The sequence below is a fragment of the Maribacter sp. 4G9 genome (assembly GCF_002742265.1).
GTDB lineage: Bacteria > Bacteroidota > Bacteroidia > Flavobacteriales > Flavobacteriaceae > Maribacter.
Genome location: NZ_MDGL01000007.1, coordinates 114634 through 172304 on the forward strand (window position 1 = coordinate 114634; position 57671 = coordinate 172304).

The following is a 57671-nucleotide window of genomic DNA, read 5'->3' on the forward strand; positions in this document are numbered from 1 at the left end:
AATTTTTCCGGGTCATAAAACCTAGGGGTAGGGATGGTATGGCCGGTTTCCGTTAAAATACCGATCATATTGTGATAATAAGGAACGGTTCTGCCTCCACCGTTCCAGAACATCGTGTAGAAATTATCTGCAATGGCACCTGGCATGTTTTCCAAGGAGAAACGTTTTGACATGGCCGAACCCACTTCACTTACCCCTGCGGTTACGGCAGGATGGATCTTTGGGTTTACCGGGTCCGCATAGGGCGGAATGGAAATCTTCGTCCATGAAGGGGAAGATTGGTGGTGGTTGTACACAATCTGTGGATACCATTCATTATATAGGATTTTGGTCACATTATAGGTTTCCGGCATGGTGTTCATGAACCAATCCCTATTATTGTCGTGACCCATATAATAATGATATAGAATGGGAGGACGTGAGGTTTCATAAGGTGTACCCATGTTCTTTCTATACCAATCCACAACAATATCCAATCCATCTGGATTCATTACGGGCATTAAAATGGTGATGACATTCTCCCTGATTTTTTTCATTTCCGTAGTTTCGGAGGTAGCCAAGGTATAAGCCAGCTCCGAGGTCATTTGACCATGGGCCAATTCCGTGGAATGCATGCCCCCGTCAACCCAAACAACCGCTTTGCCTGCTTCCGATAACTGCATGGCCTCCTGTTCCGATACTTTGACACGTGCCAATTTCTCACTTATATCCTTCCATTTGTCCAATTGGGAAAGGTTTTCTTCACTGGATATGAATAGGATGTACATTTTTCTGCCCAGCACCGTGGTGCCTATTTCCTTCATTTGAACCCTATTGGAGGCAGCGGCCAATTTTCCCAGATAATCCTCTATTTGGGCATAATCCGCCAGTTTATAATCATCCCCAACCCGAAACCCATAAACATCTTTAGGGGAGGGAACATTTTGGGCCATGCTTTGGGAAATGCATGACATAAAGAGTACAATGGTCATTAAGATACCTTTGTAAACACAAGTTTTTGAAGTCATTTTTTGAATTAGTTTGATTTTGAGTCAGGAATTTAAGCAATCCTTATGAAGAATTAAAGAAGAATACCCAATCAGTATCTTTTTAAAGTGTCCTTTTTACAAGTTGACATATTAGGCCCTGCCTTTTTATGAAAAAGAAAACCCGGGTTAAATGGGGTCACCTGAGTTTTTTTAAAGAACATTGTAAACGATGTTAAACTTTGTTCGCACCGGGCTGAGGAATTCCATAGGAGCCATCAGCTTTTGACCTCGCCGGTGGTGGTGTGTCCCACGTCATTTCATTTGGAACTATATTATTGGCGGATTTTATGGCATCCTCCCAACAGGTTTACCTTGGCAATAAATAATAGACTCCCGTTAAGGCAGTAAACCATTTGTGAAATTCTTAGTCCCTACTATTTTTTCGAACCAATTCTAGCGGCGCCGATATTGAAAAGGCAGGCGTATAGCTTACAAGACACTATCGCTGTATGATTTGTTCGGTAACAAATGTTACTGCACAGCTTGAATCCCCGATCTAATTTTGTCCCAAATCTTAAAATAGATGAAATACAAAATAGTATATATCATTCTTTTCACCTTCTCATACGGGATAGGCCAAAATACCTCGCCCATTACCAAAGAAGAAGTTTTGACAAAAGTGAGGGAGGGTAACAATGCCCTAAAAATTGCGGCTCAAGATGCCCTTGCGGCCAAAGGTGACTACCTGCAGACCAATGCGGTTCTTTTGCCCAATATAAGTGTATCACATACCGGAATTGCCACCACAAACCCGTTGATGGCCTTCGGTTCAAAATTGAATCAGCAAATACTAACGGCTGCGGATTTTAACCCCAACCTCTTGAACGACCCTAGGCAAATTGAAGATTATGCCACCAGGATAGACGTGCAACAACCCTTGATAAACTTGGACGGATTGTTTCAAAGAAAGGCGGCCAAGGCCAAGTGGACGGCTACCGAACTGCAATCCGAGCGAACCCAGGACTATATGGTTCTAGAGGTAGAAAAAGCCTACATGCAACTGCAACTTGCCTATAAAACAGTAGAAGTCCTAGAAATAGCGAAGGAAACCGCTTTGGAAAACCAACGGATTGCAGAAAACAGCTTTGCCCAAGGATATTTACAGAAATCGGACGTATTGGCCGTACAGGTACGGGTAACAGAATTGGACAACCAACTACAATATGCCCAAAGCAACATCCTAAATGCAAGCAACTATTTGTCCGTTCTCATGAACGAAACAGATACTAGGGTTCTGATGCCCACGGACTCCCTATCCGTATCCTACTCGGATATCGATGTTGTAGCGCTTTCTGAAAACCGTAAGGATATTTTGGCCATGGATTCCGCTACCGAAGCATATCGACAAATGCATAAGGCAGACCAGATGTCCTTCCTTCCTCGTTTGAATGCCTTTGGTACGTACGAAATGCATGACGACGAAGTGTTCCAAGGGGAGGCCGACGGCTATTTGTTCGGGGCGGAACTTAAATGGAACCTTTTTGAAGGAAGCAAGCGTTTTGGTAAATCCCAAAAAAGTAAGGCGGAATATGACAAGGCCAAATTGCAATTGGAACAGTACAAATCTGAAAGTGCCTTGGAGCTCAAAAGGGCAAAACGGAACCTGGAAAATGCTAGGAACAAATTGAAACTTACCAAGCTGGCCTTGGAGCAGTCCAAAGAATCGCTTCGGATACGTATGAACCGTTTTGAACAGGGCCTGGAAAAAACAACGGACCTATTAATGGCCGAAACCCAATATTCCCAAAAAACTCTGGAATACTATATGACCATTTTTGAACACAACTATGCCCTGGCATATGTTCAGTTCCTGACCAAAGAATAGGGCCCCTCTCCCCCAAAGGAGGAATGAATAAAATAACATAAACGATTAATTATAGTTTCAAATGAAAAACAGAAGATACATACAGGCCATAGTTTTAATGATGACCTTGCTATTGGCCAGTTGCGGTAACGACAAAAAAACAATGGCCGTCAACGATGGTCCCGCTATTGCGGTAACTACCAGTACCGTATCCCAAAACAGCGATAGCTCCTTTCTTAGTGTTAGTGGCAAGGTTGAAGCGGCCAAGAGTACCAACATCAGTACCCGAATGATGGGCTATGTGGACAAAATTTACGTAGAGGTAGGCGATAAGATATCAAACGGGCAACAATTGTTGAGCGTAAACAATGCGGACGTATCGGCCAAATTGGCACAAGTGAATGCCGGTATTGCCGAGGCAACCGCCGCTTTTACCAATGCCGAAAAGGACTATAACCGTTTTACGGCCCTTTTTAAGGAGAACAGTGCCTCCCAAAAGGAACTGGATGATATTACAGCCCATTATACAATGGCGAAGGCCCGGTTGGAGTCGGCCAAACAAATGAAGAACGAGGTCAACGCGCAAATGGGCTATGCCAACATTCGCGCTCCCTTTAGCGGCGTGGTGACCAATAAATTTATCAATGCCGGGGATATGGCAAACCCTGGGATGCCCTTATTGGAAGTAGAAGCCCCTGGCTCCTATCAGGTATTGGCCATGGTACCGGAATCCGAGATTTCCGAAATAAAAAATGATACCCACGTAACCGTCCTGATTAAGTCCTTGGAGAAAAATGTTCAAGGGACCGTGACCGAGGTAAGTACCTCCTCTAAAAACACGGGAGGCCAGTATATGGTGAAGGTGGTTTTGGAAAAAACGGACATCCCGATGCTATCCGGAATGTATGCCACGGTACAGTTCCCCGTATCCAAAAAGGCATCAAAGGCGGCAGTTATGGTTCCTATCGATGCACTGGTGCAGAACGGTAGTCTCACTGGCATCTATACCGTAAGCGAAAGCAATACCGCCTTGTTGCGATGGTTGCGATTGGGAAGGACTTTGGGTGACAAGGTAGAGGTACTCTCCGGCCTTGCACACGATGAGGAGTATATTGTTTCTTCCGAAGGAAAACTGTACAACGGAGCAAAACTGGCCATACAATAAAAGGAAACGCGTTAGGGATTGCAGTGGTTACCCCGCACCTGCCTTGGCAGGGAGGAGTATTAACGAAAAGCCCGCCCGAACGCCCCACTTATAAAAAATAAAAATGAAGGAAGGTTTAGCTGGCAAGATTGCCAAACTATTTATAGGCAGTAAGTTAACGGTGCTCCTGATGATCGTGTTCATGGTCATTGGGGTATATAGCTCCTTTTTGATCCCCAGGGAGGAGGAACCACAGATCGATGTGCCCATGGCCGATATTTTTGTGGGCTACCCAGGGGCCAGTCCCACGGAGGTGGAGTCCAGGGTGATAAAGCCCTTGGAGCAACTGATCAGCAACATTAAAGGCGTGGAATATGTGTATTCCACGTCCATGAAGGAGCAGGGCATGGTCATCGTGCAGTTCTATGTGGGCGAGGATATTGAGCGCTCCTTTGTAAAGCTCTACAACGAGATCAATAAGCACATGGACCAAATGCCACAGGGAGTTACCTTTCCCTTGGTAAAGACCCGCGCCATTGATGACGTACCCATGTTGGGGTTGACCCTTTGGAGCGAGAACTATAGCGGCTATCAACTGGGGCAAATGGCCCAAGAGCTGGAAGCGGAAATCAAAAAAGTGAACGATGTGGCGGTTACCCATAAGATCGGGGGGCAAAACCGACAGTTACGGGTCGTTCTGGACAAGGACAAATTGGCCGCCAGTGGCTTGGATTTTCTAGGTGTTTCTGAAATGATCAAGGCGAATAACTCCCAATTGAACTCCGGTAGTTTTGATAAAAACGATACCGAGTTTCTGGTACAAACCGGGAAGTTTTTGGAGACCGTCACCGATGTGGAAAATTTGGTCGTGGGCGTACAGCAAAATAGGCCAATCTACCTAAAACAGGTGGGGGAGATTATCGACGGTCCGGAAATACCCCAGAATTATGTGAGTCTGGGATTTGGCCAGGCCAGTGAAAATGCATCGGAATATACCTCTGAATATCCTGCCGTTACGGTTTCCGTAGCAAAGAGAAAGGGCGCGGATGCCATGAAAATAGCGGAGGTAATCATCGATAAAGTGGACCATTTAAGAACTACCTTGATCCCGGACGATGTACATGTGGAAGTCACCCGTAACTACGGCGAAACGGCCTCGCATAAGGTATCGGAATTATTGCTGCACCTCATAGGGTCCATCATTGCGGTGACCTTTGTGGTCATGCTGGCCATGGGATGGCGTGGAGGTTTGGTGGTTTTTCTATCCGTGCCAATTACCTTCGCCTTGACCTTGTTGAGCTATTACATGCTGGATTATACCTTGAACCGAATTACTCTGTTCGCCTTGGTTTTTGTTACCGGTATCGTGGTGGACGATTCCATTATCATTGCCGAGAACATGCACCGCCACTTCAAGATGAAAAGGCTTCCTTTTAAACAGGCCGCGCTCTATGCAATAAACGAAGTGGGCAACCCTACCATTTTGGCAACCTTCACCGTGATCGCATCCGTATTGCCCATGGCGTTTGTATCTGGTTTGATGGGGCCCTACATGGCTCCAATGCCCATTGGTGCATCCATTGCTATGATCTTGTCGCTCTTTGTGGCCTTGACCATTACCCCGTATTTAGGATATATCTTCCTACGGGAAAAGGACAAAAAAGAAACCGTGGAGAAAGAGGAAAAACCGTTGGAGGACACTTTGATCTATAAGTTCTATGACAAGTTTGAGCGTCCGTTGATAGAGAACAAGGGGAAACGTTGGATGTTCCTTGGTCTGACCTTCCTACTGCTCATGGGTTCCATGGTATTGTTCTTTACGAAATCCGTAGCGGTAAAAATGTTGCCTTTTGACAACAAAAATGAATTTCAGGTGGTCATCGATATGCCAGAAGGCACCACCTTGGAACGTACCGGAGTCGTTGCCCAGGAAATTTCCCAATACCTGGCCACAAGGCCGGAAGTGGTAAACTACCAAAATTACGTAGGTACCTCGGCACCCATTACGTTCAACGGCCTGGTAAGGCATTATGACTTGCGTGGCGGTAGTAATATGGCGGATATTCAGGTAAACCTCATTGACAAGGGCGAGCGAAGTGCACAAAGCCATGATATAGCAAAATTGCTTCGGCCTGAAATCCAGCGTATCGCCTCAAAATACAAGGCCAATGTAAAGGTTGTGGAGGTACCTCCAGGGCCGCCGGTACTTTCAACCATTGTAGCCGAAGTTTATGGCCCTGATTACGATACGCAAATGGAAATTGCGGACAATGTTCAGGATATCCTCAAAAATACCCAGGATGTGGTGGATATCGACTGGATGGTAGAAGCGGACCAAACTGAATATCAGTTCACCATTGATAGGGAAAAGGCCATGTTATACGGTGTGGCTCCCCAGCAGATCGCTTACACCATGAATATGGCCTTGGGCAATAGGCCCATTGCCAATCTGTACGATGAAAATGCCATACAGCAAGTGGGATTGGTTTTGGCTTTGGACGAAAAGGAAAAATCGACCGTGACGGATATTGCCCAATTGAAGGTGAAATCCAATCAAGGAATTATGGTTCCCATTTCAGATTTAGTTGACATACAACCCGTCACCAGTGCCAAGAGTATTTACAGAAAGAACCAAAAACGTGTGGTATACGTCATGGCGGATATGGCAGGGGAATTGGAGAGTCCGGCCTATGCCATTTTGGGTATGGAAGAGAAGTTGAATGAAATACCGTTGCCAAAGGGCTATAGTATCAATGAAATGTACCTGGGCCAACCGGAGTATGAAGACGATTACACGGTGAAGTGGGACGGCGAATGGCAGATTACCTTGGAAGTTTTCCGTGATTTGGGCATTGCCTTTATGGGCGCCATTATCCTTATCTATATATTGATCGTGGGATGGTTCCAAAACTTCAAGGCACCCGTGGTCATGATGGTGGCCATTCCATTGTCCTTGATCGGAATTATTTTAGGACACTGGCTGATGGGCGCTTTCTTTACGGCCACCTCCTTTATTGGAATGATTGCCTTGGCGGGTATCATGGTTCGAAACTCGGTCTTGCTGATTGATTTTATAAACCTACGTTTGGCCGAAGGAGTACCCTTAAAGCAGGCGGCGATAGAAGCCGGTGTCGTGCGAACTACACCAATACTTTTAACGGCAGGAACTGTGGTCATCGGGGCCTTTGTCATCCTTTTTGACCCTATCTTCCAAGGACTGGCCATTTCGTTGATGGGAGGTACCATTGTATCCACCATATTGACCTTATTGGTAGTTCCTTTGGTTTATTATATAATCGAAAAGAAGAATTATCCAGAAAACCCCCTAACCCCGGAAGGGGAAACAAAGGAAGATGAGGTTAACACTATTTGATTTAAAGGGATTGGATAGTGCCTCAACTTCGAATACTAGCAATACCATGTAGCCGTTTTTAATTGGTTATAGGAAGCTGAAATGAAAACAATTGGACTTGAACTTGAAATTTGAACTTGAACTTGAACTTGAATTTTAACCGTATGAAACTATTGATCGTTACTGTTGTAGAGGAGTTTGACAAGGACATCCTTGCCCTATTCAAAAAGGCCAAAATCGATAGCTATAGCGGCTCCGACATCGACGGCTACAAGAATATTGCCCCCATGGTGCGAACCGCCAGTTGGTTCCCCAGCGAAAAAGGCGGTGTGGAGTCTAGCCTTTTCTTCTCCTTTACGGAGGATGAAAATATTGACATGCTCTTTGGACTTATTAAGGAATTCAACAAAACCTTGGAAACCAGTAACCCGATCAAAGCAGTAGTGGTTCCCATTGAAAAATCAATTTAAACCTAAATCCAAAAATTATGATTAACAGATATATTCGCGCCATTGCCGGTACTTTTATCATTATTAGTGTACTATTGGCCATGTACGTAAACATCAACTGGTTGTGGTTTACCGTTTTTGTGGGTGCCAACTTATTGCAATCCTCCTTTACCAAGTGGTGTCTAATGGAGGGTATCCTACGGAAATTAGGGGTCAAGGATGCCGATAAGGGTTGTGAGGCTTGATTCAAATAGTTGTCAACTAACTTTTTGTACTCATTAAAAGCTCCCCTCCCTGAGTAGGGAGGGGAGTAGCGCGATTGCGGAACGGGTTGGGTCGTACAGAATTATTTCCATCCGAAACAAATAAGAGCATTTTTTAGTAGCTTGTAGGAAGAAAATCGAACACCATGAAACCGACCTTTTCCCTACTATTATGCACCCTTTTAATACTTGGCTGTAAAGAGGAACAAACAACAAAAGCTCCCAAACCACAAAAACCCAATATCATCTATATCCTTGCCGATGACCTAGGGTATGGTGAACTAGGGGTTTATGGGCAGGAAAAGATAGAGACCCCAAACATTGATGCCCTGGCCCAAAGTGGGATGTTATTTACCCAACACTATACCAGTGCCCCTGTCTGTGCCCCGGCCCGTTACATGCTGTTGACCGGCAAACATTCGGGGCATGCTTACATCCGCGGAAATGATGAGTGGGGCGACCGTGGCGATGTTTGGAATTACAAAGCTATGGCCAAGGATTCTACCTTGGAAGGGCAACGGCCCATTCCCTCCAATACCGTTTTACTTCCCCAAAAACTGAAGGAACAGGGATATACCACAGGAATGGTAGGGAAATGGGGACTGGGCGCACCACATACGGAATCTATCCCAACCAAAATGGGGTTCGACTTTTTCTATGGTTACAATTGCCAGCGGCAGGCACATACCTACTATCCCCTCCATCTTTACCACAATGAAAACCGGGTACATTTACAGAACGATACCATTGCACCTTCCACCACCTTTCCTGAAGGAACAGACCCGAACGACCCGGCAAGTTATGCCGATTATACCCTTAATGACTACGCTCCTGATTTGATGTTCGGCCAAATGATCAACTTTATTTCCGAGCAACAAAAAGACCCGTTCTTTTTCTATTGGGCCACACCCATACCCCACAATGCGATACAGGCACCTCAACGTTGGGTAGATTATTATAAAGAAAAGTTTGGCCCGGAAGAACCCTATTTGGGAGACAAGGGTTACTTTCCCCATCAAAATCCGCACGCAGGGTATGCTGCCATGATTTCCTATTTGGATGAGAATGTGGGCAAACTTGTGGAACACCTTAAGAAGAAAGGTTTGTATGAAAACACTTTGATTGTTTTTAGTTCCGATAATGGGGTAACCTTTACCGGAGGTACGGATGGTGAATTTTTCAATAGCTCCGGACCTTTTGGGGAGGAACGTGGTAAAGGCAAGGGGTTTGTGTATGAAGGCGGAATTCGGGTTCCCATGATTGCAAGTTGGCCCGGCCATATTGCGCCCGGCTCCAAAACGGACCATATATCGGCACAGTATGATGTAATGGCCACCTTGTCAGATTTAATCGGCTATGAAAAACCTTCGGACATGGATGGTATCAGCTTTTTACCCACCTTGTTACAGGAAGAAGGACAAGAGCAGCATGAATTTCTTTTTTGGGAATTCCCGGAATATGGGGGTCAGGTTGCCATTCGGATGGGCGATTGGAAATTGGTGCGTCAGCATTTAAAGGATGCCGAAAGTCCCACTTTGGAACTTTATAATTTGGGGGCAGACGCTGCCGAAACCGAAAATGTCGCCGCCCAGCACCCCGAAATTTTGGAACGGGCCGCTACTATTTTTGCCGCTGAGCATATGGATGCAGAAACCGAGCGGTTTCGGATTCCCTCGATTGAGAAGGGCTTGTTGGGCAACTGATCATATAAGTACGGTCCAGAACCTTTCATACTTGGAAATAGATAAAGTATGCTGCCCAATTCTTGTTAAGGATTTTATAAATAGCGTATTTCACCTAAAAAACAACCCTTTTTACCGATGGCGATAACTCCATTGGGCTATGTGGACGTAACTATTAAGAACCGTGTTCATAAAGACCATTAGCTAGGTCAACGTTCTTTTTATAATTCATAATTCTTTTAAGATGAAAGCAAAACAGATATTGTCCATCCTTACCATTCTAACCATCTGTTTGTCTACCAAGGCCCAAGAAAAAGTGCACTGTATCTATGATGATTGTGGTTTTGAACCCGGGCAAACCGTGTACCTTTTTGGCGACCAGGTACAACTACGGGAAGCGCCAACCACCAATTCCAAAGTGCTCAAAACCCTTTCCATAGGTTCGCCTTTGGTTATCCAAGAAAAACATGAAAATTCTTGGCCCTACAAAGGCGTTGACCACCCATTTTACAAGGTAACCTATAAGGGCGTAACGGGCTATGTGCTTGGCGGACTCATTTCCTTGGAAAAAAAAGTAATCAATGATGTTGTACATCTTTTTGGGCGGAGCAAAGCGGGCGATGAGGATTATCTTTTGATACGTTCGTTGAAGGACGATGGCAGTTTTACCGAAAAATCAACACGGTTGGCCAATGGACAGTTCTATTTGAGTGCTTTGGGAAGCAAGGGCCTACCGAATGTTGAGGGAGTTCTTTTTGTAGATTATCTAGCGGAAGCCTGCGGTGTGGAAGGCGGTGGTATTTACCTTTTTCAACAAGAAGGCGCCCTGCACCAAGTTGCCCGACTCTCCCAAGTGTCCGATGCAGGAGTCTATTATTTCTGGGAAGAATTTATCTTCCCCGATGACGCTCATGGCATACCCGGAAAGATTCGTTATAAGAAGGAAATGGGTGAAAACCTTGATGAATCCGCCCATTGGAAAAAGACTAGCAAAGAGACCAAAATACTGGTTTGGAACGACTATGGTTTGGAACTGGCACAGCGTTAAAATGAAAACACTTATAGTAAACCTGCTACAGAAAGTAGCAGGTTTTTTGTTTTGACAAATTATAGATGATGCGTTAATTTTTGGAATTATTAAATATAAGGTAATTGTCTCTTGTTTTTAGTTTTTCCGTTTGATTTTGGGTAGGATTATTGGCTCCTCCCTTTTGATAAAGGGAGGTGGCGCGACCTAAGTCGTGCCGGAGGGTTAGAAAGCACGAACCACAATGACAGGTCCAAAGGTACAGGGATAGTTCCCAAAATTTTAGGTCAGGTCAATCTCCGCGTCCCGCAAGCGGGCCACCCCTCTTCGTCTGAAGAGGGGTGCTGTTAAAATAATCCACTATTCGATTATTAAAAGTTTTAACGCATCATTAGTATTGACACATTTAGTCTATAAGCTTTCTACATTTAAGGGTTTTCTTTCTGAGATGCAAAAAGTATCCAACTCCGACCCTCCCCGTTTCACTAAAGTGAAACACCCCTCACTACTCAGGGAGGTGAGCTTTTTTTAATACTAATGTTACCGGACAACAGATAAAATAGTTATTAGGGAAAAACCGGCCTATTTTAGGATAGGTAGTAAATCGGGGAGGACTTGGAGATGGCCCTTTGGAAATCGCCCAAAAAGTATTCCGATGCAATCGGAAACGGCCTGGGCGATGCGGACCAAGGACTTACTCGATTTCAAGTATCCTAAAATCAGCCTAGCCTTTTTGGATACTTTTTCGGCGATGGAAAAAGTATCAAAAAACTATCCTCCCGTTTCACCTCCGTGAAACAACACTTCCCAGAAAGAAAAGGTGGCTTTTTTGGATTTCTCGTCACTCTTATTGCCATTAGGATTCTGTCGAAATGACTAAACAAACACAGCAAGTCATTTCGAACTGAATGTAATGAATGTGAGAAATCTATAGAAACAAGCCATTCATTATCCTCTTAAAAGCTACGCCCTAATTCTTTGAAAATTAATCAGTAGTTTTAACTAGTATCATTCTTCGCCCGACATATGATTTCAAAACACGCTTTATTTCTACGAAGTTCCTTTGGATTTCTGATTGTATTCTTTTCATTAATGTGCTTTTCCTGCAAAGAACATCCTAAGGAGGATAAAGACCCTAAAAAAGAACTCCTCACGGCATTGGAAGCTTCATTGGATACCCTTTCCAACGTTTGGTACCCAAAGTCCATTGATAGTATATACGGTGGTTTCTGGTCGGACTTTGATTATAAATGGGATAAGGTTGGAAAGCAAAACAAAATGTTGGTGAGTCAGGCACGGCATGTTTGGACCGCCTCCACCTTGGCAAGGTTTTATAATGATGCCAAATATCAGCAAATCGCCAAACACGGATATCATTTCTTACGAGATCACATGTGGGATTCTGAGTACGGTGGTTTCCATACCCTGTTGGGTTTAGAAGGGGATTCCCTGAAGCTATTATCGACAGGGAAAAGCGCCTATGGGAATTCTTTCGCTATTTACGGACTGGCCACCTATTATAAGGTCTCGAAGGATACCACGGCTTTGAATTTGGCCAAAAAAACCTTTCATTGGTTGGAGGAACATGCCCATGATCTGGAATATGGAGGCTATTTTGATGTGTTGCAAATGGACGGTTCCTGGATGTTGGATGTTACCAAAAATGACCGCGACTATGACAATTATATCCGGAAGGACTGGAAAGATCAAAACTCGTCCATACATCTATTGGAGAGTTTTACCGCCTTATATGAGGTATGGCCCGATGCCTTAGTTAAGGAACGATTGGAGGAACTTTTGGTCCTGATTAGGGATACCATCACCACGGAAAAAGGCTACCTGACCCTACACTTGCAACGGGACTGGACACCCGTATCCTATAAAGATTCTACGGAAAACATTCGCAATGAAAACTTCTTCTTGGACCATGTCTCCTTCGGGCATGATGTGGAAACCGCATTTTTACTCTTGGAAGCATCACATGTGCTGGGCAAGAAAAACGATACCCTTACAATGAGGAAGACAAAAACCATGGTGGACCATGCCTTGGATTGGGGCTGGGACACCTCAAAAGGTGGGTTTTATGAAGGAGGTTACTATTGGGATGAAACCAATACTAGAACTATTGAAGATAACAGGAAGGTATGGTGGACGCAAGCAGAATGTCTGAACACGCTGTTGCTCATGACCAAACTGTATCCCGAAGAACCCCAATATTCCGAGTTTTTTGAGAATCAGTGGCACTATATTAACACGTATCTGATTGACCATACCCATAACGGTTGGTTTGACGCTGGTTTGGATACGAGCCCGGAAGCGGAAAAAAGGGCCAAGGCCCAGATTTGGAAGGTAAACTATCACAATGTCAGATCGTTGATGAACGTCATAAAAATGATGAAGGGAGAATTTGAATTGACCAATTCCCACCCATAAGTGCTTTTGGAATCCTTAAAGTTTCCAGCTACCGGTCAAAAGGCTTTTCTTTTTTTGCTAAATTAACGGAAACTAAAGGATTATGGCTAGCTATTCACTTAAGATTAACGGAACCTCACATGAGGTCGATGTGGCCCAAGGCACTTCGTTGCTCTGGGTATTACGGGAACACGTGGGACTTACGGGTACCAAATATAGTTGTGGTATCGCGCAATGTGGTAGTTGCACCATCCATTTGGATGGTAATCCGGTTAGGGCCTGTGTCCTTCAAGTGGACAATGTGGCCAACGGACAAGAAATCAAGACCATAGAAGGTCTTTCGGAAAAAGGCGACCATCCTTTACAACAAGCATGGATAGAAGCGCAAGCACCTCAATGTGGCTACTGCCAATCGGGGCAAATCATGCAAGCGGCCGCACTATTGGAAAAAAATCCGAATCCGTCACGAGAAGAAATCAAAAGTCATATGAACGGGGTACTTTGCCGCTGTGGCACCTATTTACGCATCCTAGAGGCCATAGAAATGGCCAAGGAAAAAACCAATACAACTTCCTAAGGCCATGAAAAATATCAGCAAAAAAACAATAGCACCCGTAGGCCGCAGACAGTTCCTAAAATCCTCTGGAGGAGCAGCCCTTTTTATTGGAGTTTCGGGCCTATTGCCCAATTTAATTTCCTGTACGGACGCCAAAGGAATGCAAGGCCAATTAGCAAAACACGACGTTACCGCTTGGGTCCGCATCACCGAAGATGGCCAGATTACCATATACAATCCCGCCGCAGAAATGGGCCAGGGATCCATGACGGCACTTCCGGTCATTTTTGCCGAAGAAATGGATGCTGATTGGTCCAACGTGAACGTAGAATTTTCTCCCCAGGAATCGGACATTTACGGTTCCCCGGGATGGCAACCCGGCACCAAGCTTATGTTTACCGTAGGCAGCCGCACCACCAATAGCTATTATACTGTAATGCGCAAAGCGGGGGCTCAGGCCCGTTATGTGTTGCTGCATTCTGCGGCGACCCATTGGAAGGTACCCATTGAGGAATTGACTACGGATTCCAGTACAATCATTCACGAAAAAAACGGAAAAAAAATATCCTATGGTGACTTGGTGCCCTATTTGACCATGCCCGAAACCTTGCCTGATTTTAATGATGGGGGATTAAAAGATCCAAAAGATTTTAAATTAATCGGAAGTCAAATTCCCCGTACGGAAATCCCACAAAAAGTGGACGGCAGTGCCCAATTTGCCATCGACCTTCGTTTACCCGATATGGTTTATGGTGTTTTGGAACGGGGTGCCTTACATGTGGCCAAACCCACACTAAACAATGAATCGGACATCCTCGCTATGGATGGTGTTTTAAAAGTTGTGCCTTTTGACTATGGCATTGGTGTAGTGGCCAATACCTTAGAGGCTGCCTTGGCAGCTAAAAAAGGGCTTGACATATCATGGAGCGATGCGCAGGCCTCCGGATTCAACTCCCAAAAAATTTACGATGTGTATGCCCAAATGGCCAGTGCCCCAGAAAAGGGAAATACGGTTAATGAAGTGGGAGATGTGGGCCAAGCGTTTCGGACGGCGGCCAAAACCTATGAGGCCGATTTCAGAAATGACTATGTGTACCATGCCCAAATGGAACCTCTGAATGCGGTGGTTCAAGTAGCGGCTGATGGCCAAAGTGCCGAAGTCTGGGTAGGTAGCCAGCAGGGTCCGGATACCAAATTGGGAATCCCCGATCTCTTGGGCATTCCCCACGAAGCCGTCAACGTACACCTGCAATATTTAGGAGGAGGTTTCGGACGACGCAGTATGAACGATTTTGTCCTGGAATGTGGTCGCTTGGCAAAAGAAATGGCACCCAGGCCCGTAAAGTTGCTATGGACCCGGGAAGATGATGTCCGCTATGGTGCCTATAGACCCTTGACGTTGCAGCGGCTCAAAGTAAGTACCGATGCCCAGGGCAACCTCAGCAGTTTCTCGCACTGTGTGGTGGGCGATGGTGGCAATCTGGTGGCCAGCGGAGCAAGAAACGATCATTATGCTATCCCCAACCAGTGGGTGGAGTGGCGGGAAGCCTCGCACGGGGTACGCTTAAAACATTGGCGTTCCGTAGGGCACGGGCCCAATAAATTTGCCATCGAGGCGATGTTGGACGAAGTGGCCCATGACCAAAACATAGATCCCGTGGCTTTTCGAAGAACACTGATGGCCGATTCCCCACGTGCCTTGGCTACCTTGGAAAAAGTGGCCGAAATTTCAGCTTGGGAAGCTCCTTCGCCCGAAGGTAGGGCCAAGGGTGTCGCCTTTGTGGAACATGGTTCCTTGGGAACCGGCGTATGTGAAATTTCGGTGGACCGCAACACGGGTAAAATCAACGTGCACCATTTTTGGATTGCCTTGGATGCCGGAGTGGTGGTACAACCGGACAATGTAAAGGCCCAAATGGAAGGGGGTATTATTATGGGCATCAGCTCCGTGCTCAAAGAACAGATTACCTTGGTGGATGGCCAAGTACAACAAAGCAACTACAATAGTTATCCACTCTTGCGCATGCAAGAAGTACCCGATAGCATTGAAACGGTGATTATACCCTCAGCGGAACATCCGGAAGGCGTTGGCGAGACCGCTACCCCCATGGTGGCCGGGGCCATTGCCAATGCCTTTTTAAAATTGACGGGCAAACGCTTGCGACACCTACCCTTTACCCCAGACCGGGTTTTGGAGGTGTTGAACGGATAGAAAATTTTTAATCGTCAAATAATAGAAAGTGGGTGCCGGTAATTAGCACTTCGACACTAAAAAAAATACATGTCTAACGAGACCTATAGAACCTGTCAAAATTGTGGGACCGAAAATTTAAATCGGGACTATTGTAAAAACTGTGGGGAAATAATCAATATTAATTTAAAAAGAAAGCTCGAACGCCAGCAAAAGGCCAAGGAAAAGAGCGCAACCCAAAAGGTCAAGAAAAAAAATAAAATAACGCTCTTCTTTGAAAACGCAAAGCAACATGAGAATATAGTCATCCGGTATACCGCCCGTTTTTTTTACTCTATTTGGATTGTGGTACTGGCCATAGGTTCATTTTTAGCCTTGATTTTCGGATATATTGCGGCTTAAGATTTGAAAGCATTCTGATGAAGCAGGCCTTTCTAACCTTTCAAAAACACTATTTTCAGGTATTTTCACTCCTTGCGATGTTGGTCTATTTGGCGCAACGTTTGGAGATAACTCTTCCAGCGCTCGCAAATAATTATCTGAACGATTTCTTGTGTATGCCCATTGTGCTAAAAATTTGTTTGGAAGGGGCGCGATTTATAAAATCAGATGATGAATTGCGATTGTCTCCTATCTTATGTGTTGTGGTTACGGCCCTGTTCGCTGGATACTTCGAAGGATATCTGCCCAATGTAAATGTGCGTTATACGCAAGACCCTTGGGACGTACTTTGCTACGCCCAAGGAATGTGCTTGTTTTTATATTTAGAGCGAAAAAGAAGCTCTTAAAAGCATTTCTTCCACGCTGAACGGTATCTTACCTCTCTAAGACCTGTTAGCTATATACTAATACTTTGATAAGCATTTGACCTTTTTTATTCATCCCAAACCCCTATTGCCTCCTTAGCCAATAGCTGCGTCATGCGGAATTCCTTGTGCCGCTGGTCGCTATCCATTTGGTAATAACATTTAGAATAGACAAATCCATAATCTTTGGCATCCTGGGCAGAGGCCCCAAAATAAATGGCTTTAAACTGAGCCCAATGACATGCTCCCAAACACATCATACAAGGTTCGCAGCTGGTATATAGCACACAATCCTTTAAGCCATCCTTACCCAGTTTTTTTAGCGGCAATTTGAATGGCGTGTAGCTCCGCATGCTGGGTAATGTCCTGTTCTTTTTTTACCTGGTTGTGTACAGCGCACACCACTTGACCTTTGAATACAATTACCGCACCAAAAGCACCTCCGGTAGAAGCGTTTTTCCCTTCTTTGGCCTTAGCGATTGCCATTTGCATATAATTTTCGTACATACTTGTGTTTTATCGCTAAAGATACTTGGTTGACTACGACTTAAAGTGCTTGTTCACAATATCATTGAGCGTAATCCGCAAAATGGCATTGAGCAATACTTCATTATCTATCGTTTTTAAATTCAAAACATTTTAGAAGAACGGACAGAACAAAATCCTCTCAAAAACATGTTTTGTATTGATTAACCGTAAATAATGGCGCTAACCCAAGAAATCAACTCTAGTCCGCATTTAAAAAAACAAAGGATGTTATTCGTATAAGTGTGCCTCTTCTTCCTGCCTATCACGTTGTCGGGATTCCGCGATAAAATAAATGGCAATCAAGATGAGCCCGATCCATTCTGCCCAAAGTAGGGTAAATGGGTTGTGGTCCTTCCAAACCACATATTCCAGCAATAAATGGAATCCCAAGAATACAAGGGTCAAGACCCCCAACACATCGCCCAAAGTGTTTATTCTGGTTTCACGGGTGAGGATCATGGCCAGGGCACAGCCCACAAAGAATATACTGGCAAAAATGTAGTGAGTCCATTTAAAAGTGATGTGGTCAAAGAACAACACTCCAAACAGTGCCACTCCAAAGATGATGTTATAGCCCTTTCCAAAGCGGCTTTTGGCCTTTTTTACCAAGGGCTGCTTTTCCTTTTGAGCGGACATATGCTGGGCGCCGTTATAGATGAAGAGGGCCGCAGCCAAGGTCAATAGGCTCCCAAACCAATGCCCTGCCCACATAAAATAGTAATTGCTAATACTGTCCCTAAAAGTATCCCGGCAACCCAAATCCGCCCAATATAAGATAGCAGGAGTAAAAATTAGGACAGCGGCAATAAAACGTTCCAACTTAGCAAAGTGGTCCACTTCCTTTACCACTTTTTTACGAGCTTTTTGCACCGTAATTTTCATGTCCTGTAGGTTCATAGAAACACATTTCAGAAATTGCTCTTGTCTAAGAAAACATTATTTGCTTATAAACAATATCCCCGCTAAAAGGTATTTTTTGGTTTGTTGCCGTACCCTTTCTTTGTTCCCGTAAAACAGGCCCATTTCTGGATAGCAGCAATAACATATTTCGGGGGAACATTGAAATTGCGAACAGGGTGGGCCTTTACAAGATACGCGATTGTCCTTTAATATGCCAAAGTACTTTCCTGAAGGCTTCGCACCTTATAGGCCCAATATTTAAAAGCACAGCCTAACAGCAGTTGGCCATACCGGTCATTTTAACCAAATACCCCAATATAGAATATCGTAGTGTCCCAACTGCCTTGCAAATTTGGACTTGCCTATTAGGATAAAATCAAAATTAAGTATCTTGTTTACCTAACGTAAAACGATATCATGAAAGGTAAAAAAATCTGTTCCATGCCATTTTTGGCCATATTCTTTCTCGTACTGTGCGCTGGAAGAACGCTTAACGCCCAACAAGAATTTCTATACGGTGATCTCTTACCGGATGCGCCGGAATGTGCCGCACGGGGCAAACACACCGTTGGGGTACAAACCATTGAGCTCTTGCATAAAAATCAAATTGACATCCTTAATTCTAAAGGAGGAAAGGACGTGCTTTACGATCGACCCCTGACCGTTGAAGTTTGGTATCCTGCAGCAGTAGCATCAGCAAACAACGTATTGACGACCTACGAAGAAGTAATGGGTACGCGTGGGGATAGCCTGCGCCCATTGATTCCATTTACTTTTAAAGGCAGGGCCGTTCGAGACGCAGCACCAAAAACAACGGAAGGTACGTTTCCCTTGGTCATAGTTTCCCATGGCTATGTAGGTTCGCGCTATTTGATGACCTATCTCACCGAAAATTTAGCATCCAAAGGGTATGTAGTTGTTGCCATTGACCATACCGATTCTACTTTTAGGGATGCCAATGCATTTTACAGTACTTTGTTGAATAGGGCCAAGGACATCAAATTCGTTTTAAATGAAATGGCGGCTTTGACCAATACACCCCTTGGGAAAATTACGGATGCAAACCGTACGGGCATAATTGGTTATTCCATGGGTGGCTATGGTGTTTTAAATGTGGGTGGAGCGGGTTATAGTGATGGTGCTGCTGGTTTCTTCGGACAAATGACAGGGGGCAGCACGGCTATCCAATCCCTTGTAGCTAGCAATCCCGATTATCAAGAATCCATTGATCCACGCATAAAGGCGGTCGTAGCTTTCGCCCCATGGGGAATGGCGAGAGGGGTTTGGGATGCGGAAGGTTTAAAAGGTTTAAAAAAGCCTACCTTTTTCATTGCAGGGAGTCAGGATGATATATCCGGCTACGAAAATGGTATAAAGGCTCTCTATGAAGGAGCTATCAACGCAGACCGATACCTACTTACCTATATGAATGCAAGGCATAATGTGGCCCCAAATCCGCCACCGGCCGAATCCTTGGCACCCGGACTCCACATGGATGAATATTATCGCTATGCCGATTCCTCGTGGGACCAGCGTAAAATAAATAATGTCAATCAACACTTTGTCACCGCATTTCTGGGTACCCATCTAAAGAGAGAGGACCATTCCCTACTCTTGGACATTCCTGAAAACTCCAATGAGAAGGATTGGCCCGGTTTTAAACCACGCTCATCCACCGGCATGGAGTTGTTGCATTCCCAGGGAATGGAATAAAAAGAATCGATAGTTCAATGTGATGCAAATTATAAGGTCTTGTTTTGGCTTTTTTGTTTAATACCATTCAAGACAGTATTCTTTACAGGTTCATTTATTGTCCTAAAGTATTTCTTGAGGGCATTTATAGCTAAAGTTGTTGATGTACCTTGACAAATGATACTCACTTTGACGAACAAAAAGAAGCTAGCTAAAGATAGGTAGACCGCCTCACTTGGTGCCACAACAAAAACCTCCCCTTGGTTGGTATTTTTGTTTGGTGGATTCTTCTATTGACCAATGGCTTTTGTGATGGAACATCAAAACGGGAAAGCATTTTGGTGAACAGTTTCTTATTAAAGGACAAACTTATTGGAGACTGTTGGTGTCCGTGGAATCGGTCGTTACAAAAAAGTCCTTGGTAATGGGGTCTATTCCTTGGTTTATCTGAAGGGCAGGGCGTTCCCTTTGGAGGGATTTCAACGCGGATTCAGAAATGTCCGTTTGCCAAACATATAGTTTGGAGAGCTTGGGCAGCTGTGTAAAAACCGACACGCTTTGGTCCGTAATTTTGGTTTCGTAAACCTTTAGCAAGGTCAGGTTTTTTAAATTCACAAGCGGCTGTAGGCTCTTGTCCGTCAAGGGAGTTTTGTCCAACTCCAACCACTCCAGATTCGTACAAGATGTAATCATGGACATCTCGGCATTGCCCAAAGGAAGACCGCTCAGATCCAATTCAACGATGTTGTTTGCCACGCGTTTTAAATCTGTAATTTGCTTGGGGTCGTATTCCGGCGGTAGGTAGGCATCAACGCTCAAGGCATTGGAATTACTTGCCATACGCGAAATGGTGAGATAATCCGTGGATAGTTTTTGGAGGGTACTATCGGCAACTTTGGGAAGGTCCTGCCATTTTTTTTCGGGATCCGGTGTCATCATTTCCTCTATGAGCCCTACCAACGGTTCCGATGGTTCAAGTTGGTCCAATCTGAGGGTATCGGAAGCACCCAGGGCAATCCATCGTTCCAAAATTCCAATTTCACGCTCGCCCAAAGGGCTCTCGCCCTCCGGTGGCATATGATCTTCATCGTCCACAGGCAAATGCAGCCGTTTTATGAGCTCACTGTCCTGGGGGTCACCAGGGATCACGGTTTTACCACTTTTTCCACCTTTCAACAACTCCCCAAGACCCGTCATCAACAGTTCCCCCTCTTGTTTGTTTGGGTTGTGGCAGGACACACAGGAATTGTCCAGAATTCGCACTACCACATCCCCATAAATCAAGGGGTTCTCCGGGATTTTATTTTTTTGTTGGTCCGATGGAAAAGCCAAAAAATCGGGACCATGGGTAATCATGCCTCCATAATGGCCGGTAAAACCTATAAGTACAATGAGTACCAGCTGTATCCCTTTTTGGTAAGCTACGCGGGAAGGAAATACATGTACAAGGGCATACCATACTGCCGCCAACAGGGCCAAGCCCCCGCCCAACCATTGATGCCAAACAAGCAGGTCTCCTTTTACCGAAGCATCCTTCCCTAAAAAAAATCCGGAAATGGCGGTAATCAAGGCGGATAATACCGCAACGGTCAATAAACTATTAGGAACCTTTTTTCCCGTTAAACCCAAAAAAATGGCTATGATCAAAAGGACAATGGGGAAATGTAAAACTAGGGGATGCCAACGTCCCAACCAAGATACCCATGAGGGTAATTCCATATAGGATTCGAACAGAAGGCAAAAAACCAAAAAGACGGATAGCCCCAAAATGAGGTAATCCACCCAATGCTTTTGAGCAGGTTTTATCATCGGCTTACGCTAAAAGGTCTTTGATGACATTCCCCGCTACATCGGTAAGCCGAAAACGACGCCCTTGGTACTTGTAGGTCAATTGCTCATGATCCAGTCCCAAGGCGTACATCAAAGTAGCGTGAAAATCATTGATGTGCACCGGATTTTCAATGACATTGTACCCAAATTCATCGGTCTTACCGTAATTCAGCCCCGGCTTAACACCCCCACCGGCCATCCAGATACTAAAGGCCCTGGGATGATGGTCCCTGCCATAATTGGCGGGATCGAACTTTCCTTGACAGTAATTGCCTCTCCCAAATTCACCGCCCCAAATGACCAAGGTGTCCTCCAACATGCCCCGCTGTTTCAGGTCCAGCACCAATGCCGCCGATGCCTGATCAACGTCCTTCGCCTGACCCGCCATTTCATTGGGCAAATTACCATGCTGGTCCCAACCTTGATGGTACAATTGTATGAACCTCACCCCGTTCTCCGCCAACCTTCTTGCTTGAAGTGCATTGGCCGCATAGGTACCGGGTACCTGGCAATCCTCCCCGTACAGGTCTATAATGGATTTGGGTTCCTTGGATATATCCATGACATCCGGAACCGACATCTGCATACGGTAGGCCATTTCATATTGGGCGATCCTTGATTCTATCTCATCGTCGCCCGTCTCCACATGATGTAGTTTGTTCAGTGCGGATACCTCGTTCAACAGATCCCGTTTTTCCGATCGGGAGATGCCCTCTGGATCATTGAGATATAGCACGGGATCCTTTCCGGAACGCAACAGCACGCCCTGGTGTTTGGAATCCAAAAAACCACTGGACCAAAGTTTTGAGTAGAGTCCTTGGCTGTTGCCCTTGCCCCTGGAGGTCAGGACCACAAAAGAAGGGAGGTTCTTGTTTTCGCTCCCCAAGCCATAGCTCATCCAGGAACCCATGCTGGGACGACCGGATATTTGGCTTCCGGTCTGGAAAAAGGTAATGGCGGGGTCATGGTTAATCGCTTCGGTATGCATGCTTCGGATGACCGTTATCTCATCGGCAATTTTCGCCGTGTACGGAAAAAAATCACTGATCCAAGTGCCGCTTTGCCCGTGTTGCCTAAAATCGACCGCAGGGGGCATCAACGGAAACTTCTCTTGATTGGCGGTCATGCCCGTCAAACGCTGTCCATTTCGGATCGATTCCGGCAGGTCCTCGCCCATCCGCTTGCGCAACATCGGTTTATAGTCAAAGGTTTCCAATTGGGAAGGTGCCCCGGCCTGAAACAGGTAGATGACCCTTTTCGCCTTTGGGGCAAAATGGGGAATGCCCAAAGGCTGCTGGCCCAAATTCATTTGCCCATTTTTGAACAGATCGGGAATCAACAAAGACCCCAAGGCCAAGGAACCAATACCTATACTAAGTTGCGAAAAAAAGTGGCGCCTATTGACCTTCAAAGGGTTTTCTTTCTTTTGTTCTTCCATATTGCTATTCTTTGGTTATGGTTTCGTCCAAATTATAAATCACCTGGGCGGTGAGCATGAGTGCGGCCGTTTTTGCGGCGTCCGTATCGAGCCTAGGGTATTCCCCTAACTCAATCAATTTTTCAGCCTCAACCCGATTCCGCTCATATCCTTTTAAGGCATCTTGGTAGTAATTGCTTAATGCCGCCAATTCCTTTTCATTGGGAGACCTTACAAGGATACGTTTGAAGATATCGGTGATGTAATCTTGGCTATTGGGGTCTTCATAAACCAAGTTTTGGGCCAGTACGCGGGCAGCTTCCAAGATCTGCACATCGTTTTGGAGCACCAAAGCCTGTAAGGGCGTATTGGTCTTTTGGCGCCTAACTTCGGAAAAATCACGAGTGGGCGCATCAAAAATAGTCATATTGGGCGGTGGCAGGGTACGTTTCCAAAAGGTGTAGAGGGAACGTCTGTAGAGATCCGGCCCTTGGTCCTGCACATAATTTGTGAGGACACCCCTATTGCCCCCTGCGTTCGTTTCTTCCCAAAGACCGGGAGGTTGATAGGGCTTTACACTAGGGCCGCCTATTTCCTGGTTGAGAAGCCCGCTGGTGGCAAGTACGTAATCACGGATCATTTCCCCGCTCATCCGAAAGCGCGGGGCACGCGCCCACCATATATTTTCCGGGTCGGCCTTCTTCAAATCGGGCCTTAACTCCGATTTTTGTTGGTAGGTGGCCGAAAGCATAATTTTATTGAGCAAATACTTAATATCCCAATCGTGTTCCATAAAATCGACCGCCAGCCAGTCCATCAGTTCTGGGTGCGTAGGCAGGCTTCCTTGTACCCCAAAGTCCTCGGAGGTTTCCACAAGGCCCTTCCCAAAGAGCATGGCCCAGATGCGGTTCACAAACACCCTAGCTGTTAGCGGGTTTTGCCTGTCCGTCAACCACTGTGCAAGTCCCAAACGGTTCTTGGGAAGATTGTCTGCAAAGGCAAATATGGATTTTGGTGTATTGGGCAGAACGGAGTCGGTAGGTTGGTCGTATTCCCCTCGGTTCAAAATATAGGTGGTCTTAGGTGCGGAATCGTTCATGACCATCACATTGACCTTGGGAATGTTCTTCATGTTTATGAATGAAAGCACCCCATCTGTTTCATCGTCAGAAACCTGAATAAAAGGCGGGTCTGCAAAAAATGCTTGGTTCTTCGCCTGTACGGCATCCATCTGGAGTCCCTTTTCGTCCACCTGATTGAAAAAGGCGAACATTTCGAAATAATCCTTTTGGGAAATAGCGTCATATTTATGGTCGTGGCAGCGGGCACATTCCAGGGTAAGTCCCAAAATCCCCTTACCTAAAGTATTGGTGCGGTCCAGTACATAATTGGTCCTGTATTCTTCTTGAATGACTCCACCTTCCTGGGTAATGGGGTGGTTTCGGTTAAAGCCTGTTGCCAATATCTGTTCCTTAGTTGGGTTGGGCAAAAGATCGCCCGCCAACTGCCAGGTTAAAAAAGTATCATAGGGAAGGTTTTTGTTAAAGGCATGGATGACCCAATCGCGCCAAGGCCACATAGTACGGTAACTATCGTCCTGATAGCCGTGGGAATCCGCATAACGCGCCACGTCCAGCCAGGATTGGGTCATACGTTCCCCATAAGCGGGGGAGGCCAAAAAAGTATCGATGATATGTGCTATGGTATCCTGTGATGCAGGGGCCAAAAGTTGGGAAACCGTTTCGGGTTTTGGCGGCAGTCCGGTCAAATCCAAACTGATCCTCCGTATCAAGGTTTCGTTCGTCGCTTTTTTGGACGGAAGCATGTTTTGCTCCTCCAGTTTTTTGAGCACAAAGGCATCTATTTCATTATTGCCCCACGTATTTAAAGTTTTTGGAAGGGCTATTTTCTGTGGCTGAATATAGGCCCAATGTTTTTCGAATTGGGCTCCTTGCTCAATCCATTTTTTAATGAGTTTTTTCTCATAGGCCGATAGGGCCAATTTGGAATCGGCCGGGGGCATTTGTACCGTTGGGTCGTCCGATATGATTGCCAGATAGGCCTTGCTCGCCCGAAGGTTTTTTGGTACAATGGCGAAGTGACCGGGCGATTCCGGAAGTTCCGATAATGCGGATTCCTGCACATCCAAACGGAATCCCGCCTTACGCTTATTGGCATCGGGGCCGTGACAGGTGTAACATTTATCGGATAGAATCGGCTTTATATGAAAGTTGTAATCTACCGTTTCCGGTAAGGCCAATGTGGCATATTCGTCATTTTTAAACTCAAAAGCTCCCTTTTTATAGGCGTACAATCCGCCTATAAGGGCTATCAAAACCAGTGCCGTTATACTTTTATAGTTCATTTGGAATACTTTCAAGTCCGGTCGACCCTTAAATGTAATCAATTTACCCATAATTTTTATCAAATCAGATTATCCACAGAAAGTACCGATTGGGTGCTTCCACAAAAAACAAAAGGAATAATTGATACTTTTGCGGCATGGAAAATGAAACATCCAGAATACTCTACAATTACCTGTTAAAGACCGGTATCAGCGAAACAGTTGCCGCCTATCTGAACCTGATTATCTTCATGGCAGTCCTGCTCCTTGTTTCTTGGTTCATGGATTGGGTCATTTGGAAGATATTACGGGCGCTTTCCATTAGGATAGCAAGGCAATCCAAGACCAACTTCGATAATTTTTTGGTAGCAAACAGGGTTCCCAGGTATTTGGCCCATATCGCTCCGTTGTTCCTCTTATTTAAAATGGCACCTATTGCTTTTATTGATTTTGACTTCGCCCGGGGCATTGCCATGAAAACCTTGCAGGTACTTTTGGTACTCTTGGCTTTGGCCGTTATCAAACGGGTCTTTAGAAGTATCAATGATTATTTGAAGACCAAACCTCGCTTTAGGGATAAACCACTGGATAGCTACATTCAGGTATTTATGATCTTTGGCTGGTTTGTGGGTATTTTGGCCATTCTGGCCATTGTGACCAACGTACAGGTTTGGAAATTCTTTACCGCCTTAGGTGCCGGATCTGCCATAATATTATTGATTTTCAAGGATTCCATTTTAGGACTTGTAGCAAGCATACAGGTAAGCGCAAATGATATGGTACGCATAGGCGATTGGATCACCTTTGATAAATATGGGGCGGACGGGGATGTGATAGAGATCAACCTCGCCACGGTCAAGGTGCAGAATTTTGATAAGACGATTACGACCATACCTACGTACGCCTTGATATCGGACTCCTTCAAAAATTGGCGGGGCATGCAAGAATCGGGTGGAAGGCGTATCAAAAGGGCCCTGATAATCAGTCAAAAAAGTATTCGTTTTCTCTCCGATAAGGATGTGGAAGCGCTCAAAAAAATTCAATTGATACAACCGTATTTGTCCGACAGAAACGAAAAAATAAAGGCCTTCAACATTGAAAATGGCCGAAACAAGGAACTGGCCATCAATGGAAGGAACTTGACCAATATTGGTGTCTTTCGCAAATATGTTACGGATTACTTGGAAAACCACTCTGCTGTAAACAAGGGCATGACGCTCATGGTTAGGCAATTGGCCCCTACCCCCCAGGGTATTCCTTTGGAAATCTATGCCTTTAGTGCGGACAAACGGTGGGAAAATTATGAATACGTCATGGCCGATATCTTTGATCACCTGCTGGCGGCCCTTCCCTTTTTTGATCTAAGGGTATTTGAATTTCCAATGGATTTTGGACAAGAAGTATAATTTATAAGAATGTAGGGGTGATTCTGAACTTCTCGCCCATGGTTTCTTCCACGACAAAAAGTCCCAGCTAACGCTAAGACTTTTTGACCACTCCGTGGTCCCACCTGGGTTAGTTCGCCTTGCTCATGGACCAGAGGGAGACCACTTCTGCAAATAGAAAACCTGGGGCCGTAAAACGACCCTATCTGTTTTTTCAATTTCTCAATATTGTCAAATGCCATTTGGCTATCTCCAAATTGAAAAAACCCACACCTTTCGGTGTGGGTTTTCTGCTTGATGTGGTCCCACCTGGGCTCGAACCAGGGACCCCCTGATTATGAGTCAGGTGCTCTAACCAGCTGAGCTATAGGACCGGTTAATATTTTTGTTTTAGCCACTGCTTTCCGTATCCACTTTTTAGATACTTCTCTCTCTTTCTAGCAGAAGCAATATCCGGGTAAGACTCTTTATAAACTAATTCCCATGGTCTATACCCTTTTGTGCTCTTTGTTCTTCCTGAATTGTGCTCATTTAAACGTCTATCTATATCGGAGGTCATTCCAATATATAATCTTCTATCTTTTAAGCTACGAAGAACATAAACAACCATAATGTCAATTAAGCAAATTTGGCTGAGCCCCGCCTACCTACCGCTAGGTGGGCAGGTATAGGACCCGCAATTTGCGGATGCAATATTAGTGTTTATTTTTATATGCCGCAAGATTTTAGGTTTTCATTTCGACTACGTTCCATGGCCAATAATCACTGTTTAATTTCTTGGCAGAGCTCTATCAATACACCGTTCGTGGACTTTGGATGTACAAAAACGACCCATTTATTATCGGCGCCCTTTTTAGGCGCATCGCCCAAAACCTGAAACCCTTCCTTTTTTAACCGCTCCATTTCAGCAATAATGTCTTCGACTTCAAAAGCAATATGGTGGATGCCCTCACCTTTTTTTGATAGGAACTTGGCAATGGGGCCTTCTTCGTTCAACGATTCCAACAATTCTATTTTATTGGGTCCGGTTTTAAAGAAGGAAGTCCTTACCCCTTCTGAAGCCACCTCTTCCAATTTATAGGGGCCCTCCCCCAACAATTTTTCAAACAAAGCATTGGAGTCCTTCAGGTTTTTTACGGCAATCCCCAAATGTTCAATTTTTTTCATGTCAAAATGGTTTACAGAAACGAAGGATATCAACAAGATACATTATTCTGCGTATTTTTGCGGTATGGAAACACAAAGACAACGAAAGATAGCTGGGGTCATCCAAAAGGATATTGTAGCCATTCTACAAAAAGCGGCCATAGAAGGCGGGCTAAGGGGCACCTTGATTTCAGTCTCCAAGGTTTCCGTTACAACGGACCTTTCCATTGCCAAGGTATATGTGAGTATATTCCCTACTGAACAGGCCAAGGAATTGTTGGAGGGCATAAAATCCAATCAACCCTTGATCAAACATGAATTAGCCCAGCGTACCCGAAACCAATTACGGAGAGTTCCTGAACTCCTGTTCTATTTGGACGACTCGTTGGATTATATAGAAAAAATCGAGAAATCCTTGAAAAGGGAAGAAAACCCCATTGAGAACAGGGATTTGTTGCCTAGAAGAAAAAAGTCCTGATTTTTGAACTTTCCGCTATATATCGCTAAGAGATATGTGCGCTCCAAGAGCTCACAAAATGCGGTGAACATTATCAATTTCATTACCTTTTTGGTCATTGTAATCGGTTCGGCGGCACTATTTATCGTGCTTTCAGGTTTTGCGGGCCTCAAGACCTTTAGTCTTTCCTTTACCAACTCCTTTGACCCGGAACTAAAAGCACTTCCGTTGGCAGGAAAATTCTTTTCCATTACTCCCGAGCAGGAAAATCGATTGAATAACATTAGTGGACTTGCTTCCTATTCCAAGGAAATTGAGGAAAAAGTTTATCTGGAACATAAAGGCAAGAATCATATTGCCTATATAAAAGGAATCGATACCAATTATACTAAAGTAATCGATACCGATTCCATTTTGTATTTAGGTGATTGGACCATCAACGATCAACAGGTGGTTTCAGGCATAGGCATTGCCAATATCCTGAGTGTTACCATCAACCAATTTAGAAGCCCCATGCAGATTTACGCCTTTAAACCGGGCAAGGGATCTCTTTCGCAGCAAGGGGTTAGTTCGCTCTATAACCGACTGCCCGTTATCATTGGAGGGGTATATGCGGTGGAGGCCGATTTGGACAACAAATATGTATTCGCCGATCTTGCCTTGACCCAGGCCCTATTGGAAAAAACCGAAAATGAAATTTCCGGTATCAATTTTAAACTGAAAGATTCTGCGGATGAGCAAGCTGTTCGTTCCGAAATCGAGGAGGTTTTAGTGGATTCGGTCATTTTGAAAAATCGTCAGGAACTCAACAGTACGCTTTATAAAATGTTGAATACCGAAAATATGGCGACCTACCTCATCTTTACGTTGGTCCTCATCATTGCCCTGTTCAACGTAGTGGGGGCCATTATCATGATGATTTTGGACAAACAACAGAATTCCAAAACCTTGTACAGTTTGGGAACCACCATAAAGGAATTGCGCAATATTTATTTTGTACAGGGAATCCTGGTCACCGGATTTGGGGGGCTTATCGGGGTGTTGTTGGGTTCGTTATTGGTCTGGTCGCAGATTTTCTTTGGATGGTTAAAAATTACACCATCTTTGGCCTATCCTGTAGAGTTCCAACTGATCAATGTCCTAATTGTTTTGGCCACCATTTTGGTATTGGGCGTCATCGCATCTAAGATTGCCAGTAGCCGAATCAATAAAAAGCTGATCGCCTCTTAGCTCCAAAGAAGAACGCTTTAATCTTGCATTATTGGCGATATTTACAAGTGTTAAAACTGACTTCTAGCCCTTTTGTTCCTGGAACTTCTGAAATTCCTTCCTTTCCCATTAAAGGAAATGGCAAAGGTCCAAAGAACACAAAGCGCTATGATGCCAACTATAAGCACATTTGTCTGATTTATGTATTCTAGTAAATCCATATAAACAAGATACAAAAAATTGATTTACAAATAATTATATTTAAAAATGAATTGAAATCCCACACAAAAAAATTGTTTTGATTGTGATATACAATAAATACGGGGCTGCAGTAACCGTTCCCCCCTTGGGGGCTAGGGGGCTTGTAGTTCAAATTGATAATTCCCAAATTTTTCCAGCACCTCATCAAAGGCATCAAAAACATCTACAGCATCGTCACTGGTGACCATTTTCATCCGATATTCCTTAAAATTGGGAATTCCTTTGAAATAATTGGTGTAATGACGTCTGGTTTCGAAAACCCCTAATTTCTCCCCTTTCCAATCAATGGACATTTGTAAATGTCTCCTTGCGGCTTCCACACGCTCTTGTATGGTTGGAGGCGCAAGGTGTTCTCCCGTTTTAAAGTAGTGTTTTACCTCCCTAAAAAACCAAGGATAACCAATACTGGCCCTTCCTATCATGGCACCATCCAAACCATATTCATCGCGCATTCTAACTGCCGCTTCCGGACTGTCCACATCCCCATTGCCAAAAACAGGAATGTGCATTCTAGGGTTGTTCTTTACCTCGGCAATGGGTTCCCATTTGGCGTAGCCCTTGTACATTTGGGCACGGGTTCGCCCATGTATGGAAATGGCCTTGCAGCCAACATCCTGTAAACGTTCCGCCACCTCAACGATTTTTATGGAATCCTCGTCCCAACCCAATCGGGTCTTTACTGTAATGGGGAGTTTGGTGTGTTTAACCATAGCATCGGTTAGGGAAACCATAAGGTCTATATCCTTTAAAATGCCCGCACCAGCACCCTTGGACACTACCTTTTTGACCGGACAACCAAAATTGATGTCGATAATATCCGGATTCGATTTTTCCACAATCTCCACGGACTGCAACATACTATCCAAGTTGGCGCCAAAAATTTGGATTCCCACAGGTCGTTCCTTTTCGTAAATGTCCAACTTCATAACGCTTTTGGCGGCATCACGAATCAACCCTTCGGAAGAAATGAACTCGGTAAAAACCACATCGGCACCCTGTTCCTTACAAAGGGCACGAAAGGGCGGATCGCTCACATCTTCCATGGGGGCAAGTAACAAAGGGAAATCGGGTAGTTCTATGTCGCCAATTTTGGGCATAACCAATTAATTTGAGGTGCAAAAATAGTAAAAAACGGTCTTTACAAAGTATACTAATACGACCCCACCCGTTCCTCTGTCGCGAAACACCCTTCCCTGGTCAGGGAGGGGAGCTTTTATGGAGTTAAATAAGACAAGGTAACTTAAATGGATGTAGGAGTGAACCGGCCTATTATGGGATGCATAGTAAAACCGAAAGGCCTTGGAGCTGGGTCAAAGGAAATCGCCCAAAAAGTATTCCGATGCAATCGGAAACGGCCTGGGCGATGCGGACCAAGGACTTGCTGGATTTCAAGTACCCCAAAATCAGCCTAGCCTTTTTGGATACTTTTTCGACGATGGAAAAAGTATCGGAACCGAAATCCGGCCCTCCCCGTTCCACTATTGCGAAACACCACTAACTAATCTGGCAAAGGAGCTTTTAAGGATACACTCTTTTCTTTCAGCCTAAAACGAAATCGTGGCTTTTATTTTCTCGCCATTACGGTCTACGGTAACCTCAGTGGCATCACCCTCCTCAAAAATGGAAAGTGCCCGCATATAGCTCATCATATCCACAACGGTACTGTCCCCCAGTTTCACGACTACATCACCTTTTTGGAGTCCGGCCGTAGCAGCTGGTTTCCCGTCGGAAACCCCATCGATTCGCATGCCTTTACCATCAAATAGATAATCGGGCATAACTCCTAAGGCTACTTTAAACCGGGGTGTATCCTCGCTTTCGTTCTTTGTTTTTCTAAAGGCAAGCTTATCATCGTCATCCAAATCGTAAAGTACAGAGAGAATATAATCACTGATCATTTCCATACCTTTATAATTCAATTTATCAGAATCATCAGAGGGCTTGTGATAGTCCTCATGCTGTCCCGTGAAAAAGTGCAGTACTGGAATATCCTGCAAATAGAAGGAGGTATGATCGCTAGGCCCCATACCGGATTCACTCAACACCAATTTAAATCCGGGATTGTTGCTGTTCAAAACCTGACTCCAAATAGGTGTAGTTCCTGTACCGCTGATTGAAAGGGTCTTATCCTCACGCATTCTCCCCACCATATCCATATTGAGCATATAATTTGCTTTTGATAGGTCTATAGTAGGGTTTTTGGAAAAATAATTGCTCCCCAAAAGTCCCATTTCCTCACCTGAAAATGCCATAAAAAGATAGTTGTGCTGGGTGATGGTATCCTTGAGTTTAGCTGCCAAGCTCAATAAAACGGCAACCCCACTGGCATTGTCGTCCGCTCCGTTATGAATGGCCTCGCCATCGGCATACAAAGAGCCTTCACCTCCCATGCCCAAATGGTCGTAATGGGCACCGATAATCACGGTTTTATCTGCCTTGTTGTCTATAAAACCAATAACGTTGGTACCGGTAATGGTACTATCGCCCCCAACAAATTGAACTTCGGAATGTGGATCGGTTTTTGGTTTGAAGCTAAAGGTCTGAAAATAGGTGCCCGCATTTCCCTTGGGTAACAATCCTATGTTTTTCATCCGTTCCTGTAAATAGTGGGCCGCCTCCATCTCATAGGCCGTCCCTGTTTCGCGGCCCTGTAAGCTATCACTGGCTAAAAAGGCAACATCCTCTTGCATAGTCACTTTCTTCTGGGACTTCTGTTTACAAGAGCCCAACACTATAAAAAAACCGAACAAAAATATTAGATTGCGTAGCATAGCGTTTATTTTTGACAAAAATACACATCTCCATGAGAATTCTATTTGTTTTGGGCCTTATCTGCCTTGTTTCCAGTTGCAAAAACGAAAAAAACAACACCACCACGCCACAAGAAGAAACCACTTCTCTAATGGCGGGTACCGATACCTTGATCTATCCTGAGGAAAAGTATTTTAAAAGTATACGGCAAATTACGTTTGGCGGGGATAATGCCGAAGCGTATTGGAGCTGGGACGATAAACAAATGATCTTTCAGTCCAACAATGCCAATTGGGGATTAAACTGTGACCAGATGTTTCTGTTGAACGTGGAAGCGGGCATTCAGGATTCCATTCCTCCTATGGTGAGTACAGGCTATGGCCGAACTACATGTGCCTATTTTCTGCCAGACAACAAACATTTTGTTTACGGTTCTACGCATTTGGCGGATAAAGAATGTCCCGAGGTACCCTTAAGGCGAAACGGTGCCTATGTATGGCCGGTCTATGATTCCTTTGACATTTTTGTTGCGGATCTAGAGGGAAACATCACAGCGCAATTGACTGACGAACCCGGATACGATGCCGAAGCCACCGTGTCGCCCAAGGGAGATAAAATTGTTTTCACTTCTACCCGAAGTGGCGATTTGGAATTATACACCATGAACCTGGACGGGTCCGATGTTAAGCAGATTACCAATGAACTGGGCTATGACGGCGGCGCCTTTTTCTCCCCAGACGGCACAAAACTCATTTTTAGGGCATCCAGACCCAAAACCCCTGAAGCCATTAAAAAGTATAAAGATTTATTGGCTGAAGGTTTGGTAGAACCCACCGATATGGAGCTTTTTATCTGTAATGCCGATGGAAGCGATTTGAAACAATTGACCTTTTTGGGCAATGCCAACTGGAGTCCGTTTTTTCACCCCTCGGGGAAAAAAGTGTTGTTCTCGAGTAACTTTGAAGCTGAAAAAGGATTTCCTTTCAATTTGTATTTTATTGATATCGACGGAAAGAATTTGGAACGTGTTACGCATGGGGAAACCTTTGATGCTTTTCCTGTTTTTTCTAATGACGGCAAATACCTGGCCTTTTCCAGTAATCGCAACAACAGAGGTACACGGGATACCAATCTGTTCATTGCAGAATGGCAAGAAGCCTCCCCTAACCCTGTGCCTTCCTCTCGCGATGGCTCGTCGGAGGCAGGAGGAGGGGAATGATAATGATATTTTTATCTTCCATTCCAATTGAGCCCGAACTCTTTGGCCATAAGGTCAATGTGCATTTGGTATTGGAATACCTGGCTTTTCTTGTAGGGTTTCGTTATTATCTTTTCTTACGGAAAAATTCCACGGACAACATATCCTCAAACAACCGGCTTTCCATTATCATAGGGGCTATTTTTGGCGCACTTTTCTTTTCCCGATTGATTGCCTTTTTGGAGAACCCAGTCCTACACTGGGATCAAGGTTGGATTGCCATCTTTAACAATAAGACTATCATGGGCGGCTTGTTCGGCGGGTTATTGGGCGTAGAATTTGCAAAAAAGATTATTGGGGAGCAACAATCTTCCGGGGATTTGTTCACACTACCCATTATATTGGGCATCATTATAGGTAGAACGGGATGTTTCCTGGCGGGTATGAAGGAGTTCACGTATGGAAAGACCACAAACTTTTTCTTGGGGATGGATTTAGGCGATGGTTTAGATCGTCACCCCATAGCACTTTATGAAATCTTCTTTTTGATTCTGCTGTTCATTGGCATCCAAAAACTAAAGCATAGTGCTGTTTCCTTGGAGAACGGATCTTTGTTTAAGGTATTCATGGTAAGTTATTTTGGATTCCGCTTTTTGGTCGAGTTTCTTAAACCTAATAGTTTTTATATTCTAGGCCTCAGTAGCATTCAGATTTTATGTTTACTTTGTTTCCTTTATTATCACCAATTTATCCTTCAAGGAATATTTTATGCCCGAAAAAAACTACACCTATTATGATTTTACAATTAGCTTATGTCCCGAATGTCTTCGAAGGATTGATGCCAAGATAGTTTTTGAGGAAGGGAAGGTGTATATGCTTAAAAATTGTCCGGAACACGGACGCTCCAAAATTTTGATTGCGGACGATATTGAATACTACAAAAACATCCGTAACTATAATAAAGCCTCCGAATATCCAAAAACCTTCAACACCAAAACCCATTATGGTTGCCCCTATGATTGCGGCCTTTGTCCCGATCATGAGCAGCATTCATGTCTTACGGTGGTCGAATTAACGGACCGTTGCAACCTTACCTGCCCTACCTGTTATGCAGGTTCTTCACCAACTTATGGAAGGCATAGAACCTTGGAAGAGGTAAAAACAATGTTGGATGTTATCGTAAAAAACGAAGGGGAACCAGATGTGGTCCAGCTTAGTGGTGGCGAACCTACCTTACATCCTCAGTTTTTTGAAATTTTGGATTATACAAAATCCTTGCCCATTCGCCACTTGATGGTAAATACCAACGGTATTAAAATCGCGAAGGATTTTGAATTTGTAGAACGCTTGGCAACCTATATGCCTGATTTTGAAATTTACCTCCAGTTCGATTCCTTGGACAATCACGTTTTACAAACTTTGAGAGGGGCGGACCTGACCGAAATCCGTCTACAAGCCTTACAACATTTAAACCAATTAAACCTTTCCACAACTTTGGTAGTGACCCTCCAAAAAGGTCTAAACGACCACGAGATGGGAAAGACCATAGATTTTGCCCTTCAACAAAAATGTGTGCGCGGGGTCACCTTTCAACCAACACAGATAGCGGGGCGGTTGGAAAATTTTGAGGTGGACGAAAATAGGATCACGCTTACAGAGGTGCGGAGAAAGATTTTGGAGCAATCCCCTATTTTTGAACCGGACGACCTTATTCCCGTCCCTTGTAACCCAGATGCCCTGGTCATGGCCTATGCCTTAAAATTGGGAAATGAAGTTAGTCCGTTAACACGTTACATCAACCCGGATGATTTGCTGAACGAAGGAAAAAACACCATCATCTATGAACAGGATGAACAACTGCATGGCAAAATGATCGAGCTTTTTAGTACGGGAAATTCTGTGGAAAAAGCATCGGAAAACCTAAAGAGTATCATGTGCTGCCTCCCGGAAATCGATGCGCCGGAACTTGGTTATGACAATCTGTTCAGGATCATCATCATGCAGTTCATAGATGCCCATAATTTTGATGTGCGGGCCATAAAAAAATCCTGTGTGCACATCGTAAACAAGGACAATAAGATTATCCCTTTTGAGACGATGAATCTTTTTTACAGGGATGATAAAATAGAACGATTGAAAGAACTACAAAAACAAACACCATGAGCATATTTTCGCTAGAAGTTGGCAATTTGGACGGATTGTTTGTCCTTATAATTCTCATAATGTTCGGTCCTGCGATACTGTTGGGCATCATTGGCGTTGTGTTGATATCACAAAATAAAAAGAAGTCCGGTAAAGTCTTTGTGATTCTGGCTGGGGTGTATTTGCTCGTTAGCCTTGGAATATGTGGGTCTATGATGATTGGATTATAATCTAGATCCTATTCCCTTCGTCCGTACTTTTTCGCTTTTGGTTATCCCGTATCTTATTATTTCCAAACCTGTATCTGAACCCAATAAAAAATAGCCTAGTCTCCCTTCTGGAAAAAGTGCTGTTGTCCTGGTTCAGATAATTACGGGTATAGAAGAAGTTTCCATCATTAAAAACATCATCAAAGGAAAAGGACAATGTCGCCTTTCGCTGCCAAAAGGTTTTGCTAAGGGAAAGAATAAGCTGACTGGTGGATTCCCGTGTGGAATTGCCCAACACCACTGGTGAGGAATATCTAAAAAGTACATCCGCATACAGGGAACGGTCCTTTAACAGGGTAAAATAATTATTAAAGCGCACGTTGCCCGTCCATAATCCATTACTCAAAATTGCTCCGCTATCGATATCCCTAAAACTAGTTTGTTTATTGTAGTAGGTAAGCAAAAGATAGGTGTCCCAAAACCTAGTCCAACTTTTGTTAAATCTGAATTCCGCGCCGTAGGTTATGTTTGACTCCAAATTGACGCTCAAGAAACGAAGTAGATTGCTTTCATTATCCTGCACCACCTGTTCAAAGAAGTCATTGCTATCGTCAAAATAATACACTTCCAATGAATAGTCCTTTCCAATACCATACTCCAAGGATACATAATTCCTGATAGCAGGTCTTAGATTTGGGTTGCCCTCTACGACCGTATTGTTGCTCTGAAAAAATTGGAAAGGGTTTAAATCACTATATCTAGGCCGCGTAATCCTTCTGTAGTAACGCAATGCCAGATTGTGCTTGTTCTTGAATTCGTGTCGGGCAGATAATGAGGGGAAAAGTTCCAAATATGAATTTTTGATGGGGTCACCGGCCGTATCGAGGTCTCCTATGGTTTCGGTATATTCGGAACGAAGCCCCATGTTCAATTGCCAATTTTCCCAAGAATTATTAAGGCTAGCGTACCCTGCCATAATCTGCTCGTCATAATCAAAAACACCCGCCTCCGTAGGGCTGATTCCTGGTTGGGTCCTGTCGAAACCTTCTTGGCTGATGGTAGATTGGGAGTTTATACCGGAATACCGCAGACCTGCTTCCAATGTGGATGATTTTTTTATCGGGTTGGTATAATCGACCTGGGCACTGTAGATGGCCGTTTTTTGGCTGGATTGTGTCGTAAAATCGTTATCTCCCGTTGTGATTCCATCACTGTCAAAGAAATCGGTGTCCAGATCTTGCCCCCTGTTATACTGATAAAAAGTGTAATTGGTAGCCACGGAAATACTTTCGCCCTTCTTATCGAATTTATGTGTCCAGTCCAGATAGTATGCCGAATTTAGGGCATCGAAATCGGAATCGTTTGCCGTTAGAAAACTGGACCGTAGATCCCTCGATGTGTCTTCAATTAGGGTTTCAGAATCAATAAACCTGTTGGCGGGAGCTGTAAACGAATTGATCGTAGAAAAACTAAGGTTATTTTTGTCATTTATCTGATAATCAAAAAAACCGCTGACATTATGTTGATTGCTCCTGGTAATGGTCCTTTGTTCCGTCGTCCAGACCTCATCTATAGTTCCGGAATCAAAAAAATTGGTAATATCCGTAAACCTTCTTAAGTCCTTGCTTTTTCTAAAACTATAGGAAAGTGAAAAATCCGTTTTCTTGCCCTTAAAAAAGTGGTCTGTCCCGATTATATGCTTAGGGAAAACCGCCTGTGTATATCTATTATAAACAGACCCATTATACCCCGCGATAAGGTTCTTCTTCATTTTTATGTCCAATAGAAGTCCGCCCTCGGCACTGAATTTGGCCGGGGGATTTAAAATTACCTCCACGGATTCCACATTGTCACCGGAACTACCCGAAAGTAGGTTGACGATATCGGCTTGGGGAATGTTCACCAATCTGCCATTAATCATGACCCCAATATTGGAACTTCCCTTGATATTGATCTTATCGTTTACAATGATAACCCCGGGGGTCTGTTTTAAAATGTCCCAGATATTCCCTTGGGACAAGGAAGTATTTTCTACGTTAAAAATGAGTCGGTCTGCCAACTGCTCTATGGTGGGTTTTTTATAGGTGACTTCCACCTCCTCCAATTGGGTTTCCGTCTGGAGAATGATCATATCCGCCAAGGACATATCCGAAGCGACTTCCAAAGGGCGTATATCACTCGAGGTATCCAAATAACTCGCGGATATTAGGTAGGTTCCAGCTTGTACATTGACAAGTGTGTAGCGTCCCTCTTCATCTGTGGCGGTTCCTTTAACCAATACGGAATCCTGATTCTTTAAAAGGACGTTTGCAAAGACCAAGGCGTCCCCATTTTGGTCCTTAACGCTTCCCGATAGTTCAAATTCCTGGGCATTTGTGGCCAACGTAGTCAAAAAAACAAAGAAAAGGAATGATAAGGCTGGCTTCATTGGTTAATGGTAGTCGCCGACTAAGATAAAAAAGTTGTTCGGAAATATCTTACAATGAAAATCTATTTGTAAGAAAATCAGAAAAAGTCCGTATATTTTGACTTATTCTGAACCGATCCGGTCCCTTTCCGCTTTTTCTATTTGACGTTTGTTGTCCTCCAATCTGAAATTACCGAAATTATAGGTGAAGGAAAGTCGTACATTTTGTAGTTCCTCAAACGGACTATAGGAATTGTCCTGGTTTAAGTATCTTGACGTAAAAGAGGGATTTGCTTTGCCCAAAATATCGTTGAAGTTGAGGCTTATCTCTGCCCTTTTGTTCCATAAGGACTTCTGGAGCCCCATGGTAAGGTTGGTAGTTTCTGTCATATCAAATGATGCCAACAAAAACCCCGATAAATAAGCCAACCCCAACTCTCCTTTCAAAGTACCATCCTTGGAGAGGGTCAAATAATTGGTGACATCTATATAATAGCCATTAATTGAATTGGTCGCGGAAAAAGCATCGCTTTCCAAGGCCAAAAAGGTCTCTTCCTCATGAAAAATGGAAATATAGCCGTAGAGGTACCAGTTGTTGGTGATTGATTTTCCGTAATTAAAGTCGAAACCGTACGAGTTACTTTTTAAAGCATTAAACGTTACATCCCTAAGGATTTGGTTTTCATTGTCCTGAAAAGTATAAAGGGATATGAAATTACCGTTGTTCCTGTAATAAAAATCGAAGAAAAACTCTTGGTTCAACGTATAGTTCAAGTTGAAATTATTACTGAAATGAGGAACTAGGTTTGGATTCCCCTCTGCAAAGACATTTTCATTTATAAATGTTCTAAAGGGGTTTAAATCTTCGTATCTGGGCCGTTTTAGTTTTCTGGAATAATCAAAGGCCAGGCTATGGTTTTCATTGATAGTATGCAAAACGTAAAAAGATGGAAAAAGCTCAAAATACTCAAGATCATTAACCGTGGAAAGTGCCAAGGAATTTCCGGAACTTTGGGTGTGTTCCGCCCTAAGGCCCGCTTTAATGCTCCATTTTTCCCAGTCCTTGGAAGCGCTTATATACCCAGCATATACCCGCTCATCATACAGGTAATTGTCAGACAGCCCTGGCACGAAAACACGCCCGTTGTTCTCCGTGAAAAACTGTAATCGACTATCCGAATTTATCAAGGAAGCCTTTGCCCCGGTTTCAAAACTTACGCTACCAAAGAGCTTACTGTAGTCTACTTGGGCCGTTATGATTTCAATATCCTGAACGGCATCCGTAAAGAAACTATAATTTCGTATGAAATCACCGGAAGGTAGAAAATAGTTGGAGCTGGCACTTTGCGTTCGGTTTAAGTCAAAGGCGGTGTAATGGCCATTGACCATTAAGGTCCCGTTTTCCTTAAACGTGTGCTTATAGGTTACATCCCCGGAAATGTTATTCTTGCTCTCGTCCAAAAAACTGGCCGTCGTAAAGGTCGAATCCAAAACACCAATGCCGTTTGTGATAAAGGTGTTTTGAAAGTTGTCATACTCCCTTTTTGGGGAAAGCTGCATGTTGGTGGTTATGTTTAGTTCATTTCGTTCGTTAATGGTATAATCCAGCGTTAGCCCGCCTATGTGCGTTTCAAACCTGTTGGTCTTGTCAAAATCTGTATCCCATCGGGAAAAAATACCCGTATCGTCTATAAAGTTGGTCCTGTTCTGAACGTTCTTAAAGTCCTTTCTAGGGGCGTAGGCATAAGAAGCGTTGATATTGAGTTTATCTGTCTTGTAAAAATGTGAAGTGCCAAAATTGTATTTAGGAAAGATTCCTTGGGTGTAATTTGTACTAATATTGCCCTTATAGCCCAAAGAAATGTTTTTATTGGTAATAATGTTCAAAACGGCCCCACCCTCCGCATCATACTTTGCAGGGGGGTTATTGATGACCTCAACGGATTTTATGTTCTGGCCTTGATAATTTTCTAGTAGGTTTCTCACCTCCGATGGGGACAATTGGACTTTCCTGTCATTAATGTATACCACAGCGGGCTGGTTACGGATTTGAAGCTCGTCCTGCATTAGAATAACACCGGGTGTTTGCTTTAGGATGTCCCAGGAAGTGCTTTGTGACAACACGGTATTTTCAACATTAAAAACCAACCTGTCCACTTTACGCTCCACCTTGGGCCTTGCGGACATTACAACTACCTCGTCCAATTGCTCTGCCTGTTCTGGAATGATCAAAGCCCCAATTTTGATATCTGACCGAATGTCCAAGGGAAGTCCTTGAGAGGTTTTTCCAATGTAGGAACATTGAACAATGTAAAGCCCAGGGTCGATATCGGCAATTAAAAAAATACCCAGTTCATCTGCCGATGTACCTTTGACCATAACCGAATCTGTAGCCTGCAATAAAAAAACCGAAGCAAAGGGGATGGTTTCGCCCAAATCGTCCCTTACCGTTCCCGTTAGTTGATAGGATTGGCTATGCGCTATTTGGCAATACCCTAGGAAAGCTAGGAAAAATAGCAGTAGTGGTCTCACGTTTAGTTTGGGTTGAACACCAAAACTAACAAAATATTACTGTATTTTTTTACAAACAGGATATTCCCTTTTGTTTTTGGCCCAATATTGGCTATTTATTTAAGCGGACCTTCTTAAAATGTCCATACAAATTAGATTATATTTGCAATTGCTTTTTAAACGGGGGTTCCCAAAGTTTAAATAGGTTTATTTTTTCAACCTTTGCTATGAAATGAGCCATGTTCAATCTTGACACCTGCCTAGATGACTTTTGGCGAATTGCATCTGACCCTATAAAATATTGATCTACAGATGAAAAACATTCGAAACTTCTGCATTATTGCCCATATTGACCACGGTAAAAGTACCTTGGCAGACCGCCTTTTGGACTTTACGGGTTCCGTAACCGAGAGGGAGAAAAAGGAACAGCTGTTGGACAATATGGATCTGGAGCGGGAGCGGGGGATTACCATTAAGAGCCATGCCATTCAAATGGACTATGTCTACAACGGCGAAAAGTATGTCCTGAATCTCATAGACACACCTGGGCACGTAGATTTTTCCTATGAAGTTTCGCGTTCCATAGCGGCCTGTGAAGGTGCGCTTTTAGTTGTGGACGCCGCGCAAAGCATACAGGCGCAAACCATATCCAATCTATACCTAGCCCTGGAAAATAATCTTGAAATCATTCCGGTCCTTAACAAGGTAGACTTGCCCAGCGCTAACCCAGAGGAGGTGACGGACGATATCGTGGACTTACTGGGGTGCGATGCAGAAGATGTGATTCCTGCCAGTGCCAAAACAGGCATTGGGATAAACGAGATACTAAAGGCGATCATCGAAAGGATTCCCGCACCAAAAGGAAACCCAGACGAGCCCCTTCAGGCCCTGGTATTCGATTCGGTATACAATCCGTTTAGGGGGGTGGAAACATATTTTAGGGTCTTAAATGGGACCATCCGAAAAAATCAGAAGATAAAATTCGTGGCCACTGGCAAAAATTATGATGCCGATGAAATAGGGACCTTAAAACTTACCCAACATCCAAAACAAATGATAAGTGCGGGTGATGTGGGATATTTGATTACAGGCATCAAGGATGCCCGGGAGGTAAAAGTGGGAGACACCATTACCGATGCTGCCGTACCTACCAAAAATGCCATTGCAGGGTTTGAGGACGTAAAGCCTATGGTATTTGCGGGAATTTATCCGGTGGATACGGAAGACTTTGAGGAGCTTCGTTCTTCCATGGAAAAACTACAATTGAACGATGCTTCACTAGTATTTACACCAGAAAGCAGTGCTGCGTTGGGTTTTGGTTTTAGATGTGGTTTCTTGGGAATGCTCCATATGGAAATCATACAAGAACGCCTTGAGAGAGAGTTTGATATGACGGTCATCACCACGGTGCCCAACGTTAGTTACCATGCCTATACCCGTAAGGATCCTGAGAACCCCATCATCGTAAACAACCCCAGTGACCTCCCGGACCCTTCCACAGTAAACAGGGTTGAGGAGCCCTATATAAAGGCCACCATTATCACAAAAGCTGATTTTGTGGGGAATGTGATGTCCCTATGTATTGAAAAAAGAGGGCAGATTACCAACCAGACCTATTTGACGACAGAAAGAGTGGAGCTGAACTTCGATATGCCCTTGGCGGAAATCGTGTTCGATTTCTATGACAGATTAAAGACAGTTTCCAAAGGATACGCCTCCTTTGATTATGCCCCTATAGGGATGCGGGCGTCAAAATTGGTTCGCGTGGATATCCTTTTGAATGCACAACCTGTGGACGCCTTGTCCGCTTTGATCCATTTTGACAATGCGGCCAATATTGGAAAAAAAATGTGCGAAAAGTTAAAAGAGCTCATTCCCAGACAACAATTTGACATTCCTATCCAAGCCGCAATTGGTTCCAAGATTATTTCAAGGGAAACGATCAAGGCCCTGCGTAAGGACGTAACCGCTAAATGTTATGGCGGGGACATTTCCAGAAAGAGAAAATTATTGGAAAAACAGAAAAAAGGTAAAAAACGGATGCGTCAAGTAGGGAACGTGGAGATTCCTCAACAAGCGTTCATGGCCGTATTGAAACTGAACGATTAAGGGCCAAATTACTTAGAGGGTGCCGTTGTTGCCTCTGCCTTTTGTTTTTCCTCTTCTAAAGGAAGGGCTTTCCCCAGATAAACCAACATAGAGCCTTCCTCAATATCCGTAAAATCCTTACTGAACGAGGAAATTATTTTAATGTCGCCATCCGGTGTTTTTATGAACAGAGGAATTATATCGGCATCGGCCTTGGTTATTTCGATAAGGCCTTCATAATGTTCGGTGTCCTTAAGTTCAATCTCACGAATCGTTGGGTTCCTTCTTGCCGTTTCGGTAAGCTTTATAAAATCGTCCGTATGGGAGAACAATCCTTCCTTTGGGTTGTTTTCCGGGTCGTTCATTTCTTCCGAATCGACCAAGCGGAAGGATCCGTTTTCACCAAAATCCCCTTTAAACTTGTCAATGGCATATTTGTTAATGTCCGAGTTTCCTGTCAATGCCATAAGGTAGCCCACATCGTTGAGCTCAATATAATCTCCCAGGGAATCAGAATAAATATTGGCCCCAAACGCTTCCAGTCCTACTTTACGTGCCTTTGACACGTTGGTTTCATTGTTGTCCACTAAAACAACATGCCTGTTGTTCTCCTGTAGGTATCCCGCGATAAGCCTGGAGACCCTGGAGGCGCCAATAATCAATATACCTTCGGACTTTTTCAGGAAAACACCTACCAATTTGGCAAATAACCTTGCCGTAGTCGCATTCAATAGTACCGTTCCCAATACGATCATGAACACCAATGGCGTAATGTACTCAGCTCCGGGTTCCCCTCTGGCCAGCAGTTTAGAACCAAATAACGATGCAATCCCGGCCGCTACGATACCCCTAGGGCCTACCCAACTGATAAAAAGTTTTTCATTGAGCTTTAGATTGGAGCCCATAGCGCTGAGGAACACTCCTAGTGGCCTAATCAGGAATACAATGGTAGCGAACAAAATTACGGTCTTCCAATTATAGATAAGTTCCAGATCCGAGATGTTTATGTTGGCGGCCAATAGAATAAAAAGGATGGAAATCAAAAGGACACTAAGCGATTCCTTGAAGTAAAGAAGTTCCTTGATGTTGGGCAAATCAATATTCCCCATGACCATGCCCATGACCACAACCGCCAACAGTCCTGATTCGTGCGCGAATAGATCGGATTCCACAAAAACCAGCAGCACCACGGAAAGGGAAACCACATTCAGAAGGTAATGTGGAATAAAATTCTTTTTTATGGCAAAGGCCAAACCATGGGCGAAGGTAAAACCAAAAGTAAAACCAAAGAGCAAGATCTTTCCAAACTCCACCAATGCGGTCAATGTGTACGCCTGCCCCTCGCCTACGCTTATAAATTCAAAGACCAGTACGGCTGCCAAGGCCCCAATGGGGTCTATCAAGATACCTTCCCATTTCAAAACGGCAGAAATATCTTTTTTTAAAGGGATATTTCTTAGAATAGGTGTAATTACAGTGGGGCCTGTCACAATGATCAAGGCCGCGAAAAGAAAGGATACTTGCCAACTCAGGTCAAAAATAAAATGTGCCGCCAGCGCCCCTACAAAAAAGGTAACCAAACTCCCCAAAGTAATAAGCTTTGTGATGACGGGACCCGTATTTCGAATTTCAGACCTCTTAAGCGTCAAGCCTCCTTCGAACAATATGATGCTAATGGCAAGGGACACAAAATAATACAGTCCATCACCAGGAAACAACCCCTTTTCCCCGTTCCAAATAGGTTCTATAAGCTTTGAGCCATCCTGCGTATACAACGTGGAAATAGGCCCAACTATTAGACCGATCAAAATTAAGGGAAGAATAGCGGGCAGTTTAAATCGCCATGCTACCCACTGCGCAATGATTCCAAGAATAATAATACCGGCAAGCTCTAGCATGGAATACTTTTTTGCTAAAAATAAGAATTAAACGGGAGTTGAGGACTAAATAATACCCAAATGGTACGTTAGAATCAACTTTTAAATTCCTTTATTGAAAACCTATTTACAAAGCAATGTGAATCTTAAAGAAAAAAGCAAAAAATTACCGAACTAAATAATATTGTAGATTTTCACCTACAATTTGTGTTATAAAATACTCAAATTGAAAAATGCTTTATTATTTTTGCTGGCAAGACCCAAGAAGTAATAGAGAATTCATTTAGACTTTTCCTAAATCTTACTAATGACCGCTTAAACTTCACAAAGAGGATTTGTGAAATTATTTGGATACTTAACTACACGTAAGTACAGTTGCAAATGAAGTCAATATTAAAATCCTTTAAAAGTATTAACCTAGGTATACCTCAGTTTTCTGGGCTTTTGGTATTTATTTTCGTTTTTGGACTTACCACTTATTTGAGTTATCAAAGGTATCTTATTCTAAAAAGCTCCGAAGATAATGAATTGAGAAGACAGGCTTCCCAAGTAGAAAATGAAATAAAAAGAGTATTGGAACAAGGTTTTTCAAGTACTCAAAATTTGGGGTTTTTGATTGAAAACTATGGCGTTCCGGAAGATTTTCCAAAAGTTGCAAAATTGATTCTTGGTACAAATAGCAATATAGATGCCCTGGAGCTTGTTGACAGTACCGGTCTTATCACACACGTTTATCCATTGGAAGGAAACGAAGTTTTGGGATTTAATATTTTAAGGGACCCCATAGGCAAAGAAGGCGCCATAAAAACAAAGGAAAAAGGAAGATATTATGTTACCGGGCCCATTAATTTAAAGCAAGGAGGGTCCGGTTTTGTCTGCCGTACCCCTATTTATGTCGAAAACCAATTTGCCGGTTTTGCCGCAGCCGTAATTAGACTTGAATCCTTGTTGTCGGAAATTTCATTAAATTCTGAAGAAAATAAACCTTTTTCCTATCAACTTTACAAAACAAATCCAGATGGGTCTGAAAAAATGTTCTTTTCCTCAAAAAGGGAATTACCGGAAAGTGCCTCGAAATACTCCATCAGCGATAATAATGGTGAGTGGAAACTGAATGTGGTCTCGGACAAAAATCTTGATTTGTACGGTTTTTACGTTCTGGGAGGTCTTGGTCTAATTTTGGCCATTGTTGCTGGTTTATTTACAAAGCTTCTGTTAGAGCAGCCAAGAATCCTTCGTGAAAAGGTAAACGAAAAAACCCTTTTGTTAAAGGAAAATGAAAAAAAACTGAGGGCATATATAGAACAGGCCTCGGACGGTATATTTTTGGCCGACTTTCAAGGGAATCTTTTGGAAGCAAACATAAAAGGGGTGGAAATGTTTGGTTATCCAAAAAATGAGTTACTACAAAAAAATCTCAAAGATTTAGCAACAAAAGACGATTTAAAAAAGGTACCCTTACGATTTGCCGAAATAAATACTGAGCAATCTGTTCTTACCGAGCGAAAACTCAGAAAAAAGGACGGTTCCAGCTTCTATGGAGAAGTAAGTGCAAAAAAATTGAACGATGGCACCATCTTGGGCATTGTTAGGGATGTTACGGCCAGAAAAAAATTGGAGTATGCCGCAAATGAAAACCTGCAAAAATTTCAGAAAGCCTTTAATAGCCAAACCATAGGCGTGGCCATCTTTGATAATGAATTAAAATTTACCGATGCCAATCAATACTTTTTGGAATTGCTGGATTTTCCCTTGAATGAAGTTATTGGAAAAAAATTCGAAGAACTAGGAATCATAATCGATGAGGAATCAAAGCGAAAGGAAGCCCTAGAGTCACTAAATAGTAGTGGGAAAATATTTTCAATGGAACTCATAGCCCGGCCAAAGGGGAAGGAGAAAATTTATATTACAGCTTCCGCGGAAACGTACGAAGTAGATAAAAAAAGGTATATTCTGGCAACTTTTTTAGACAGAACTGAAGAAAAGAAGGTCCAAAAAAAAATCGTTGCAAGTGAAAAAAAATACCGCGAGTTGACTGAGCGGATATCAGATGCGTTCATATCCTTGGACAACCATTGGAACCTAACCTATATCAATGCTAAGGCCCAAGAATTAATACAAAAAAAGAAAGAGGAGCTTATAGGCAAAAATATATGGAATGTTTTTCAAAACACCATAAGTTCCAGTACACGCGGCAAAATTGAGAGTGCCTTAAAAAAGCAGGAATATGTTCATTTGGAACAGTTCTATCCCAGAAACAATATTTGGATCGAAAGCCACGTGTACCCATCACCGGAAGGTCTAACGGTTTATTTTAGAGACATTACGGAACGAAAAATTTCTGAGGAGGAAAACCAAAAAATCTTAGCCGTAATTGGAAAAAGTCCTGGATTTATTGGGTTGACAGGTCTTGATGGACAGTGTATTTATCTCAATGAATCCGGGAGGGAACTTGTAGGCCTTACCTCTGAAGATACAATTTCCAATTTTTCCATTCTGGATTTTTTTCCTGAGAACTCAAGACAGATCATCAAAGAGGAGTACCTTCCCTTTGTTTTTAAAAATGGAGCCTGGAGCGGCGAAGGTTATCTAAGAAGTTTTAAAGAGGATAGAAATATTCCAGCGGCACTTTCCGCTTTCCTAATCAATGACAAGACTAGCAAGCCCATTGGCATAGGATCGGTAGCCTTTGACCTTACGGATCAAAAGAAAACGGAAAAGGAAATTCTTGATCTTCAGCACAAAATGGATGCTGCCATACGTATTGGTAAAATTGGTTATTGGAACTGGAATATTGAAACGGGTATCATCGATTGGTCCGATCGGATGTATGAAATCTATGATGTTGCACCCGGAAGAAAGATCGATGTTGCCTTTTCCAAAACCCTGGTACACCCTGATGACCTTGAAATGCATGATGCCATTATTAAAAATAAAATTTCGCAAAGGGACAACAGTTCCTTTTCCTATAGGATTTTACATAGGGACCAATCCATAAAACATGTTCGGGTTCAAATGGAAGTGACTACGGATGCTGAGGGGGTGCCAATCGAATATCAGGGAACCGTAGTAGACGTTACGGAAAGGAAAGTGTTTGAGGAGAGGCTTGAAAAACAAAATGCCGAACTTATAAAGACCAATTCAGTATTGGATAGCTTCGTTTATAGTGCATCGCATGAACTAAGATCTCCTTTGGCATCCCTTCTTGGCTTGGTGGATATTATGAAAAGGGAAGAGCGGCACGATGTGGGCCTCCTCAATCTACAGATGATGGAAAACTCCATTACCCGGCTTGATGAATTCATTGGAGATATCATTGAATACTCAAGAAATAATCATGTATCGGTTGTGCCAGAAGAAATAAATTTTAGTACCTTAATAGAGAAAGCCTTTGCAGATTTATGGTATTTAAAAAGCACACAAGACATTAAGGTTTATAAAAAAATAGAGGGGAAAACAGTTTTTTACTCGGATAAGAGAAGGGTTGTGGTCTTGTTGAACAATTTTATTTCCAATGCCATAAAGTATCAGGACAAGGAAAGAACATGCCCTTCCATTTGGATTGATATAAAAATAGATAGAAAAGAAGCTGTCATAAAAATAGAGGACAATGGAATGGGAATAGCAACGGAAAGTCAGGAAAAAATATATGATATGTTCTACAGGGCCACTTCAAAAGTAACAGGATCTGGAATTGGTCTGTTCATCGTAAAGGAAATATTGGAAAAACTTAACGGAACGGTAACCTTGGACTCTACCGTGAAGAAAGGATCGGTTTTCACTTTAAGGCTACCTAATCTTTATCCTGCTGACTAAATACGAATATTATGAAATGAGCCATAACAAGTCTTGATACCCACTGAGATAGTTATTGGCGAATTGCATCTGACCTATGAAAAACAAAAAAATAAACAGATGAAAATACTTTTAATAGATGATTCGGAAATTGATAACTACATCAATAAGGCCATAATTTCAAAATCCGAAATAGTGTCTGAAGTCATCACAAAAACTTCAGGCAAAGAAGCTTTGGACTATCTCATCGATTTACAGGACGACGTGGAATCGGTACCGGAAATTATTTTTCTGGATATTCGCATGCCAGGCATGGATGGATACGAATTTATAGAGCACTTTAAAAACTTGCCAGATGCATTGAAGGGAAAATGCCGGGTCTTTGTTTTAAGCTCTTCCACAAATCCAACGGACGTTGCCCGTTCAGAAAGTTATGAAGAAATAGAAAAACATTTGGCCAAACCTTTAGCACACCATTCGATAGAAGAATTAATACGCCCCTAGCCATGGAGCGTTTCTTAAGTGCGTCCCGCAATGCCTAATAATGTATGAACCCTTTTCCCAAGCTGTGTCTAGCCGTTAAATTCTCATAAACTACCTGTTTTTCCTATTCTTTTTAATTAATTTTCCGCATTTATACCATTACCCGATAGATTAATGGACTTATATCCTATTGAGACAGGAAATTTTAAGCTGGACGGTGGCGCCATGTTTGGGGTCGTGCCAAAAACGCTTTGGCAAAGAACAAACCCGGCAGACCAAAACAATTTAATCGATATCGCAGCTAGAAGTTTGTTGATCCATGACGGTGACAGACTCATCCTAGTGGATGCAGGACTTGGCAATAAACAATCCGATAAATTTTTTGGCCATTACCATCGTTGGGGCAATTACTCGCTGGAAACTTCCCTAAAAAAAATAGGGATGGCCAAGGAGGATATTACAGATGTCTTTCTTACCCATCTTCACTTTGACCATTGTGGGGGTTGCATCCAATGGAACAAGGACAGGACAGGATATGAGCCTGCATTTGAAAATGCCCGTTTTTGGACCAATAAAAACCATTGGGAGTGGGCTACCAATCCCAATGCCAGGGAGAAGGCATCCTTTTTGTCGGAAAATTTATTACCTATGGAGGAAAGTGGCCATTTGGACTTTGTAGATTTTCCAAATGATTCATTATATAAGAACACATCTGAACTAGGGTTTGGCATCTATTTTGTAAACGGACATACAGAAAAACAAATGTTGCCTACGATTACCTTTAAAGGAGAAACGCTCGTTTTTGTTGCCGACTTAATACCAACGGTAGGCCATATTCCTTTGCCATATGTTATGGGCTACGATACAAGACCATTGTTGACGCTTTCGGAAAAAGAAAAGTTCCTAAATGAGGCTGCGGAAAAAAACTATTTTCTTTTCTTTGAACACGATGCACACAATCAGCTCTGTACTCTCAAAAAAACCGATAAAGGGGTTAGGTTGGACCAGACCTATACTTTCGATGAAATTTTCAACTAAAATTCACAATTAATTTAATAACAAATGATACGTACAATCACTAAATCGTTCTTGGTATTTTCTTTCTTCACCCTAGTTGGTTGTGGTGGCACAGGAGGCCTGATATTGACTCCTGTCGAAAATATTGATGCCGTTCCCTTGAAGGTTTCGGACCTTACCGAAGCAGAAAAGAAAAACTGGGGGCATTTGGACCTTGCTTCGGACACGATTCCAGGCATGAGCGTAGACAAAGCTTATGACGAAATCATTAAGAACAAGAAAGGAAAAAAAATTATCGTAGCGGTTCTGGATTCCGGAATCGACTTGGACCATGAGGATCTGGATGGGGTCATTTGGACCAATACCGATGAAAAACCCGGCAACAACAAAGATGATGACAACAATGGTTATGTGGACGACATCCATGGGTATAACTTCTTAGGGGAGTCCTATAATGAGCAGCTTGAATATGTTCGAATGTTGCGATTGAACATTGGTGACCAAGCCACTTTGGCAAAGGCAAAGGCAAAACTGGACGAAGAATATGCCTCTGCACTACAGAATAAGGAACGATATGAACAGATTCTACAGGCAGTTAAGAGTGCGGACGCGGAGGTGAAGGCATTTTTGGGCAAGGAAACCTACACAAAAGAGGATGTTTCCGGTATGGAGGCAAGTACGGAGGCTATGCAAAGAAACAAGTCCATACTTCTTCAAATGTACAGCTTTAAGGACTCCATTCCAGAGGTGGTCGAAGAATTGGGAGATGGAATTACGTATTTCACGGAACAACTTAACTACAACCTCAACAAAGATTTTAACGGCAGGGAAATCGTGGGCGACAACCCTTATGATTATGGCGATACGGAATATGGAAACGGCAACCCCAGCAATAGGGTAGACGACGAAAGCCATGGTACCCACGTCGCAGGAATCATTGCAGCGGAAAGAAACAATGGGCTTGGAGCAAACGGTGTTGCCAACAATGTGGAAATTATGAGCATCCGGGCCGTTCCCAATGGGGACGAATATGACAAGGACATAGCTCGTGGTATTCGTTATGCAGTTGACAATGACGCTAAAATCATTAATGGCAGCTTTGGAAAATCCTTCTCTCCCAATGCGCAATGGGTCTATGACGCCATTAAATATGCCGCGGATAACGACGTATTGTTCGTGCATGCCGCAGGAAACGATGGTGCCAATCTTGATGATCCCGCCAATCCAAATTATCCCAACGATCAAATAAACAATGGGGCGGAATTTGCCGATAATGTGATTACAGTAGGCGCCTTGGACCCTAAGTATGGATCGGAATTGGTTGCCTCCTACTCCAACTACGGTAAAATCAATGTGGATGTATTCGCTCCCGGAACGGATATTTATTCTACCTATCCAAACAACGAATATGAATTTTCGCCCGGCACCTCCATGGCGGCACCAGCAGTATCCGGTGTGGCGGCTCTGATCTGGTCGCAATACCCCAACTTGAGTGCGAAACAAGTAAAGAAAATTATATTGAATTCGGGCTTGCCCGTAAAGACCAAAGTCATCTTGGGAGGTGACAATGCCAAAAGTGCCAATTTAAGTGAAATATCAACTTCAGGGAAAATGGTAAATGCCTATAATGCCCTGATCATGGCTAGCAAGGTAAGTAATGGTCAACTACAACTGTAATATTGAATCTTAATAAAATGAAGAAATTACTCTTAACGGTATTATTGATTGGGTGTTTTAATCTATCATTTGCCCAGAACCAAACCAATTATTGGCAGCAACATGTTGATTATACCATGGATGTAAACATGGATGTTGAAAATTACCAATATACGGGAACCCAAAAACTCGTGTATACGAACAATTCCCCAGATGCATTGAGCCGTGTCTATTACCATTTGTATTTCAACGCATTTCAACCCGGTAGTGAAATGGATATTCGACTACAAAATATCCAAGACCCGGATAGAAGAATGATAACAGAAGACAAAAAAAGTCGTATCGCCAGTCTTTCCGAAAGTGAAATTGGATACCTGCATGTGGAGTCCTTGACCCAAGACGGGGAGCAGGTAAGCTATCAGGAAGAAGGGACCGTTTTGGTGGTCGATTTGGAGAAGCCCATCCCGGCTGGAGGAAAAACAACGTTCGAAATGACTTTTAAGGGCCAGGTGCCCGTTCAAATCAGAAGGTCGGGCCGTAATAATGCCGATGGAGTAGCCCTTTCCATGAGCCAATGGTATCCCAAATTAGCGGAATACGATTTTGAAGGATGGCATGCAGATCCCTATATCGCTAGGGAGTTTCATGGGGTGTGGGGCGATTTTGACGTGAAACTAACCTTGGATAAGGACTATATTGTTGGTGGAACCGGTTATCTGCAAAATCCGCAGGAAATTGGTCACGGTTACGAAGCTCCTGGAACATCGGTCAAGAAACAAAAGGGGAAAACTTTAACATGGCACTTTAAGGCGCCCATGGTCCATGATTTTATGTGGGCGGCAGATCCTGAGTATGTGCATGACACATTACAGATGGAAAATGGCCCAACCCTTCATTTTTTGTATAAAAACGACCCGAAGTTCGTGGAAACATGGAAGGCGGTACAGCCCATGACCGAAAAAGCCATGAACTTCTTTAGCAGGAATATTGGCGAATACCCCTATGAACAGTATTCTGTCATCCAAGGTGGGGACGGAGGCATGGAATATGCCATGGCAACGTTGATTACTGGGGGCGACAAGCCGGGGAGTGTTATTGGCACCATGATCCATGAATTGGCCCACTCCTGGTTTCAACATGTATTGGCCACCAATGAGGCCAAACACGAATGGATGGACGAAGGATTTACCTCTTTTATATCGGCGCTATGCAGTAATGAAATCAGGGAGCAGAATAAGGAAAACCCTTTCGAAAACTCCTACAAAGGCTATTATAATCTGGCCCTCTCCGGAAAGGAACAGCCTATGAGCACCCATGCAGACCGGTATGATCTTAATTTCGCATATGGGATATCGGCCTATAGCAAAGGAGCCGTTTTTCTGGCGCAATTGGGATATGTCATTGGACAGGACAAGCTTATGGAAAGTGTTCGAAAATATTTCGAGGGCTTTAAATTCAAGCACCCTGTGCCCAACGATATCAAAAGGACCGCCGAAAAAGTTTCCGGTATGGAATTGGATTGGTATCTGACCGATTGGACCCAGACGACCAATACCATTGACTACGGTATCAAATCTGTTGAAACAGTGGGTGATGGCACAAAAATTACCATGGAAAGAATTGGCCTCATGCCCATGCCTTTGGATATTCTACTGGTCTATAACGATGGGTCTAGGGAAACATTCTATGCTCCTTTGAGAATGATGCGCGGTGAAAAGGAAAATCCATATCCGCAAATTGAAAGAACCGTGCTGCCAGATTGGCCTTGGGCATATTCTAACTATGACTTTACCATCAACAGGCCCATTTCGGACATTCAGGCCGTGGTGATCGACCCATCCCAGTTAATGGCGGATATAAACGCCGAAAACAATGTTTGGCAACCCGAAGAATAACACACGGTTAAAAAATGGACACTTCCTTCGGTAAAAAAGAAAAATTAAAAAGCCAAAAAACTATTAGCCAGCTTTTTACCGAAGGAAAAAGTCTTACCATATTCCCCTTAAAGCTGATATATCTCCAAACCGAACAACAAGAGGTATGTATAAAGGCCGCGGTGACCGTTCCCAAAAAAAACTTCAAAAGGGCCGTTCATCGAAATAAAATAAAAAGATTGTTGCGGGAATCCTATAGATTGAACAAAGGCCTGGTTTTTAACAATACACAAGGAAACTTTGCGTTTTTATTTTTATACCTTGGAAAGGATATGCCGGCTTTTGAGGACGTAGCGTCCAAAATGAAGCTGCTTTTGGAAAAATTTAATGCCCGGATCCATGAAAAAACGAATACGTAAAAGAATTATTTTTCCCGTTCTGGCCCTTGCTTTTCTGGTGATTGGAAGTAGTTTTAAAAGTGATTTTTTTGAAATAGCGAAGCAGATAGAAATTTTCACGACGCTTTTCAAGGAATTGAACATGAATTATGTGGACGAAACCAATCCTGCGGAACTGATGGACACGGCCATAAAAAACATGTTGGAGGACCTAGATCCCTACACCAAGTTTTTAAATGAACAGGACGTAGAATCCTATAGGATAAACAATGCAGGTGAATACTCCGGTATAGGTGCTTTGGTCAGGACATACAAAGATCGATTGTTGATCGTAGAGCCCCATCAAGGGTATCCTGCGGACAAGGCCGGTCTAAAAGCGGGCGATCAGATTATCCAAATTGGAGATATCAAAGTGGCCGATTTTGAGGACAATGCCAGCGAGCTTCTAAAAGGTTCCGAAGGTTCCACCGTGGACATTATCTATAAGCGACAAGGCAAGATAAACAGTACCACCATAGAACGTGGTGGAATTGAAGTGGATGCCGTGCCCTTCTACAAAATGATAGACGACATAACTGGATACATTGTTTTGTCAAAATTCAACGCCAAGGCCACGGACCAAACAAAAAGTGCCTTGCTCGACCTCAAAGGAAAAGGGGCCCAAAAAATAGTATTGGACTTGCGCGACAACCCTGGAGGGCTGCTCTCCGAGGCCATAAACATTACCAACTTGTTCGTTCCAAAAGGCGAATTGGTAGTAACTACAAAATCGAAAGTAAAAAAATTCAACAGGGAATACCGTACAAGCAACCAACCCGTGGATACTGAAATTCCCTTGGTGGTCTTGGTGAACGGTAGTAGTGCCTCCGCCAGCGAAATCGTTTCGGGCAGTCTACAGGACTTAGATCGGGCGGTCATTATGGGGGCGCGTAGTTTTGGAAAGGGCTTGGTGCAAAGACCCTTAAAATTGACCTACGGAACGCAGTTAAAGGTGACCATTTCCAGGTATTATACGGCATCCGGACGTTGTATCCAGGCCTTGGATTACTGGAACAGGGACGATAATGGAAATGCCATCAGAAATACCCAATTCAACGATTTCACGACTAGGAACGGAAGAAAGGTTCAGGATGGGGGCGGCGTACTGCCCGATGTTGAAATCGCCGCGGTTAAAACGAACGATTTAACCATGGCCTTACTGCAAAACAATGTCATTTTCGACTATGCTACAGATTACTACTTTAGTAATAAAGTAGCCGATGTAGCCGATTTTCAGTTTTCAAATTCGGACTTTAACGATTTTAAGGCCTTTGTTAGGGAAAGCGATTTTTCCTTTGAGACCAAGGCGGAAAAGGCAATCACCGAAGCCTTGTCCGGTTCTGAAAACGATTTCTTGGGTCAGGAAGTAAAGGATAGTTACAAGACCTTGTTGGCCAACATTCAGAAGGGCAAGATCAATGCCCTGGACAAGTATCAAAAAGAAATCCAGAAAAATTTAGAGGACGAAATCATCAAACGTTTTTTTTATCGTGATGGGTTATATCAATACTACTTGTCCCACGATGATGCCATTCTGGCCGCAACGGAACTCTTGGAAAACAGCACAAAATATAACGGTATCCTGGGAAAGCGTTAGTCGTATTCACAGCTTTCGGTATCAGGTTCAATAAAATAACCTTGGTAGTTTGTGGCCTTGGGGTCCATGCACCCTTTAAGGTTTCTTATTTTTATATTCCTGAAGTCAATGGGCTGACCTTCACTTTGTAAGGCTATAAAACCTTCCTTCAAGGGTGTTCCCGGTTTAAAGATATTTGGATCGTATCCATTGACGACACCTCCGCCCATCTGGGGCTTGGAATACTCCAATACGGTTTCGCCATTAATGATGTGCCTTACCAATGAATCCCCGTAAACCATAAGTTCCGCTTTTACCCATTGTTCTCCAAAATAGGTCTCGGAAATTGAATTGACACAATGGTTGGGGTCGAGTTTTCCGTTGTAGAAAATATCTGTTCCTGGGGAGCACATATTCCCTGTAGGCCGTTCTTTTCCTTCCTCCACGCCAGCCAAGAATTGCATCTCCACGGAAATGGGCCAATCCTGTTCCTTGAGCATGGTTCTAGGGTCTTGGGAATGAAACATGACCCCGCTATTTAATAAGGTATAGTCTGGAGCTCCTGGAAATAGTTCACCTACAAATCGATATTCCATGGAAAGATGGAAAAAGGAATACGGTTGATCATAGTACAAGTGGCCGAACCGGTCGTTGAACAAGCCTTCATATTGGTCGTATCTAACTTTTATTATATCATCCTCTACCCTAAAGGTATCGCCATAATTGTCATAGACGTCATAATGGTGGATTTTAGTGGTCCAACCCGCCAAGTCTTTTCCATTAAAAAGAGGAGTCCATCCTGTATCGGTAGTTTCTTGGGAAATAACACTGGTGTTAATAGTCAACAAAATGGCCAAAACCAGATATGATTTCCAATCTATAAAATAAGTAAACAATCGTTCTATCTTGGAAATATCCATTTCTTGGTTTTTTGTAGTCTATTCAAAAACCGAATCGGAATCAGATTTTGGAGCTTCAAACTTTCTTAGATATACTAACTTTCCGTTTTTCGCCTTACGCTCCATAAAATCTTCTTCGGTAAGCATAGGGTCAATTTGGCTATAGTGGCATCGGTATGATTTGGCGGCCATTTCCAAATCTTCATCGGTATAGGAAACTTTCGTTCTTAAATATTTGCTTGCCTGCCCTCTTAAAACTTTGCCTTCCGGGTCGTCGATTGCTTCAGAAGGAGCGCCATAATAGAACAAGTCCATGGGTTCGTCCCAATCTTGGCTAAGGTACACTTGGGTAACGGACGCTCCCACCAATCTATGGTCCATGTGCGTGGAGCCTCCATCGGGACCCCAGGTTATAATCGCATCCGGATGTAACCTATTTACAATTTCATTCAGCTGCTTTATCATTTCCCTGGCGTGGGGAACATGGCCGTCATAGCCCTCTGCTGCCCGAAGCTGATCGTGAAAATTTAAATGAATCAACTCCACCCCCAACAATTCCGCGGCACATTTCATTTCTTCCCTTCGGGTAACGACCAATTCATCCCCGGCCTTGTGGTCATGGAAATCGTTGGTGCCATACCTGCCATCCGTAACTACGACCAAATGCACCTTGGCGCCTTCCCTGGAATATTTGGCCAAAATTGGGGAGATTGTACTTTCATCATCGGGATGTGCAAAAACCGCCAGCAACACCTTTCCTTCATAGGGCTTTTGGGCCCAGCAGGTAGAGCCAACCAAAAGAAAAAATATAAACACATATGCGCTTAGCTTAAATACCGTGTTACTTACTGTTGATGTTTTCTTCATG

General features: G+C 43.5%; 46 protein-coding genes and 1 tRNA gene (1 of these 47 running past the window's edge). 30 read left to right on the top strand and 17 right to left on the bottom strand.

Annotated elements, in window-relative coordinates:
• Positions 1-971: the 5' portion of a M14 metallopeptidase family protein gene (locus tag BFP75_RS01150; RefSeq protein WP_240531657.1), read on the bottom strand. It extends 1609 nt beyond the left edge of the window; only the first 971 of its 2580 coding nucleotides appear in the window; the start codon lies at positions 969-971; its stop codon lies off the left edge, out of view.
• Between the two features lie 580 nt (positions 972-1551).
• Here BFP75_RS01150 and BFP75_RS01155 point away from each other — a divergent pair.
• From BFP75_RS01155 to BFP75_RS01210, 13 genes are all read left to right on the top strand, one after another.
• On the top strand, positions 1552-2853 hold the full coding sequence (locus BFP75_RS01155; protein ID WP_099542839.1) for a TolC family protein: 1302 nt from the start codon (positions 1552-1554) through the stop codon (positions 2851-2853).
• A 61-nt stretch (positions 2854-2914) separates the two neighbouring features.
• Complete coding sequence (locus BFP75_RS01160) at positions 2915-3997, top strand: efflux RND transporter periplasmic adaptor subunit (RefSeq protein WP_099542840.1); 1083 nt, start codon at positions 2915-2917, stop codon at positions 3995-3997.
• A 103-nt stretch (positions 3998-4100) separates the two neighbouring features.
• Positions 4101-7349 (top strand): efflux RND transporter permease subunit, encoded by a 3249-nt coding sequence (locus tag BFP75_RS01165; protein ID WP_099542841.1) that lies wholly within the window; start codon positions 4101-4103, stop codon positions 7347-7349.
• A gap of 143 nt (positions 7350-7492) precedes the next feature.
• The gene (locus BFP75_RS01170; RefSeq protein ID WP_099542842.1) at positions 7493-7798 is read left to right on the top strand and encodes a hypothetical protein; all 306 of its coding nucleotides are present in this window, start codon (positions 7493-7495) and stop codon (positions 7796-7798) included.
• Between the two features lie 17 nt (positions 7799-7815).
• Positions 7816-8022 (top strand): DUF2892 domain-containing protein, encoded by a 207-nt coding sequence (locus BFP75_RS01175; RefSeq protein ID WP_099542843.1) that lies wholly within the window; start codon positions 7816-7818, stop codon positions 8020-8022.
• A 164-nt stretch (positions 8023-8186) separates the two neighbouring features.
• Positions 8187-9743: an arylsulfatase gene (locus BFP75_RS01180; RefSeq protein ID WP_099542844.1), complete on the top strand. Its 1557-nt coding sequence runs from the start codon at positions 8187-8189 to the stop codon at positions 9741-9743.
• Positions 9744-9966: 223 nt separating this feature from the next.
• Positions 9967-10770, top strand: a complete 804-nt coding sequence (locus tag BFP75_RS01185; RefSeq protein ID WP_099542845.1) for an SH3 domain-containing protein — start codon at positions 9967-9969, stop codon at positions 10768-10770.
• A 634-nt stretch (positions 10771-11404) separates the two neighbouring features.
• Positions 11405-11545 (top strand): hypothetical protein, encoded by a 141-nt coding sequence (locus tag BFP75_RS21635; protein WP_158657116.1) that lies wholly within the window; start codon positions 11405-11407, stop codon positions 11543-11545.
• 296 nt (positions 11546-11841) lie between these two features.
• Complete coding sequence (locus BFP75_RS01190; protein ID WP_099542846.1) at positions 11842-13182, top strand: AGE family epimerase/isomerase; 1341 nt, start codon at positions 11842-11844, stop codon at positions 13180-13182.
• Between the two features lie 82 nt (positions 13183-13264).
• Entirely contained in the window at positions 13265-13738 is a 474-nt protein-coding gene (locus tag BFP75_RS01195) for a (2Fe-2S)-binding protein (protein ID WP_099542847.1), read from the top strand.
• Positions 13739-13742: 4 nt separating this feature from the next.
• Positions 13743-15929, top strand: coding sequence for a xanthine dehydrogenase family protein molybdopterin-binding subunit (locus BFP75_RS01200; RefSeq protein WP_099542848.1), 2187 nt, complete (start codon positions 13743-13745; stop codon positions 15927-15929).
• Positions 15930-15998: 69 nt separating this feature from the next.
• Positions 15999-16310, top strand: coding sequence for a hypothetical protein (locus BFP75_RS01205; protein WP_099542849.1), 312 nt, complete (start codon positions 15999-16001; stop codon positions 16308-16310).
• A gap of 17 nt (positions 16311-16327) precedes the next feature.
• Positions 16328-16696, top strand: a complete 369-nt coding sequence (locus BFP75_RS01210) for a hypothetical protein (protein ID WP_099542850.1) — start codon at positions 16328-16330, stop codon at positions 16694-16696.
• A gap of 86 nt (positions 16697-16782) precedes the next feature.
• Here the strand turns inward: BFP75_RS01210 and BFP75_RS22230 are convergent, their stop codons facing one another.
• The 3 genes from BFP75_RS22230 to BFP75_RS01220 all read right to left on the bottom strand — a co-directional run bounded on the left by BFP75_RS22230 (position 16783) and on the right by BFP75_RS01220 (position 18139).
• A complete protein-coding gene (locus tag BFP75_RS22230; RefSeq protein WP_262497588.1) occupies positions 16783-17001 on the bottom strand; it encodes a hypothetical protein in 219 nt (72 codons plus the stop codon).
• A 19-nt stretch (positions 17002-17020) separates the two neighbouring features.
• Complete coding sequence (locus BFP75_RS22235; protein WP_262497589.1) at positions 17021-17221, bottom strand: deaminase; 201 nt, start codon at positions 17219-17221, stop codon at positions 17021-17023.
• A 249-nt stretch (positions 17222-17470) separates the two neighbouring features.
• Positions 17471-18139, bottom strand: a complete 669-nt coding sequence (locus tag BFP75_RS01220) for a hypothetical protein (RefSeq protein WP_099542851.1) — start codon at positions 18137-18139, stop codon at positions 17471-17473.
• A 420-nt stretch (positions 18140-18559) separates the two neighbouring features.
• On the opposite strand from BFP75_RS01220, the gene BFP75_RS01225 reads away from it, so the two are divergent.
• Positions 18560-19855 (top strand): alpha/beta hydrolase family protein, encoded by a 1296-nt coding sequence (locus BFP75_RS01225; RefSeq protein WP_099542852.1) that lies wholly within the window; start codon positions 18560-18562, stop codon positions 19853-19855.
• 348 nt (positions 19856-20203) lie between these two features.
• On the opposite strand, the gene BFP75_RS01230 is transcribed toward BFP75_RS01225, so the two are convergent.
• From BFP75_RS01230 to BFP75_RS01240, 3 genes are read right to left on the bottom strand one after another with little or no spacing between them, the layout of a single operon-like run.
• Positions 20204-21643 (bottom strand): c-type cytochrome domain-containing protein, encoded by a 1440-nt coding sequence (locus BFP75_RS01230; protein ID WP_099542853.1) that lies wholly within the window; start codon positions 21641-21643, stop codon positions 20204-20206.
• A 4-nt stretch (positions 21644-21647) separates the two neighbouring features.
• Positions 21648-23102: a DUF1501 domain-containing protein gene (locus tag BFP75_RS01235; RefSeq protein ID WP_099542854.1), complete on the bottom strand. Its 1455-nt coding sequence runs from the start codon at positions 23100-23102 to the stop codon at positions 21648-21650.
• A 4-nt stretch (positions 23103-23106) separates the two neighbouring features.
• Positions 23107-25446 (bottom strand): PSD1 and planctomycete cytochrome C domain-containing protein, encoded by a 2340-nt coding sequence (locus BFP75_RS01240; RefSeq protein WP_099542922.1) that lies wholly within the window; start codon positions 25444-25446, stop codon positions 23107-23109.
• A 137-nt stretch (positions 25447-25583) separates the two neighbouring features.
• Between BFP75_RS01240 and BFP75_RS01245 the strand changes: the two genes are divergently transcribed.
• Positions 25584-26831: a mechanosensitive ion channel family protein gene (locus BFP75_RS01245; protein WP_099542855.1), complete on the top strand. Its 1248-nt coding sequence runs from the start codon at positions 25584-25586 to the stop codon at positions 26829-26831.
• Positions 26832-27110: 279 nt separating this feature from the next.
• On the opposite strand, the gene BFP75_RS01255 is transcribed toward BFP75_RS01245, so the two are convergent.
• The 3 genes from BFP75_RS01255 to mce form a co-directional block, all read right to left on the bottom strand.
• Positions 27111-27184 (bottom strand) — tRNA-Ile (locus BFP75_RS01255).
• Between the two features lie 2 nt (positions 27185-27186).
• Positions 27187-27420: a GIY-YIG nuclease family protein gene (locus tag BFP75_RS01260; protein WP_206073454.1), complete on the bottom strand. Its 234-nt coding sequence runs from the start codon at positions 27418-27420 to the stop codon at positions 27187-27189.
• Between the two features lie 152 nt (positions 27421-27572).
• Entirely contained in the window at positions 27573-27977 is a 405-nt protein-coding gene (mce, locus tag BFP75_RS01265) for a methylmalonyl-CoA epimerase (protein WP_099542858.1), read from the bottom strand.
• Positions 27978-28041: 64 nt separating this feature from the next.
• Between mce and rbfA the strand changes: the two genes are divergently transcribed.
• Together rbfA and BFP75_RS01275 are read left to right on the top strand one after the other, a co-directional pair.
• A complete protein-coding gene (gene rbfA / locus BFP75_RS01270; RefSeq protein ID WP_099542923.1) occupies positions 28042-28434 on the top strand; it encodes a 30S ribosome-binding factor RbfA in 393 nt (130 codons plus the stop codon).
• A gap of 3 nt (positions 28435-28437) precedes the next feature.
• Positions 28438-29643 (top strand): ABC transporter permease, encoded by a 1206-nt coding sequence (locus BFP75_RS01275; protein ID WP_099542859.1) that lies wholly within the window; start codon positions 28438-28440, stop codon positions 29641-29643.
• Between the two features lie 332 nt (positions 29644-29975).
• Here BFP75_RS01275 and dusB read toward each other — a convergent pair whose 3' ends face one another.
• Positions 29976-30980, bottom strand: coding sequence for a tRNA dihydrouridine synthase DusB (gene dusB, locus BFP75_RS01280; protein WP_099542860.1), 1005 nt, complete (start codon positions 30978-30980; stop codon positions 29976-29978).
• A 202-nt stretch (positions 30981-31182) separates the two neighbouring features.
• On the opposite strand from dusB, the gene BFP75_RS21440 reads away from it, so the two are divergent.
• Positions 31183-31431, top strand: a complete 249-nt coding sequence (locus BFP75_RS21440) for a hypothetical protein (RefSeq protein ID WP_123803280.1) — start codon at positions 31183-31185, stop codon at positions 31429-31431.
• Here the strand turns inward: BFP75_RS21440 and BFP75_RS01290 are convergent.
• Complete coding sequence (locus BFP75_RS01290; protein ID WP_099542862.1) at positions 31428-32654, bottom strand: M28 family peptidase; 1227 nt, start codon at positions 32652-32654, stop codon at positions 31428-31430. The genes BFP75_RS21440 and BFP75_RS01290 overlap by 4 nt on opposite strands.
• Positions 32655-32686: 32 nt before the next feature.
• Here BFP75_RS01290 and BFP75_RS01295 point away from each other — a divergent pair, with 32 nt between their 5' ends.
• The 4 genes from BFP75_RS01295 to BFP75_RS01310 are packed head-to-tail and all read left to right on the top strand — an operon-like array spanning position 32687 to position 36204.
• Positions 32687-33853: a TolB family protein gene (locus BFP75_RS01295; RefSeq protein ID WP_099542863.1), complete on the top strand. Its 1167-nt coding sequence runs from the start codon at positions 32687-32689 to the stop codon at positions 33851-33853.
• A complete protein-coding gene (locus BFP75_RS01300) occupies positions 33850-34629 on the top strand; it encodes a prolipoprotein diacylglyceryl transferase family protein (protein ID WP_240531658.1) in 780 nt (259 codons plus the stop codon). The genes BFP75_RS01295 and BFP75_RS01300 overlap by 4 nt, the downstream gene beginning before the upstream one ends.
• Positions 34601-35995, top strand: coding sequence for a radical SAM protein (locus BFP75_RS01305; protein WP_099542865.1), 1395 nt, complete (start codon positions 34601-34603; stop codon positions 35993-35995). Before BFP75_RS01300 ends, BFP75_RS01305 begins: the two co-directional genes overlap by 29 nt.
• Complete coding sequence (locus BFP75_RS01310; protein ID WP_099542866.1) at positions 35992-36204, top strand: hypothetical protein; 213 nt, start codon at positions 35992-35994, stop codon at positions 36202-36204. Before BFP75_RS01305 ends, BFP75_RS01310 begins: the two co-directional genes overlap by 4 nt.
• A gap of 1 nt (position 36205) precedes the next feature.
• Here BFP75_RS01310 and BFP75_RS01315 read toward each other — a convergent pair whose 3' ends face one another.
• Positions 36206-38611, bottom strand: coding sequence for a TonB-dependent receptor (locus BFP75_RS01315; RefSeq protein WP_099542867.1), 2406 nt, complete (start codon positions 38609-38611; stop codon positions 36206-36208).
• Positions 38612-38713: 102 nt separating this feature from the next.
• On the bottom strand, positions 38714-41122 hold the full coding sequence (locus tag BFP75_RS01320) for an outer membrane beta-barrel family protein (protein ID WP_099542868.1): 2409 nt from the start codon (positions 41120-41122) through the stop codon (positions 38714-38716).
• A gap of 291 nt (positions 41123-41413) precedes the next feature.
• Here BFP75_RS01320 and lepA point away from each other — a divergent pair, with 291 nt between their 5' ends.
• Positions 41414-43210 (top strand): translation elongation factor 4, encoded by a 1797-nt coding sequence (lepA, locus tag BFP75_RS01325; protein ID WP_099542869.1) that lies wholly within the window; start codon positions 41414-41416, stop codon positions 43208-43210.
• Positions 43211-43218: 8 nt separating this feature from the next.
• Here lepA and BFP75_RS01330 read toward each other — a convergent pair whose 3' ends face one another.
• On the bottom strand, positions 43219-45087 hold the full coding sequence (locus tag BFP75_RS01330) for a cation:proton antiporter (protein WP_099542870.1): 1869 nt from the start codon (positions 45085-45087) through the stop codon (positions 43219-43221).
• 360 nt (positions 45088-45447) lie between these two features.
• On the opposite strand from BFP75_RS01330, the gene BFP75_RS01335 reads away from it, so the two are divergent.
• From BFP75_RS01335 to BFP75_RS01365, 7 genes are all read left to right on the top strand, one after another.
• Entirely contained in the window at positions 45448-48882 is a 3435-nt protein-coding gene (locus tag BFP75_RS01335) for a PAS domain S-box protein (protein ID WP_099542871.1), read from the top strand.
• Between the two features lie 99 nt (positions 48883-48981).
• Positions 48982-49365 carry a response regulator gene (locus BFP75_RS01340; RefSeq protein WP_123803283.1) on the top strand — a complete coding sequence of 128 codons (384 nt, stop codon included), beginning with the start codon at positions 48982-48984 and terminating at the stop codon, positions 49363-49365.
• A gap of 153 nt (positions 49366-49518) precedes the next feature.
• On the top strand, positions 49519-50382 hold the full coding sequence (locus BFP75_RS01345) for an MBL fold metallo-hydrolase (RefSeq protein ID WP_099542873.1): 864 nt from the start codon (positions 49519-49521) through the stop codon (positions 50380-50382).
• A gap of 24 nt (positions 50383-50406) precedes the next feature.
• The gene (locus tag BFP75_RS01350) at positions 50407-52038 is read left to right on the top strand and encodes a S8 family peptidase (protein WP_099542874.1); all 1632 of its coding nucleotides are present in this window, start codon (positions 50407-50409) and stop codon (positions 52036-52038) included.
• 17 nt (positions 52039-52055) lie between these two features.
• Positions 52056-53912, top strand: a complete 1857-nt coding sequence (locus BFP75_RS01355; RefSeq protein ID WP_099542875.1) for a M1 family metallopeptidase — start codon at positions 52056-52058, stop codon at positions 53910-53912.
• A 14-nt stretch (positions 53913-53926) separates the two neighbouring features.
• Positions 53927-54310 carry a ribonuclease P protein component gene (rnpA, locus tag BFP75_RS01360; RefSeq protein ID WP_099542876.1) on the top strand — a complete coding sequence of 128 codons (384 nt, stop codon included), beginning with the start codon at positions 53927-53929 and terminating at the stop codon, positions 54308-54310.
• A complete protein-coding gene (locus tag BFP75_RS01365; protein WP_099542877.1) occupies positions 54291-55925 on the top strand; it encodes a S41 family peptidase in 1635 nt (544 codons plus the stop codon). Before rnpA ends, BFP75_RS01365 begins: the two co-directional genes overlap by 20 nt.
• Here BFP75_RS01365 and BFP75_RS01370 read toward each other — a convergent pair.
• Both BFP75_RS01370 and BFP75_RS01375 read right to left on the bottom strand, forming a co-directional pair.
• On the bottom strand, positions 55922-56824 hold the full coding sequence (locus BFP75_RS01370; protein WP_099542878.1) for a DUF1080 domain-containing protein: 903 nt from the start codon (positions 56822-56824) through the stop codon (positions 55922-55924). The genes BFP75_RS01365 and BFP75_RS01370 overlap by 4 nt on opposite strands.
• 18 nt (positions 56825-56842) lie before the next feature.
• A complete protein-coding gene (locus BFP75_RS01375) occupies positions 56843-57670 on the bottom strand; it encodes a PIG-L deacetylase family protein (protein WP_099542879.1) in 828 nt (275 codons plus the stop codon).
• Position 57671: the final 1 nt, after the last annotated feature.

What these genes read in the sequence shown, in the direction of transcription:
- BFP75_RS01345 (WP_099542873.1), top strand. Translation starts at nt 49,519, where the DNA reads ATGGACTTATATCCTATTGAGACAGGAAATTTTAAGCTGGACGGTGGC.
- BFP75_RS01290 (WP_099542862.1), bottom strand. Translation starts at nt 32,654, where the DNA reads ATGCTACGCAATCTAATATTTTTGTTCGGTTTTTTTATAGTGTTGGGC.
- dusB (WP_099542860.1), bottom strand. Translation starts at nt 30,980, where the DNA reads ATGCCCAAAATTGGCGACATAGAACTACCCGATTTCCCTTTGTTACTT.
- rnpA (WP_099542876.1), top strand. Translation starts at nt 53,927, where the DNA reads ATGGACACTTCCTTCGGTAAAAAAGAAAAATTAAAAAGCCAAAAAACT.
- BFP75_RS01205 (WP_099542849.1), top strand. Translation starts at nt 15,999, where the DNA reads ATGTCTAACGAGACCTATAGAACCTGTCAAAATTGTGGGACCGAAAAT.
- BFP75_RS01370 (WP_099542878.1), bottom strand. Translation starts at nt 56,824, where the DNA reads ATGGATATTTCCAAGATAGAACGATTGTTTACTTATTTTATAGATTGG.
- BFP75_RS01355 (WP_099542875.1), top strand. Translation starts at nt 52,056, where the DNA reads ATGAAGAAATTACTCTTAACGGTATTATTGATTGGGTGTTTTAATCTA.
- BFP75_RS01170 (WP_099542842.1), top strand. Translation starts at nt 7,493, where the DNA reads ATGAAACTATTGATCGTTACTGTTGTAGAGGAGTTTGACAAGGACATC.
- BFP75_RS01230 (WP_099542853.1), bottom strand. Translation starts at nt 21,643, where the DNA reads ATGATAAAACCTGCTCAAAAGCATTGGGTGGATTACCTCATTTTGGGG.
- BFP75_RS01340 (WP_123803283.1), top strand. Translation starts at nt 48,982, where the DNA reads ATGAAAATACTTTTAATAGATGATTCGGAAATTGATAACTACATCAAT.
- BFP75_RS01220 (WP_099542851.1), bottom strand. Translation starts at nt 18,139, where the DNA reads ATGAACCTACAGGACATGAAAATTACGGTGCAAAAAGCTCGTAAAAAA.
- BFP75_RS01310 (WP_099542866.1), top strand. Translation starts at nt 35,992, where the DNA reads ATGAGCATATTTTCGCTAGAAGTTGGCAATTTGGACGGATTGTTTGTC.
- BFP75_RS01335 (WP_099542871.1), top strand. Translation starts at nt 45,448, where the DNA reads ATGAAGTCAATATTAAAATCCTTTAAAAGTATTAACCTAGGTATACCT.
- BFP75_RS01175 (WP_099542843.1), top strand. Translation starts at nt 7,816, where the DNA reads ATGATTAACAGATATATTCGCGCCATTGCCGGTACTTTTATCATTATT.
- BFP75_RS01195 (WP_099542847.1), top strand. Translation starts at nt 13,265, where the DNA reads ATGGCTAGCTATTCACTTAAGATTAACGGAACCTCACATGAGGTCGAT.
- rbfA (WP_099542923.1), top strand. Translation starts at nt 28,042, where the DNA reads ATGGAAACACAAAGACAACGAAAGATAGCTGGGGTCATCCAAAAGGAT.
- BFP75_RS22235 (WP_262497589.1), bottom strand. Translation starts at nt 17,221, where the DNA reads ATGTACGAAAATTATATGCAAATGGCAATCGCTAAGGCCAAAGAAGGG.
- BFP75_RS01365 (WP_099542877.1), top strand. Translation starts at nt 54,291, where the DNA reads ATGAAAAAACGAATACGTAAAAGAATTATTTTTCCCGTTCTGGCCCTT.
- BFP75_RS01315 (WP_099542867.1), bottom strand. Translation starts at nt 38,611, where the DNA reads ATGAAGCCAGCCTTATCATTCCTTTTCTTTGTTTTTTTGACTACGTTG.
- BFP75_RS01160 (WP_099542840.1), top strand. Translation starts at nt 2,915, where the DNA reads ATGAAAAACAGAAGATACATACAGGCCATAGTTTTAATGATGACCTTG.
- BFP75_RS01330 (WP_099542870.1), bottom strand. Translation starts at nt 45,087, where the DNA reads ATGCTAGAGCTTGCCGGTATTATTATTCTTGGAATCATTGCGCAGTGG.
- BFP75_RS01300 (WP_240531658.1), top strand. Translation starts at nt 33,850, where the DNA reads ATGATAATGATATTTTTATCTTCCATTCCAATTGAGCCCGAACTCTTT.
- BFP75_RS01305 (WP_099542865.1), top strand. Translation starts at nt 34,601, where the DNA reads ATGCCCGAAAAAAACTACACCTATTATGATTTTACAATTAGCTTATGT.
- mce (WP_099542858.1), bottom strand. Translation starts at nt 27,977, where the DNA reads ATGAAAAAAATTGAACATTTGGGGATTGCCGTAAAAAACCTGAAGGAC.
- BFP75_RS01260 (WP_206073454.1), bottom strand. Translation starts at nt 27,420, where the DNA reads ATGGTTGTTTATGTTCTTCGTAGCTTAAAAGATAGAAGATTATATATT.
- BFP75_RS01165 (WP_099542841.1), top strand. Translation starts at nt 4,101, where the DNA reads ATGAAGGAAGGTTTAGCTGGCAAGATTGCCAAACTATTTATAGGCAGT.
- BFP75_RS01225 (WP_099542852.1), top strand. Translation starts at nt 18,560, where the DNA reads ATGAAAGGTAAAAAAATCTGTTCCATGCCATTTTTGGCCATATTCTTT.
- BFP75_RS01295 (WP_099542863.1), top strand. Translation starts at nt 32,687, where the DNA reads ATGAGAATTCTATTTGTTTTGGGCCTTATCTGCCTTGTTTCCAGTTGC.
- BFP75_RS01155 (WP_099542839.1), top strand. Translation starts at nt 1,552, where the DNA reads ATGAAATACAAAATAGTATATATCATTCTTTTCACCTTCTCATACGGG.
- BFP75_RS01190 (WP_099542846.1), top strand. Translation starts at nt 11,842, where the DNA reads ATGTGCTTTTCCTGCAAAGAACATCCTAAGGAGGATAAAGACCCTAAA.
- BFP75_RS01240 (WP_099542922.1), bottom strand. Translation starts at nt 25,446, where the DNA reads ATGAACTATAAAAGTATAACGGCACTGGTTTTGATAGCCCTTATAGGC.
- BFP75_RS01245 (WP_099542855.1), top strand. Translation starts at nt 25,584, where the DNA reads ATGGAAAATGAAACATCCAGAATACTCTACAATTACCTGTTAAAGACC.
- BFP75_RS01180 (WP_099542844.1), top strand. Translation starts at nt 8,187, where the DNA reads ATGAAACCGACCTTTTCCCTACTATTATGCACCCTTTTAATACTTGGC.
- lepA (WP_099542869.1), top strand. Translation starts at nt 41,414, where the DNA reads ATGAAAAACATTCGAAACTTCTGCATTATTGCCCATATTGACCACGGT.
- BFP75_RS01350 (WP_099542874.1), top strand. Translation starts at nt 50,407, where the DNA reads ATGATACGTACAATCACTAAATCGTTCTTGGTATTTTCTTTCTTCACC.
- BFP75_RS01235 (WP_099542854.1), bottom strand. Translation starts at nt 23,102, where the DNA reads ATGGAAGAACAAAAGAAAGAAAACCCTTTGAAGGTCAATAGGCGCCAC.
- BFP75_RS01185 (WP_099542845.1), top strand. Translation starts at nt 9,967, where the DNA reads ATGAAAGCAAAACAGATATTGTCCATCCTTACCATTCTAACCATCTGT.
- BFP75_RS21635 (WP_158657116.1), top strand. Translation starts at nt 11,405, where the DNA reads ATGCAATCGGAAACGGCCTGGGCGATGCGGACCAAGGACTTACTCGAT.
- BFP75_RS01210 (WP_099542850.1), top strand. Translation starts at nt 16,328, where the DNA reads ATGAAGCAGGCCTTTCTAACCTTTCAAAAACACTATTTTCAGGTATTT.
- BFP75_RS01200 (WP_099542848.1), top strand. Translation starts at nt 13,743, where the DNA reads ATGAAAAATATCAGCAAAAAAACAATAGCACCCGTAGGCCGCAGACAG.
- BFP75_RS01375 (WP_099542879.1), bottom strand. Translation starts at nt 57,670, where the DNA reads ATGAAGAAAACATCAACAGTAAGTAACACGGTATTTAAGCTAAGCGCA.